At 44.1% G+C, this 50989-nt stretch carries 39 protein-coding genes and 2 pseudogenes; 22 read left to right on the forward strand and 19 right to left on the reverse strand.

Annotated features, from left to right (window positions below):
- Positions 1-70 precede the first annotated feature (70 nt).
- The gene (locus ACED59_RS11330) at positions 71-259 is read left to right on the forward strand and encodes a hypothetical protein (RefSeq protein WP_012603781.1); all 189 of its coding nucleotides are present in this window, start codon (positions 71-73) and stop codon (positions 257-259) included.
- Positions 260-359: 100 nt separating this feature from the next.
- Here the strand turns inward: ACED59_RS11330 and ACED59_RS11335 are convergent, their stop codons facing one another.
- From ACED59_RS11335 to ACED59_RS11360, 6 genes are all read right to left on the reverse strand, one after another.
- A complete protein-coding gene (locus ACED59_RS11335; RefSeq protein ID WP_009846571.1) occupies positions 360-1901 on the reverse strand; it encodes a sodium:alanine symporter family protein in 1542 nt (513 codons plus the stop codon).
- Positions 1902-2459: 558 nt separating this feature from the next.
- Positions 2460-3614 carry an ABC transporter permease gene (locus ACED59_RS11340; protein ID WP_371704942.1) on the reverse strand — a complete coding sequence of 385 codons (1155 nt, stop codon included), beginning with the start codon at positions 3612-3614 and terminating at the stop codon, positions 2460-2462.
- Complete coding sequence (locus tag ACED59_RS11345; protein ID WP_371704943.1) at positions 3611-4912, reverse strand: ABC transporter permease; 1302 nt, start codon at positions 4910-4912, stop codon at positions 3611-3613. The genes ACED59_RS11340 and ACED59_RS11345 overlap by 4 nt, the downstream gene beginning before the upstream one ends.
- Before the next feature lie 7 nt (positions 4913-4919).
- The gene (locus ACED59_RS11350; protein ID WP_017099086.1) at positions 4920-5894 is read right to left on the reverse strand and encodes an HlyD family secretion protein; all 975 of its coding nucleotides are present in this window, start codon (positions 5892-5894) and stop codon (positions 4920-4922) included.
- A 3-nt stretch (positions 5895-5897) separates the two neighbouring features.
- Positions 5898-7334 (reverse strand): TolC family protein, encoded by a 1437-nt coding sequence (locus ACED59_RS11355; protein WP_371704944.1) that lies wholly within the window; start codon positions 7332-7334, stop codon positions 5898-5900.
- A 213-nt stretch (positions 7335-7547) separates the two neighbouring features.
- Positions 7548-7775 (reverse strand): hypothetical protein, encoded by a 228-nt coding sequence (locus ACED59_RS11360; RefSeq protein ID WP_017099084.1) that lies wholly within the window; start codon positions 7773-7775, stop codon positions 7548-7550.
- 661 nt (positions 7776-8436) lie between these two features.
- Between ACED59_RS11360 and ACED59_RS11365 the strand changes: the two genes are divergently transcribed.
- The 5 genes from ACED59_RS11365 (at position 8437) to gnd (ending at position 14909) form a co-directional block, all read left to right on the forward strand.
- Positions 8437-10044: a sensor histidine kinase gene (locus tag ACED59_RS11365; RefSeq protein ID WP_198928820.1), complete on the forward strand. Its 1608-nt coding sequence runs from the start codon at positions 8437-8439 to the stop codon at positions 10042-10044.
- 66 nt (positions 10045-10110) lie between these two features.
- The gene (locus tag ACED59_RS11370) at positions 10111-10806 is read left to right on the forward strand and encodes a response regulator (RefSeq protein WP_017063807.1); all 696 of its coding nucleotides are present in this window, start codon (positions 10111-10113) and stop codon (positions 10804-10806) included.
- Positions 10807-11216: 410 nt separating this feature from the next.
- The gene (zwf, locus tag ACED59_RS11375; RefSeq protein WP_029222938.1) at positions 11217-12719 is read left to right on the forward strand and encodes a glucose-6-phosphate dehydrogenase; all 1503 of its coding nucleotides are present in this window, start codon (positions 11217-11219) and stop codon (positions 12717-12719) included.
- A complete protein-coding gene (gene pgl / locus ACED59_RS11380; protein WP_012603788.1) occupies positions 12716-13432 on the forward strand; it encodes a 6-phosphogluconolactonase in 717 nt (238 codons plus the stop codon). The genes zwf and pgl overlap by 4 nt, the downstream gene beginning before the upstream one ends.
- A 28-nt stretch (positions 13433-13460) precedes the next feature.
- Positions 13461-14909 (forward strand): decarboxylating NADP(+)-dependent phosphogluconate dehydrogenase, encoded by a 1449-nt coding sequence (gene gnd, locus ACED59_RS11385; protein WP_004733587.1) that lies wholly within the window; start codon positions 13461-13463, stop codon positions 14907-14909.
- A gap of 133 nt (positions 14910-15042) precedes the next feature.
- Here gnd and ACED59_RS11390 read toward each other — a convergent pair whose 3' ends face one another.
- Positions 15043-16203: an HD-GYP domain-containing protein gene (locus ACED59_RS11390; protein ID WP_017099081.1), complete on the reverse strand. Its 1161-nt coding sequence runs from the start codon at positions 16201-16203 to the stop codon at positions 15043-15045.
- Positions 16204-16626: 423 nt separating this feature from the next.
- On the opposite strand from ACED59_RS11390, the gene ACED59_RS11395 reads away from it, so the two are divergent.
- Positions 16627-17040, forward strand: coding sequence for a VF530 family DNA-binding protein (locus tag ACED59_RS11395; RefSeq protein WP_017099080.1), 414 nt, complete (start codon positions 16627-16629; stop codon positions 17038-17040).
- A 182-nt stretch (positions 17041-17222) separates the two neighbouring features.
- Here ACED59_RS11395 and ACED59_RS11400 read toward each other — a convergent pair whose 3' ends face one another.
- The 3 genes from ACED59_RS11400 to ACED59_RS11410 all read right to left on the reverse strand — a co-directional run bounded on the left by ACED59_RS11400 (position 17223) and on the right by ACED59_RS11410 (position 20077).
- Positions 17223-17414 carry a hypothetical protein gene (locus tag ACED59_RS11400; RefSeq protein ID WP_017099079.1) on the reverse strand — a complete coding sequence of 64 codons (192 nt, stop codon included), beginning with the start codon at positions 17412-17414 and terminating at the stop codon, positions 17223-17225.
- Positions 17415-17641: 227 nt separating this feature from the next.
- Positions 17642-18400 (reverse strand): sulfite exporter TauE/SafE family protein, encoded by a 759-nt coding sequence (locus ACED59_RS11405; RefSeq protein ID WP_029224070.1) that lies wholly within the window; start codon positions 18398-18400, stop codon positions 17642-17644.
- A gap of 201 nt (positions 18401-18601) precedes the next feature.
- Entirely contained in the window at positions 18602-20077 is a 1476-nt protein-coding gene (locus ACED59_RS11410; protein ID WP_241820678.1) for a tripartite tricarboxylate transporter permease, read from the reverse strand.
- A 308-nt stretch (positions 20078-20385) separates the two neighbouring features.
- Here ACED59_RS11410 and ACED59_RS11415 point away from each other — a divergent pair, with 308 nt between their 5' ends.
- Positions 20386-21237, forward strand: a complete 852-nt coding sequence (locus tag ACED59_RS11415) for a hypothetical protein (protein WP_017099076.1) — start codon at positions 20386-20388, stop codon at positions 21235-21237.
- A 651-nt stretch (positions 21238-21888) separates the two neighbouring features.
- Here ACED59_RS11415 and ACED59_RS11420 read toward each other — a convergent pair.
- The 4 genes and pseudogenes from ACED59_RS11420 to ACED59_RS11435 form a co-directional block, all read right to left on the reverse strand.
- On the reverse strand, positions 21889-22143 hold the full coding sequence (locus ACED59_RS11420) for a hypothetical protein (RefSeq protein WP_371704945.1): 255 nt from the start codon (positions 22141-22143) through the stop codon (positions 21889-21891).
- Positions 22144-22275: 132 nt separating this feature from the next.
- Entirely contained in the window at positions 22276-22596 is a 321-nt protein-coding gene (locus ACED59_RS11425) for a hypothetical protein (protein WP_371704946.1), read from the reverse strand.
- 331 nt (positions 22597-22927) lie between these two features.
- Complete coding sequence (locus ACED59_RS11430; RefSeq protein WP_004733594.1) at positions 22928-23428, reverse strand: tripartite tricarboxylate transporter TctB family protein; 501 nt, start codon at positions 23426-23428, stop codon at positions 22928-22930.
- Between the two features lie 245 nt (positions 23429-23673).
- Positions 23674-24644: pseudogene (locus tag ACED59_RS11435) on the reverse strand (tripartite tricarboxylate transporter substrate binding protein).
- A 451-nt stretch (positions 24645-25095) separates the two neighbouring features.
- Here ACED59_RS11435 and ACED59_RS11440 point away from each other — a divergent pair.
- From ACED59_RS11440 to ACED59_RS11490, 11 genes are all read left to right on the forward strand, one after another.
- The gene (locus ACED59_RS11440) at positions 25096-28269 is read left to right on the forward strand and encodes an HD domain-containing phosphohydrolase (protein WP_017096696.1); all 3174 of its coding nucleotides are present in this window, start codon (positions 25096-25098) and stop codon (positions 28267-28269) included.
- Positions 28270-28660: 391 nt separating this feature from the next.
- Positions 28661-29380 carry a GntR family transcriptional regulator gene (locus tag ACED59_RS11445; protein WP_017071741.1) on the forward strand — a complete coding sequence of 240 codons (720 nt, stop codon included), beginning with the start codon at positions 28661-28663 and terminating at the stop codon, positions 29378-29380.
- A 100-nt stretch (positions 29381-29480) separates the two neighbouring features.
- Positions 29481-30377, forward strand: a complete 897-nt coding sequence (gene prpB / locus ACED59_RS11450) for a methylisocitrate lyase (RefSeq protein ID WP_017082680.1) — start codon at positions 29481-29483, stop codon at positions 30375-30377.
- A gap of 146 nt (positions 30378-30523) precedes the next feature.
- Positions 30524-31726 (forward strand): 2-methylcitrate synthase, encoded by a 1203-nt coding sequence (prpC, locus tag ACED59_RS11455; protein ID WP_017096695.1) that lies wholly within the window; start codon positions 30524-30526, stop codon positions 31724-31726.
- A gap of 100 nt (positions 31727-31826) precedes the next feature.
- Entirely contained in the window at positions 31827-34463 is a 2637-nt protein-coding gene (gene acnD / locus ACED59_RS11460) for a Fe/S-dependent 2-methylisocitrate dehydratase AcnD (RefSeq protein ID WP_017096694.1), read from the forward strand.
- Between the two features lie 9 nt (positions 34464-34472).
- Positions 34473-35645 carry a 2-methylaconitate cis-trans isomerase PrpF gene (gene prpF / locus ACED59_RS11465; protein ID WP_017096693.1) on the forward strand — a complete coding sequence of 391 codons (1173 nt, stop codon included), beginning with the start codon at positions 34473-34475 and terminating at the stop codon, positions 35643-35645.
- A gap of 118 nt (positions 35646-35763) precedes the next feature.
- Positions 35764-37668 (forward strand): propionyl-CoA synthetase, encoded by a 1905-nt coding sequence (locus ACED59_RS11470; protein ID WP_017096692.1) that lies wholly within the window; start codon positions 35764-35766, stop codon positions 37666-37668.
- 148 nt (positions 37669-37816) lie between these two features.
- The gene (locus ACED59_RS11475; RefSeq protein WP_017096691.1) at positions 37817-38263 is read left to right on the forward strand and encodes a hypothetical protein; all 447 of its coding nucleotides are present in this window, start codon (positions 37817-37819) and stop codon (positions 38261-38263) included.
- Positions 38264-38501: 238 nt separating this feature from the next.
- A complete protein-coding gene (locus tag ACED59_RS11480; protein WP_017096690.1) occupies positions 38502-38903 on the forward strand; it encodes a hypothetical protein in 402 nt (133 codons plus the stop codon).
- Positions 38904-39106: 203 nt separating this feature from the next.
- Positions 39107-39586, forward strand: coding sequence for a GNAT family N-acetyltransferase (locus ACED59_RS11485; RefSeq protein WP_017069368.1), 480 nt, complete (start codon positions 39107-39109; stop codon positions 39584-39586).
- A gap of 84 nt (positions 39587-39670) precedes the next feature.
- Positions 39671-41083, forward strand: coding sequence for an NUDIX domain-containing protein (locus tag ACED59_RS11490; protein ID WP_069595541.1), 1413 nt, complete (start codon positions 39671-39673; stop codon positions 41081-41083).
- A 101-nt stretch (positions 41084-41184) separates the two neighbouring features.
- On the opposite strand, the pseudogene ACED59_RS11495 reads toward ACED59_RS11490, so the two are convergent.
- Positions 41185-41899: pseudogene (locus tag ACED59_RS11495) on the reverse strand (Cof-type HAD-IIB family hydrolase).
- 185 nt (positions 41900-42084) lie between these two features.
- On the opposite strand from ACED59_RS11495, the gene queE reads away from it, so the two are divergent.
- Together queE and queC are read left to right on the forward strand one after the other, a co-directional pair.
- The gene (gene queE / locus ACED59_RS11500; RefSeq protein WP_017098536.1) at positions 42085-42753 is read left to right on the forward strand and encodes a 7-carboxy-7-deazaguanine synthase QueE; all 669 of its coding nucleotides are present in this window, start codon (positions 42085-42087) and stop codon (positions 42751-42753) included.
- A 60-nt stretch (positions 42754-42813) separates the two neighbouring features.
- Positions 42814-43509 carry a 7-cyano-7-deazaguanine synthase QueC gene (gene queC, locus ACED59_RS11505; protein WP_017098535.1) on the forward strand — a complete coding sequence of 232 codons (696 nt, stop codon included), beginning with the start codon at positions 42814-42816 and terminating at the stop codon, positions 43507-43509.
- A 7-nt stretch (positions 43510-43516) separates the two neighbouring features.
- Here the strand turns inward: queC and ACED59_RS11510 are convergent, their stop codons facing one another.
- The 4 genes from ACED59_RS11510 to ACED59_RS11525 all read right to left on the reverse strand — a co-directional run bounded on the left by ACED59_RS11510 (position 43517) and on the right by ACED59_RS11525 (position 48068).
- Positions 43517-45502: a diguanylate cyclase gene (locus tag ACED59_RS11510; RefSeq protein ID WP_069595542.1), complete on the reverse strand. Its 1986-nt coding sequence runs from the start codon at positions 45500-45502 to the stop codon at positions 43517-43519.
- Between the two features lie 162 nt (positions 45503-45664).
- Positions 45665-46015 (reverse strand): DUF2750 domain-containing protein, encoded by a 351-nt coding sequence (locus ACED59_RS11515; RefSeq protein WP_004733613.1) that lies wholly within the window; start codon positions 46013-46015, stop codon positions 45665-45667.
- Between the two features lie 131 nt (positions 46016-46146).
- Entirely contained in the window at positions 46147-46761 is a 615-nt protein-coding gene (locus ACED59_RS11520) for an OmpA family protein (RefSeq protein WP_017098852.1), read from the reverse strand.
- Positions 46761-48068: a TolC family outer membrane protein gene (locus tag ACED59_RS11525; RefSeq protein WP_009846631.1), complete on the reverse strand. Its 1308-nt coding sequence runs from the start codon at positions 48066-48068 to the stop codon at positions 46761-46763. The genes ACED59_RS11520 and ACED59_RS11525 overlap by 1 nt, the downstream gene beginning before the upstream one ends.
- Before the next feature lie 400 nt (positions 48069-48468).
- Between ACED59_RS11525 and ACED59_RS11530 the strand changes: the two genes are divergently transcribed.
- Positions 48469-50989 (forward strand): Calx-beta domain-containing protein (locus ACED59_RS11530; RefSeq protein WP_371731364.1); only part of this gene is annotated, 2521 nt, incomplete at its 3' end.

The raw sequence follows: 50989 nt of genomic DNA on the forward strand, positions 1-50989 counted from the left end.
GAAAGGACAAAGGACAAAGGACAAAGGACAAAGGACAAAGGACAAAGGACAAAGGACAAAGGATGGAGCGATGCCTGAATATCTGTGCGAGACTTGTACCGTAGCTTATTGCTTTGATGATTGTAATTCGGCATTGGCGCAACGAGAAATGATTGAAGTAGAAGAAGTCTTGGATCGTAAACAAGTAAGCCAAGATCCTGAACGGCGGCTTAAACAAGAAAATTCAGACATAAAAAATCCCTACAAGCACAGCCTGTAGGGATTTTGTACGTTGCAATACTGTTCTCGCTTTCTCAAGCAAAGGGTCTTACAAAAATTTTTAGAACAGTGTTATTCGACAATAAATTATTGACGAGTCACTATTTTTCGTAAGTTTTTATTTCGCCAGATTTAACGCGAGCAACAAATGATTGCAGTTCTTTCTTCACAACAGGCATTAGGAAGTACAAGCCAAGAATGTTGAAGATAGACATCGCAAAGATAGCTGCGTCAGAGAAGTCGATTACCGCGCCAAACTGAATCGTCGCACCGATAACAACAAACACACAAAACATCACTTTAAAAATCAGTTCCGTTGTTTTGCCTTCACCAAATAGGTAAGTCCACGCTTTAAGACCGTAGTACGACCAAGAGATCATGGTAGAAAACGCGAACATAATTACCGCTAGAGCGAGTGTGTATTTGAACACTTCTGCCGTTTCAGTAAACGATGCAGCAGTAAGCGTTACACCCGTTAAGCCTGAACCATCGAATGGACCTGTATTTAGACCAGCGATAGTGATAACCAAGGCTGTCATTGTACAAATGATGACTGTATCAACGAACGGTTCTAATAGTGATACTAGACCTTCAGTGATTGGCTCTTTTGTTTTAACCGCTGAGTGAGCGATAGCTGCTGAACCTACACCTGCTTCGTTTGAGAACGTTGCACGTTTTAGACCTTGGATTAAGGCACCAATGAATCCACCAACCACACCTTCGCCAGTAAACGCACCTGTAAAGATTGCACTGAACGCAGGACCCACTTGATCAAGATTAGAACCGATAACAATCAGAGCCATACCGATATACAGAGCAGCCATCCAAGGAACAACTTTTTCCGTTACCGATGCGATAGAAGGCATACCACCAACAATCACAGAGAAAACTAAAGCGGCGAGTACAAGGCCTGTGATGACACCGTATTCACTTGGTACATCGAATGCGTAAGTTAACATGGCATGTGCTTGGTTAGCTTGGAACATGTTACCGCCGCCCAATGCGCCTAAAATACACATTAATGCAAAACCAATAGCAAGGGCTTTACCTAGTCCACCCAACCCTCTTTCACCAAGACCTTGGCTTAGGTAGTACATGGGACCACCGGAAACGACACCTGAAGGTAGGATAGTTCGGTATTTCACACCTAAGGTACACTCACAGAACTTAGACGCCATACCCAGAAGACCACACAAGATCATCCAGAATGTTGCACCAGGACCACCAATTGCGAGTGCAGCACCCACACCGGCAATATTACCAAGCCCAACAGTTCCAGAAAGCGCGGTTGTTAACGCTTGAAAGTGAGAAACTTCCCCTTCGTGTTTGGAGTTAGGGTCTGTGTACTTACCTTTAATAATGTCTATGGCCATCCCGACACGTTTAAATTGAACAAAGCCAAAGTAAACAGTAAAGATGATCGCAGCGAGCAGTAACCAGCCAACAATAATTGGGAAGTTTGCTTCACCTACCGGTACGCTTTTAAATATCAGTCCAACGAACCAACCTGTATATTCGTTGAAAAAACCATCAACACTTTGACTTAAGTTACTGATAGCTTGATTAAATGATCCTTCTTCTGCAAATGCACTGGAACTAAATAATAATATAAACCCAAAAAATAATTCACGTATGTTTTTCATGGTTTTCCCTGTCTTTTTATTAAATTATGTTTGTTTCTGTTGTGTTTTTTCTATTTGATTTTTTACATTTCAGCGACTTATTTATTGCAATTCGACGGCAACATAAACGGCTGTAGCTAGGTCGAAAAATGAAATAAATATGAGTACTGATCTTGCTTTATATGGATATCCTTTTGGTATGTGCACCAATTAGACTATGGCATTCGGCCTGCCAAGTCCTACTGATAATCCTATACACAAAAATAATACCATCAAAGATTTTTTTACAATAAATTTACAATTGTTCGGGTTTTGTCATTATTTGGGAATAAGCAGGCATTTTTTAGGTTGGAAAAGGCATATGCAGTAGCTGTTATAGCATGAACTAAGGTGAATGATAGTGGAGGTGCATAGGGAAGTCGGCGAGTTTTAATGTTCAATATGTTTTGGGGAGGTGTTTAAACAATTGATAGCTGAAGATGTAATCAAGCTAAAAGACATTAAAAAAGCCCTTTATCAGAGCTTCGTCAATGGTTTCAATGAGCGTGAGGTTTAGTGCCTGACGAATAGAGACTAGAGTTAAACAGAGCCAATGATACGTTTACTCGATTTGTGGTAAAGCTTAAGTGCGAGTAACGAGCCCCATAGAGCGACTTGTATCCATAGCAATGTCCATTGAGACGCTACCTCTTGCCAAGATGCCCCCATCTGATTGAGCGCTAAAAAACCTTGGATAGCGGGTGTGCTTGGGAATAACTGTGACAGCAGTACTAACCATTCAGGCATCATTTCAACAGGCCAGATAAAACCTGAAGAGAAGATCAGCGGCATTGAACTGATTAACACCACAACCGTGACTAACTCTCTTCTTGGCACTAGCTCACCAATAAAAATCCCGATCAAACAACTAGCCAATAAGAAGGGTAGCAGTAAGGTCAAAATGTTTGTTGTGGAGGCAAGTAGGTTAATGCCATACATCGAAAAGCTCGCGCCGAAGTAGTACATCGACAACAAGTAATATATGCCGACTAAGGTACAGCAGCGAGCAAGTATCAGTTTCGCTGGAGAGGTCTTACTCCAATAGCCAAACGTCGATTGAGCGTTTTGGGTCGCGCCAACTAAACCAGAAGCCATGGCTAAGGTTTGTTGCAGGATCAACACAAAGACGGCTGGAACCACGTAATCAATGTAGCCCATGCGACTATTGAAGGTTGGTTTTAGGTTCAAGCTGAATGCACTGTAGCCTTTGGCTGCGGATTCTAACGGCACACCTTCAACTAACAAGTGACTGACTTTAACTTGTGCAGCTAACGTGCCGCCTGCCTTGGCAAGCCCTTCAACAATGGTTCCGTAGACTAAGAAGTAAGATGCATCACCTGCGTAAGAAAGCGTAGGGCTCTTACCTAGGAGCAAGTCTTTATAGAAGTTCTCTGGGATGACGATGAACCCACCAATCTCTTGATTAAGAACAGCTTGCTTAGCATCGGCAATGGTGGAGTCACGGCGTACCAAGTCAATTTGAGATGTGGCATCTACCATTCTTTCTAACTGGTAGCTGCTTTGGCTCTTATCCAAGTTCACAACGGAAGCTTTAAGCTGTTGAGGAACTTGGTTTACGTAAGGCAACGGATACAAGAATGAATAGAAGAACACACCACCAAATACCGTAAGAAGTACAACAGGGTTGCACAGTACCGCTAACAGTTCTTGCTTGAGTAGTTGAGTAAAGCTCATCGTTTTACTCCTTGTTGTGCTGATGTATCTGGCTGTGCTGATGATATAGCCGCTTGTGTAGATAAAGCCGTTTGTGCAGACAAAGCTGACTGTGCCAAGTGTTTCTTAATTAATAACATCACCACGAAAGCAGGAACTGCATACCACAACATAGAGGAGAGGCTGATCAGCGAATGTGCTGCGCTCACGCCATAACTGGATTGTGCTGTTTGTACTTCGATGTAGTGACTCACGGGCAATAAGCTTCTCCAGATTTGCGCTGCCGTGTTCATGTCGGTGACTGGAAAAGTAATGCCCATGAACGCAAAGCTTGGTGCTGTAAAGGCGCCAGCGAAACTCATCGCCCTTGCTGGATCAAGCGTTAAGAAGAAAAACAAACAACCCATGATGATACAACTGATGACGGTAAGCAGTTGGGCGACGGTCAGTGCCACAAAACTGCCGTTAAACGGCCAGTCTAAGAGGACATAGAACCAAAAGCTAAACGCGATACCAAACATCAAAAACAAGACAAGGTAGGGCGTTAGTGTTGATGTTAGTGATTTCATCGGGGCGTTGGATAACCAAGCATGAAGACCACGAGCTCTAACGTTCGCCGTCAAAACCAATATCGTGCCCACCACAATCATGATCTGCCATAGAGCCGGAATAACCGCAGACACTAAGAACTGAGCATAGCTGGTGTTCTTGTTAAACAGTGGCGTAATCTGGCTTTGTACCGTTACCGCTTGCCCCAATGCAGATTGTACCGTGGTATCACCGTGTGAAAGCTGTTTAACCACTTCGAGTTGCGCGTTGAATGTTCCTTGAGCCTGCAACAGAGCCGAGTTCACCAGTTTGCCAATCAAGATAAATTGACTGTTATAGAAAACGGACACTTGCGGGTTCAAGCCTAGGAAAAGGTCTCGGTCAAAGTGTCTTGGTATCACGACATAACCATAGATATCGCGTTCAATCATCGCTTTAGCCGCTTCACTCGCCGAGCTGTATTTCTGAGTCACTTGTAGGGTAGGTGACGCATCAACAAGGCGCGTGAACTGTTGCGAGATTTGACTGTGTTCAAGGTCGACAACCGCAACCGGTAAGTCGCGAGCGATCCCTTGTAAAAAAATCAGCCAGATACTGGCAGCAAGAAGCAACGGAATCCAAGTTAGGCAAGACAACAGCCATTTGTCTTTGCGGACAATCGCCCACTGCCTAAGCAAGGTATTCTTCGCTCTATGATGCTCCGGTGATTGCGTGCCTCTAGATTGCGAGGCTGTAGATCGAGAGCTTATAGAGCGAAAGTTAGCAGACATACGTCACCTAAAGCTCAACCACTAGGCTCATGCCCATACGCAGTGTTTCTTTGGTATCGACAGGGTGCGCTTCTACTTCAAAAGTGCGTAAGTCGAAGCCTTGTGCTGCGTCTGTTGAACGCCAAGTCGCGAAATCACCCATTACGGCAATATGAGTAACCTGAAAGGTTAACGACTTATCCAGAGCTGGAAGGTACGCTTCAAATTGGTTGCCTTTCTCAAAATGTTTCAACATATCTTCGCGCACGTTGAGCACCGCCCATGCATCTTTAGTGTCAATTACGGTCACAACAGGGAAACCTTGAGGAGCTAACTCACCGCTACTTAATAGTACTTGAGCCACTTCACCGCTAAACCAACTGTGAATCTGCGTGTCTTTTGCGTAGGCTTCAACTTCTGCCACGGCGCCAGCCGCCATTAATGCTTTTTGAGCTGCCGCGACTTTGGTTTCGTCACGCGCACCTTCTTGTGCTAATTGGTACATTTGGAACGCAGCGCTTTCGGTGTATTTCGCTGCTCGCCATTGTGTTTTGGCTTCATCACGTTTTTGCTCGGCAACCACGCCATCGTTATAAAGGTTGTTTACACGTTGGTAAGTTTTATCCATGAGATCGGCAGCTGCTTTGGCTTTCAACCATTGGTCTTTAGCGGCTTGGATTTGCTGAGTACGCGCGCCATTCTCTGCTTGTTTTGCTAATGCACCAGCGGCTTTTTGACCGGCTTTTGCTTGCTCTAATTTAGCGTCAATTTCTGGGCTAAGTAGGGAGAAGATCAATTCGCCTTTTTCAACCGAATCGCCTTTACGCACGAATATTTCATCAATTCTGCCGGGTACTTTCGATGAGATGCTGTATTGCTGCGCATCTATTTGACCTTGAAGCTTAACAGGCTGTGGTTGGTACGCTTGGTAAAAGCTGTATCCAACCCAGCCAATAATGCCGATACCAACCAGAGAGAGAATAAATGGCTTAATAGGTTTCATGAATTATCCTTTTGACTGGCTAGCGGTGTCTGCTTTTGAATCGAAGTCAGACGGGACAGAAGACGTTAAGTAACTTGAATAAGCATTCATTTCACTGGTGAGTGCTAACAGCTTATTAAGAGAAATTAGGTATTTGAATCGAGCAGCAGATTGCTGTGTTTTAATGCTTGCAAGATAAAGCTCAGCATCAACCACTTCTAACGAATTGGATAACCCTTGAGTGAAGGCTTTTTTACGAAGTGAAAGGTTTTCTTGAGCTAAAGACAGACTTGAGTTGAGGCTTTGAACTTCTTCAATTGCTTGGTTTGCTTCAAGATAGGTCTTTTGTACCAAAACGGTTAAGTCTTGCTTGGCTTGCGACTTAAGAAACTGGACTTGAGACACGGCGCTATGAGCGGCAGCGACTTTGTCGGAACGACCTGACGTGTCAAGTAGCGGTACATTCACACCAATACCGACTAACCAATCGGGTTTCATTTCACTGGCTAGCGAGTCATCTTCGTACAGGCTGTAATCACCGTAAAGGTAAACTTCTGGGTAGTATTTGCCTTTTTCAGCCTTGATCAAGCTACTCGCTTGTTTCTCTTTTGCTTCAAGGATTTTAAGGCCTGGGTAGGTCATGAGGGTTTGATCAACAAATACGTCCATATGAGGCAGGTTTTTGTTGATAAAGAGTTGTTCTGAAGGTTCGACACTTTGGCTCTGACCAAGGATCTGAGTCAGTGCTAATTGAGCAATTTTGAGGTCGTTCTGCGCTTTGGTTCGTTCAACAACGGCTTTATCCAAAGAAGCATCCGCCTGCAGACGTTCTACTCGAGCAATTTGTCCTTGCTGTTCAAGCTTGATGGCGAAATCACGATGCTGAGTTAAGCCAGCTTCAACGGCTTGACGTGTTCTCACGACGTCTTCCGCTAAGATCACCGAGAAGTAATATTTACTTAAGTCTTCGTAGCGAGCCTGTTTCTCCATCAGCAGTTGGCTTTGCGCTTCTTCGCTTTTACCTTCGGCAGCAGTTTGCGCAGCGGTAATTCGTCCGCCTGTAAAGATAGGCCAAATAGCACGGATGGAAGAGCTGAAGATGTCTTGTTCGGTTATGGTTGAAGTGATTCCACCCAACTTAGAAAAGAGTGGGGCAAGTAGAGGGTTGACACCACTTAAGCTTTCGGCAAATTGCTTGTCATTAATCGTCACATCACTATCAAGGTGCGTGTAGTTAGCCCCCAAGGTGATCGAAGGTAGATTAAGGCTGCTTGTTGAATTCTGAAGGTGTTGATAACGCTCGACGTTAGCTTGTTGAGCTGCAAGTGAGTTGTTGTTCTCTTGCAATATTTGCCACGCTTCAGAAAAAGTGAGCGGGGCAGAGAAAACTGGCGAAGCAAATGTGCCGAGAAGCATACTGGCGAGCGCAAGGTGTCGGAATTTTGGTTTGGTCATCTGCATTAAATACCATTTAGAGTATTAGCTCTAATGCTAACAGGGTGATAGTCATTTGTCTTGAGATGATTGTCTCACAGGATTATAAACCCTCATAACTCGTTAAGTTAATGTAATAAAATACGTGATGCGAGCAACAAAGATCACTGAAACGAAAAGAGCGCGACAAAGCGTGCTCTTTAAGTTCAGTATAGAAGTGTTCTTACAAAATGAAGTGGCTTATTTAAAGCTAGGACAATGGTGATCGGCGCGCCACACCAATTGTCTTGAACCTTGCATTGTTTGTAATAAATCTCTACCTGACATTTGCGGGAACGCTAACAATACCTTGAGATCAGGAGGAGAGGTTCCGTCTTTCTCATAGGCTCTTACATGAGTAAAAGTCGATTGTAAGTGTTTGAACAGCATAGTCTTAGTAAGACAAATTCCAAAGTTATCGCGTTTCATTGCCTGGTTTCCTTTTCAACAATGTTTATACGTTATGTTTTTTATCCTGTTTCTATCGGACGTTGCCACTGATCGATACTTCCTGCTCATCAATGTTTTATTATTGGGCGCTGATTTATCAGTCACCTTTGAGTTGTCTACTGGCCTGTCGCGTAAATAGAGATTTATGAATGAGGTTAGGTAGGTAACCTGTCTGTTCAACAATCGTAACGACGAGCGTGCAACTTTTAGTTATAGATACGTCCAGTGAGTGAAGGGTTGTTGTCTTTTTGTTAATCTAAATTTCGGTTTAAAGCGCGGTCTGAAAATGATGACTAATGGCTTGGCAACAACGAACTTCTTCATATGCAACTATTATAATTGTATTTATTTTAAACAACCTAAAAAACACCTAAAAGCTTAGTGATCTAGCTCAATGTTTATTCGTTTACTTTGCTTTTTAAGCTAATCCGTTCTAAAAATGAACGATTAATCGAAATGAATAACGTAAAGGATTATCAATTAACAATCTGCTCAATTATTTAGTTGAGTAACAGTCACAAATTCGCATAGCTAGAAAGGTCATGCGGTTAACTTAGTGTTAACATCATTCGTCTAACACTAGGGACGGTGGAATATGAAATGGAGCAGTATCAGTTTCCGTAAAAGGTTACTGATTATCATGACGGTCACTGGCCTTGTTGAGCTTTTGATACTCTCAGGTGCTGGTTTTTACTACATCAAACAATCTCAAGAGCAAGAGATGGGTTTGAAAGCGTTAGGTGTTGCTGAATTTCTATCTGAATCGCCACTTGTCACCAGCATTATTCAAGAAAATGGAACGTTGGATCCTAACGGCGTTCCCTACGTTCTGTCTGAAGAAACCCAAGTTAAGTTTCGTAACCTTACCCAACTCATTGGTGCGGCGTTTATCGTTGTGGGAGATGATAAAGGTATCCGCCTGATTCACCCTTATGATGACAGGCTCGGTAAACCAATGCGTGGTGGCGATAACCAAAAAGCGTTGATATTGGGCGAGTCTTATGTGTCGACGGCTAAAGGTTCACTTGGCTTCTCTGTCCGTGGTAAATCTGCCGTAAAAGACCAAAACGACAATGTGATTGGTGTAGTGTCGGTTGGCTACCTCTTAGATTCTTTACAAGATCGAATTGAACCTTACTTAGCCTTTTTGATTGTGATGGCCTTGCTGGTGGTTGCGGTTAATGCTGTGATTTCAAGCTATGTATCTCGTCGTTTTCAGCGTGCTATTTTAGGCTTTGAGCCAGAAGAGATTGGCCGTTTATACGTAGAACTTGATGTGACTATGAGTACTGTGAAAGAGGGCATTTTAAGTATCGATAAGAACGGTATTTTGCGTTCAATTAATAAGAGTGCCTGCGATATTTTATCGATAGACAGAGATAAAGCACTCAATCAGCAACGTCTATCAGATGTGTTGGTGGGCAGTGATTTAGAGCAGCTGTTATCAACGGGTGACACTGATCATGATGTTGAGCTGTACCTGAACAATAAGCGAATCATTGCTAATCGCAGCCCAATTATAGTGGCTGGTGAGGTGGTTGGGGCGGTATCCAGCTTCCGATTGCGAGATGAAATCAACGATTTAACAGACCAGCTCTCACAAACCAAAGAGTATGCTGATCTACTGCGTTCGCAAACCCATGAGCATCAAAATAAGCTAAACACCATTAGTGGCTTGATTCAGATGGGCGAGCTGGACTCTGTTCAACAATTGATTGGTCAAGAAACCGCTCATTACCAGAGCTTAATTGAGTTCTTAAGAGAGACGGTGAAAGATCCATTGATTGCAGGCATGCTTTTAGGCAAAACAGAGCGAGCTCGAGAGATTGGTTTGGAGCTTAAAGTTGAAGAGGGGTCAAGGCTTGAGGCATTACCCGCTTGGTTAAACGCAGAGGATGTCGTGACGATTCTTGGCAACCTGATTGATAACGCGTTTGATGCCACCATGATGGCAATTAAACAAGAAGGGCCATTAGCACCAGCTCGTCGCGTAATCGATGTGTCGATCAGCGATTTTGGCAATGAAATTATCGTAGAAGTAGAAGACAAGGGCTGTGGTTTGCCGAAAGACTTGGCGACCAAAGCACTCACCGAAAAAGGCGTATCGAGCAAAGCGAAGCAGAACAGAGGTGTTGGTTTGTATCTCATTAAGCAACTTGCAGATCGTTATCAAGGGCAATTAGAAATGGTTGACAACCATGATTTTGGCACGCGAATGACGGTTTATCTGCCAAAAGAAGAACAATAATTAAGCACGAAGCGATCTTGCGAAGATCATCGTGACGGAAAAAGCATGGTTAAAGGAAGAACATAAATGAACGCAATCACGAGAGTCATGGTCATTGAAGATGATATTGCGATTGCAGAGCTTCACCATCGTTATTTAGAACAGATGGGAGGCTTTGATGTGGTCGGGATTGCGACCACACAGTCTGAAGCATTAATGCAATTGGACATCTTAAAGCCTGATTTGGTTTTATTGGATGTGTATCTACCGGACGGATGCGGACTTGATATTTTGAACCACGTTCGTGGTAGTAATCAGGGATGTGATGTGATTTTGATTACTGCTGCCCGAGATGTCGACACCTTGCAACAGGCGATGCGTGGTGGAGTCGTCGACTACTTACTGAAACCTGTGATGTTCCCTCGTTTGGAAGCGGCACTGAAAAAGTATCAATCTCAACAGCAAGAGTTTGAAAGTGTGTCGGATTTGAATCAAGGTTTGGTTGATAAGATGCTGCAAGCCAATGCCAAAGCGGACTCTGGAAAAGTATCAACCTTACCGAAAGGCATTGATGGCGTAACGTTGGATAAGATCAGAGCCATTTTTCAGCAAGCTGATGCCGTTAATATTACCGCCGATGAAGCCGGAGAACGAATTGGTGCTAGCCGAACCACCGCCAGACGCTATTTAGAATTTTTGATTACCACTGGTGAGTTAGTCGCGGACTTAAATTACGGCACCGTAGGTCGTCCGGAGCGCTGCTACAACAAAGCGCAAAGATAAACACGACACCATCAAAATAAATATAAAGCCAGTTGAATAAGCTGGTTTTACCTTTTTCTCCCTTTCCTATTGCTTACTCCACCGACCAGATACCGTTCTTTCTTGACTACACTGTTTGAGAATGCCGATTTGCTTCTCCCTCGGGTCAAATGAACGGAACTATCGATTAGAATTTGTTCGAAATGAGTCAATATTTAATCGATTGCTTTCACAGTGGTTGATGTAAATCAAATAGTCATAGACAATACTGTCCCGAATAGAGGTGATAGCTTTCACCCTCGTTTACCAAACGCATTCTCAAGTGTAATAGGCACTCGCTATTGATGTAATAGCCAAGACCTATTATCTATTTTCGTATGTCGCTGATACCTTTGGCGAATACTAAAAACCTTGTTTTTATAGGAAAGATGATGGTAATACCTGAAAACAGCAGCATCGTTATTTTTGGTGCGTCGGGAGATCTAACTTACCGCAAGTTAATTCCTGCTTTGTACCACCTGTATGCTAGCAATCAACTTCCAGAATCCTTTGCGATTCTTGGAGTGAGCCGTACTGAGTACAGCGACGAGTCTTACCGTGAGAAGCTGAAGAAGTCTCTTCAGGAAATGGAAAAAACTGAGCCAGAGACGCTGAATGCATTTATTGAACATCTGCATTATCAAGCGATCAACACTTCAGATGTAGACGATTACGCTCGTCTAGCACAACGTCTGGATAAGCTTGAGCAAGACTACCAATTCGAAAACCATAACACATTGTTCTACTTGGCAACCCCGCCAAGCCTTTACGGTGTGATTCCAGCAAACCTTGCTGCACATGGCCTAAACGATGAGAAGAACGGCTGGCGTCGTCTGATTATTGAGAAGCCATTTGGTTACGATCTAGCATCAGCTCAAGCGCTGGATGAAGAGATCCATCATCACTTCCAAGAACACCAGATCTACCGTATCGACCATTACCTTGGTAAAGAAACGGTACAAAACCTTCTAGTGCTTCGTTTCTCAAACGCGATGTTTGAACCTCTGTGGAACCGTAACTTCATTGAATACGTTGAAATCACAGGTGCTGAGTTCCTTGGCGTTGAAGAACGTGGCGGATACTACGATGGTTCTGGCGCAGTTCGTGACATGTTCCAAAACCACCTGCTACAAGTGCTAGCAATGGTTGGTATGGAGCCACCTGCTCAAATCAATGCAGATTCTATTCGTGATGAAGTGGTTAAAGTACTTCAGTGTCTGAAACCATTAGAAGAAGATGATTTGCGTAAAGACTTAGTGTTAGGTCAGTACACAGCATCAGATGTTCGTGGTCAGCACTTACTAGGTTACCGTGAAGAGCATGGTGTCGCAGACGACTCTCGTACTGAAACGTACATTGGTCTTAAAGCACACATCAATAACTGGCGCTGGAATGGTGTTCCTTTCTACGTACGTACGGGTAAACGCTTACCAACACGTGTGACTGAAATTGTGATTCACTTTAAGAACACACCACACCCAGTGTTTGGTCAAGATGCACCAGAGAACAAACTGATTATCCGTATCCAACCGGATGAAGGTATTCAGATGAGCTTTGGTTTGAAAGAGCCAGGTGCAGGTTTCAAAGCAAAAGAAGTGAAAATGAACTTCTCTTACTCTGATCTGCCTGAGACTCAGATGCTAACGGCTTATGAGCGTCTTCTTCTTGATGCACTGAACGGTGATGCGACTCTGTTTGCACGTACCGATGCAGTAGAAGCATGTTGGAAGTACGTTCAACCGATCTTAGATTTCAAGCAAGACCCTCAAGCACTCTTTGGCTATGCTTGTGGTACTTGGGGCCCACAAGAAGCCGATGAGCTTCTGCAGCGTGATGGCCGCGCATGGCGTTTCCCATGCAAAAACTTAACAGATACGGATTACTGCGAACTATGATCAATCACAAGATCTTTGCAACGCCTGAATTAGTCGTTGAAAACCTAGCAAACGAAATGAAAGCTTACAGCGAGCAGGGCAAGCCTGTTCACATTTCATTGTCGGGTGGCAGCACGCCAAAAATGCTTTTCAAGCTTTTAGCTCAAGCGCCATACGCAGAAGGCATTCAATGGAATAACCTTCATTTCTGGTGGGGCGACGAACGTTGCGTTGCACCTGATGATGCAGAAAGCAACTTCGGCGAAGCGAACGCGCTACTTTTCTCGAACGTGAACCTTCCTGCTGAAAACATCCACCGTATCCGTGGTGAAGATGAGCCAAAAGCGGAAGCAGAGCGTTTCGCGAAAGAAATGGCAGACGTGATTCCAACAGAAAACGGCACGCCTGTATTCGATTGGATTCTGCTAGGTGTTGGCGCAGACGGCCACACAGCTTCACTATTCCCGGGTGTAACTGACTACCAAGATGAGAACCTATCTGTATTAGCTTCTCACCCAGAGTCGGGCCAGATCCGTGTTTCTAAAACAGCGAAAGTTTTAGAAGCAGCAAAACGAATCAGCTACCTAGTACTGGGTGCAGGTAAAGTTGAGATCGTTAAAGAAATTCATACAACTCCTGCTTCAGAACTGCCTTACCCGGCAGCGAAAATCCAGTCTAAAACTGGTGAGACAGAGTGGTTCCTAGATTCAAATGCAGCAAGTGCTATCGCATAAGTGCGAATAGCCGCAAGGAGATAAAATAATGAAAGGTGATATCGGTGTAATTGGCCTAGCAGTAATGGGTCAGAACCTTATCCTAAACATGAACGATCACGGCTTCAAAGTTGTGGCTCACAACCGTACTGCTGCGAAAGTAGACGAGTTCCTAGAAGGTCCAGCTAAAGGTACTAACATTGTTGGTGCTTACTCTCTAGAAGAGCTAGTTGAGAAGCTAGAAGCACCACGTAAAGTGATGCTTATGGTTCGTGCTGGTGACGTTGTAGATACGTTCATCGACAAGCTTGTACCACTTCTAGATAAAGGCGACATCATCATTGATGGTGGTAACACCAACTTCCCAGATACTAACCGTCGTGTTGCTGCTCTTCGCGAGAAAGGCATCCACTTCATCGGTACGGGTGTTTCTGGTGGTGAAGAAGGCGCTCGTTTCGGTCCTTCTATCATGCCAGGTGGTTCTCCTGAAGCTTGGGAAGCGGTTAAGCCTATCTTCCAAGGTATCTCTGCGAAAACTGACGCGGGTGAGCCTTGTTGTGATTGGGTTGGTAACGACGGTGCTGGTCACTTCGTTAAGATGGTTCACAATGGCATCGAATACGGTGACATGCAGCTTATCACTGAAGCATACCAGTTCATGAAAGATGGCCTAGGTATGAACCACGACGAAATGCAGGCTGTATTTGCTGACTGGAACAAAACTGAGCTAGACAGCTACCTAGTTGAAATCACTGCAGACATCCTTGGCTACAAAGATGAAGACGGTGAAGCGCTAGTTGAGAAGATCCTAGACACTGCTGGCCAAAAAGGTACGGGCAAATGGACAGGTATTAATGCACTAGACATGGGTATCCCACTGACTCTAATCACTGAGTCTGTATTCTCTCGTTGCCTGTCTGCACTTAAAGATCAACGTGTTGAAGCTGAGAAACTGTTCGGTAAGACTGTTGCTCCAGTTGAAGGCGACAAGCAAGAGTGGGTTGATGCAATCCGTCAGGCTCTACTTGCTTCTAAGATCATCTCTTACGCTCAAGGTTTCATGCTAATGCGTGAAGCGTCGAACGAAAACGGTTGGGATCTAAACTACGGTAACGTTGCTCTTATGTGGCGTGGCGGTTGTATCATCCGTTCTGCATTCCTAGGCAACATTCGTGATGCTTACGAAGCGAACCCAGAGATCGCATTCCTAGGTTCAGATGCATACTTCAAAGGCATCCTAGACAACTGCATGGGCGCTTGGCGTAAAGTTGCAGCTAAGTCTATGGAATCAGGCATCCCAATGCCATGTATGACTTCTGCACTAACGTTCCTAGACGGCTACACTACAGCTCGTCTTCCAGCGAACCTTCTACAAGCTCAACGTGACTACTTCGGTGCTCACACTTATGAGCGTACTGACCGTCCACGTGGTGAATTCTTCCACACAAACTGGACTGGTACAGGCGGCGACACTGCTTCTACAACTTACGACGTATAATCATTAGTTAGAATCAGTAAAGAACACGTTTGTTCTTTCAGCTGAAACTAGAAAACAAAAGGATGCCAATTGGCATCCTTTTTTGTTGGTTCACGTTCTCTTACTTAGGCCTGAATAACAAAGAAGCCATAGTTTAAGCTGTCATTAAATGCGGCTGAGCATCGTCATTGTATTGCTCCCGAATGGCCATAAAGCCGTCTAGGTTTTGTTTAAGAGCCACAACACACTCAGGGTCGAACATCGAACCCGAGTGAGCTTCTATGTATTCCATCACTTCATCGAGTGACCACGCGTGCTTATAAGCTCTTTTGCTCATCAGCGCATCGAATACATCGGCTAATGTCACTATTCGAGCCTCTAGTGGTATCGCTGTGTTACTCAAAGCATCAGGCAACCCAGAGCCATCAAACCGTTCATGATGGTGGCGCACAATATTCTTAATGAATTGAATCTCTTCACTGCACATCGAGCTGTGGTGGGATAGGGCAACCACGTCATCAATCATCTCTTCGCCATACAAGGTGTGATTGTTCATGATGTTTCTTTCTTCGTCATTGAAACGCGCGCTACTGAATAACACCTTATCTGGAATTCGATATTTACCTATGTCGTGGAAGGGCGCATACAACCGAATTCGATGAATGAATTGGTGGGTAATTTCCCTTTTGGTGTGCGACAGCGTGCGAGCAATTTGTTCACTGTATTTACCCATGCGAATTAGGTGTTCTTTGGTTTCTGGATCTCGAGCATGACCCATGTTTAAAGCGATCGCTAAAGAAGATTGAAAGTGACGCTGGCGCTCAAACCACTGAACGAAAAGGCTAGAGATGACTTGAGTGAGATAGGCGATATCACACTGAATAGTTTGGTTAGCAAAAAATCCTGTTGATGAAGCATTGATAAACACAAATCCAAGATTACTTTCTTGATGATGAATTGGTGTTGTATAACTGCTTTGATGACCGATATCGAGCAGGTGAGATATTTGTTTGGTTGGGCTAATGGTGGTGAGGTCGTGGATGATTCGAGTATCTAAAGACTCAGCCATTCTAGATAACGCTGATTCTGGCTTAAGTTCTTGTTCGATGTAGCGATGCTCGGCTTCTTGGCACAGAGTATCCGAAACAAAATAGTTCGATGCTCTATTTTCATTGCATAGCACGACCGAAAGCCTAGACAGAATGGGGTAATGTTCGCGAGCTAGCCGAAAGAGATCATCAACGATGGCGATAATGTCTTTATCTTGGGCGGCTACTCTGCTGATTTGGGAGTAGTCAAACATGGTCAAAGCCAACCTTTATTTATAGTTATATCATTGTTTAATATCATTATTAGTAGGTTTCTATACCACTTCTAACATAGCACCTCGCTGTTAATTAGCAACACTGCGTTCTAATAAGTTTAAATTCCATTGGTAAAGTAGGGATATTTCATTCTTCTATCATGGTTTTTGTTAACTTGAGCTAGTTTGGTGGATCTTTAAGACAGACCCTTTTTAGTAGGGGCGGCTGTATTACACGCAACATCAGGATGGTAAGTGACCATATTAAAATTAAATTGAAAGATAAATAGGATAACGAGCATGCTTTATGCCATCATAAAGGCATAGATAAGGGCAATGGATGATATGCCCAAATGATTGAGCTAGAAGCGGTCAGTGATGACGGTGTTCTAGAGTAAATTCAAGGCCTTTAGTTGCCTTGGAAAAGGTAATATTATGACTGAAGAAGAAAGAATTGAACTGCAACAAAATAACCCACTGCACGGCTTAAAGCTTGAAACCATGATCACTGAATTAGTGGATCATTATGGTTGGGAAATTTTAGATGCGGCAATGCGTATGAACTGCTTTAACACTAAGCCTACAGTGGCAAGCGCAGTTAAATACCTGAAGAAAACCGAATGGGCTCGTGAAAAGGTTGAAAACTTCTACCTTTACCGTTTCAAGCGCATGCCTAAAGCATCTGACATCGAATACCAGATGCCGCCGCGTTCACGTACATTCCGCCATGGGCTAGAGCCTCGTGAGCCAATGGAATTAACGGTTGAATCGATTCTAGCATCACAAGCTAAAGCGGCGTCTGCATTTAAAGAGCGTCGTGGCGGCAACGGTCGTAACTTTCGCCGTTAATAGAAATGCGTCGTTAGCAAAGCGTCGTTAATCGAAAGGTATCGTTAAGTAAGGCTTTCGCTAATAAAAAAGCGTCGCTAGATAAGCCGTCGAAATAGCCTAATCAGCTAAAGCGATAAGCATAAAATACAAAAGGAGCCTAAGTGCTCCTTTTTTAATGCGTGTCGCTTTAGTCGTTCGCCTTAAGCTTCGCGGTTCTTTCTTTGATTCTTCCAAAGGTCAACGACATAAATAATGGCGCTGATCAGTAAGAATAGCGCTGACACAGAAAATAGAGCGGGCATTTTTAAGATCCACGCGAATGTGGCAGCAAGAAAAGCGACAAAGCAAATGAGTCGACTTGATGACATGACATGACCGAGTTTAATGTTCATAACGCCTCCTAATGAAGTCTCACTTTCGACAGGAGAATTATCCCACCTTTGGCAAAATAAAGGCTAAAAAACAGTCTAAATTGTTATCAAATTTGCTAATTGAAGGACTCGCCTCACACATTTTGTCTTGGCTATTTTATAAGCAATAAAATAGCGAAATCGGTATGAGAAGGGTGGAGTCTTTTTTGCTTTATCTTTCCAGTTGCAAGCCTTATTAAACCGAACGTCTAATTAGCATAGAAGAAGTAAGCGGTAATCAAAAAGCTCGCGATGATCACTGTGGTGCGAACATATTGTTGTGGGATACGGCGAGAAACTTTTGCTGAATAGTAACCACCAACCAATGTACCAAATAATACTGCCATGCCAGACGGCCAATCAATCGAACCATTCACAACAAAGAACACGATTGCCGCGAGTGATGCACACGCAGACACGAGCAGTTTGATGCCATTCATCACGTTGATATTGGTATACCCTGCCAGTGCCAAGTAGCTCAATGTCACAATGCCTAAGCCTGCATTAAAATAACCACCATAAACACACACGATCAAAAGCAATACAGCTGAAAAGAACGCGCCTGCGCTGGTGGCGTGCTTATGTTTAGCGGTTACTTTTTTGAGCCATTTGTTGAGAGTGCCACCAAAGGTAAAAAGCAGAGCGGCGAACAGCAATAACCAAGGTACGGATTGAGTAAATAGCGCTTCTGGTGTGTGTAGTAGTAAAAATGCACCAATGCTGCCGCCAATTATACATAGTCCAACAATGAGCTTGAGTTGTTTGGTACCAGATTGAATTTCGTGGCGTAGAGCGTAGGCTCCGCTAATGTATCCAGCACACGAAGCAAAGGTATTGGTCGCGTTGGCTGCTATTGGTGGAACGCCTGCAAACAATAGAGCGGGGAAGGTGATGAAGCTGCCTCCTCCTGCAATGGAATTAAACACGCCACCGATCACGCCTGACAAGAATAGAATCAACCAATCCATAGTTTTTGAATCCAATGCGTTAAATGATGAATCACCTTACTTGATTTTGTTATTGATATCAGGGATATGTGTTTTTCAGGAGTCGGATTGTGAGTTTGCTACCATCTTAGAGCTACGGTTTTTTGAAATAGCTGCTACGAAAAAAGGAGCCTGAAGCTCCCTTTATTACGTTTTGTTTTTCTAAGCTAAGCTAAGCCAAGTTTACACTTCAACAGGCTTCGCTCTAAAGCTCTTGAACAGCTTAACCAGAATAGGACTAGATAGAACCAATACCGCTAAAATGGTGAAGGTCATTGTGATAGGGCGTTCCCAAAGGAAGCTGAGTTCACCATCACTGATCATCAGTGCGCGTCTCAAGTTCTCTTCCAATAAACCACCTAATATGAAGCCAAGCAGTAACGGTGCGAGCGGGAAGTTGGCCAGCCTTAACGCTATCGCCGTCATTGCCACAATTAGCATCACAAACACATCCATCGTGTTGAAAGACACCAAGTACACGCCTGTGATTGAGAAGAAAATAATCATTGGCAGTAGTACCGTTCTTGGTACCGCTAGCAGTTTAGAGATGTAAGGGATTAAAGGCAGATTCAAGATAACCAGCACGATGTTGCCAAAGTACATCGAGATAATTACCGACCAGAATACATCTGGATGCTCAACGAACAAGCGAGGACCGGGTTGGATGCCATAAGCGATGAGTGCACCAAGCATAATTGCTGTAGTACCAGAGCCCGGAATACCGAGTGTCAGTAGCGGAACGAATGAACCACTCGAAGCTGCATTATTTGCTGATTCAGGAGCCACAAGACCACGAATACTGCCTTTACCAAACTCTTTCTGCTTGTCTTTTGGTGCTAGGCTGCGTTCCATGCCGTAGCTTAAGAAAGCTGCGATAGTCGCGCCAGCACCCGGAAGCACGCCAGTGAAGAAGCCAAGAATTGAAGAACGAATCGAAACGGGCGCGACTTCTTTGAACTCTTCTTTGGTCACTTTCATGCTGCCAATATCGGCCATCTTTTGGCTTTCTTCGCCGCTGGTGTCTTTCTCTGGTTTCAAAATACCCATTAAAGTCTCACCTAAAGCGAATGTTGCCATAGCAAGAAGTAGGAAACTAAAGCCATCCATTAGGTCTGTTAGACCAAACGTGAAACGCTCAACACCAACGCCTTTGTCGATACCAACAGTAGATAACATCAAACCAAGAATGGTCATCATCCATGCCTTTATTACCTGACCCGGGCCTGCAAAAGCCGCTACAGCCGATAGACCTAACAACATCAATGCAAAGTAGTCTGACGACTGGAAGCTCAATGAGACACTTGCTAGAGCCGGTGCTGCAATCAAAAGCATGATTGCTGACAGAGTACCGCCAGTGAAAGAAGAGTAGGCTGCTAGTGCCAACGCTTTACCTGCTTGGCCTTTTTGTGCCATTGGGTAGCCGTCGAATGCGGTTACTACCGTTGAAGAACAACCTGGAGCATTGATTAAGATTGATGACGTTGAGCCACCAAATACAGCGCCGTAGTACACACCTGCCATTAAGATTAAGCCAGAAGAAGGGTCTAGGCCGTATGTAATCGGGATCATCAACGCGATTGCTGAAATTGGACCGAGTCCCGGTAGCATCCCAATAAAGGTACCAACAAAACAGCCAACAATTACCATCATGATGTTCATTGGCATCACGGCGGTCGAAGTAAATGTCTAATATCTTAGTCACTTGTAACACATAACATTACTGCGGGTTAGGTCACAAAGCTATACAGGCCGGGGCGTAGCGGGGGATTCGCGTAACACATGCAATGACTGCTTATGCACAGTCCTGCCATTGTGTTACTCAGATGTGTTACTGAGCGTGTTACGCAAGTAGCAGGACTTCCAAAAACTTTAGTGCTATTGATCACGTTTATGCTGTTTCATGTTGATCTTTTTGGTAAAAGGTAGAGATTGACATTTTGGCTTTGTTTTTTAAGGAAATATTACCGATGAGTACTGATGGCACTTTTATCACGAAAGAAATTTTCGCAGATATGCTGGAGAAAAGTGTGCAAGCCGCTATGTCTAGCAATACCTCTGCGATAAGTGCTATGGATTTAACTAGTTTTGCAACACTGGCAGCGTCAATAGCTGCTTGCGTCAGCGCAGTGATGGCCTATCGTGTGCTAAAAGAAATGCAAAAGCAGCGACAAGAGTCGAGTAAACCAGTGTTAATTGCAAGTAGCAATTCCTTAATAACTAAACGAATAAACCCTGAAATTGAAGACACCCCTTTAGATTGGTGCAATATAGAAGATCATGATAATGATGAAGTTGGTCTTTGCGCGTCATTAGAAATAGCAAATATAGGTCTCGCTTCAGCCATTGATGTTAAGTTTATATGGGATATTGATTATGATGATTTTATAAAAGAAACATTGATGGTTGCTAGAAAAAGTTTGGTTGCGTGGGATATAGTTATAAATGGAGAGGAAGAACTAGTATTTCGCTATAAAGATGAAGAATTAATTTTGGATGCGGGATTTTCAATACCGAAAAAACAAGCCATATTGCCTTTGTCACAAAATGGTGTTGAGACTGAGCTAACCATACCGGATGCATATTTAACATTGGTTTCACTTTATTGCGCTTTACAAGCTAAGAATAAAGTTGAAAAAGTCAATTTACCGTGCAAAAATTTATTTTTAGAAATATATTATAAAGATATTAACGGCGTTGAGTATTTTGACAAAGTTATGTTTCTATTTAACATCTGGCACTACGCAATTGAAGACAATTCTACAAATATTAAAGACATCATGGCTTCGATCGATGCTGTTCGTTATGAATCTCATTCATAAGCCTTTAAGCCATTTTATGTATGTTTGCGGTCTTCTAGAGGCCGCTTTTTTGTATCCCCTACAATGTGTTTAAAGTGACTGTTTCTAGTGCTAAGAATCCAACACAGCGCCCACGCTTTTACCCCTACAGCGGCCACATAAAGTAAACCTAAGATAGCCCATTCATACCACATTGTTTGTTCCCCTGTTTCCACCTGATTCGTTGTGTATCGTTTCAATCCACATTTGTGTGTTACGCGGTGTGTTACTTTTGCGAAAAATAGTTAGACACATTCACGCAAGTTTATGTTTTTAAAAAGTTTTTTAAAGTAAGCAGGCTTACGGTAGAAGTGAATGTCTAATATACTAGTCACTTGTAACACATAACATTACTGCGGAGTAGGTCACAAAGCTAGATAGGCCGGGGCGTAGCGGGGGATTTGCGTAACACATGCAATGACTAACTATGCACGGTCCTGCCATTGTGTTACGCAAATGTGTTACGCAAGTGGCAGGACTTCTAAAAGTTTTAGTGCTTTAGATCACCTTTTTTTACTTCTTATTGTTTGAATCTTTTGGCGGAGACGGAGCTTTATCTTTGAAGAATTCCGTACCCGGTCTTGTTGGTGGTGGCGGCGGCGGTGTTGGTTTGTCTTTGCTCATTTTTTGCCCTTATTTATTGGGTTGGTTGGCGGTGGCGGTGGTGTTTCTTTTTGACTCCGTACGTTTGTAATGCCCGGTCTTGTCGGTGGCGGTGGCGGTGGCGGTGGTGGAGATTTTTTCTGTGCCATATAGCACTCCTTTAATTGATTGCTCTTCGATTAAAATAGGTTTTGATGGGTGTGTTAAATCTAGTTTAAATCCTATAAAAATAATTCCAGCTAATGCAAAGGGAGCAATTGATAAAGTTAACCATTTAATTGCCATATAACAATTCTCACCTCTTATCTTATTTTTTATGAAGTTTTGACTTGTGCATTCATTCAAGTCATCTAATAGCCCTTTATTTAAATCACATTTAATTTCCTCTTCTGTTTTTTCAGGGGCATAATCTTCACACTATTTTTTGTAATTAATTCTAGAATTTTCAATTTTTATTGGATTAATTAATTTTTTATAGTTGACGCCAAAAGATTCTGGAACGGAATAAGATAAACTTTTTACAACAAACAATGCGGCTATAGACATTAAATTACAAAATATGAAAGAAAAAATAATGTTACTTTCAAAATCTAGCATTCTTACCATATAAGAACCAATACTTACATAGGCAAAAGTAAAACCAATTACAGTCTGTAATCTAAGGTCGATTTTTTCTTTCGTTTCTAGTTCGTGATAATACTGTTTTTCATAGAATACGAATTTATGATCGTTGTACATTCCTTTGCTATTTCTCTCGGCTTTTAACTAAGGTTTGAATTGTATCATTTTGTGCCAGTGCAAGACCACACAGACACCACGCTTTTACCCCTAAGACGATCACATAAAGTAAACCTAAGATTGTCCATTCATACCACATCGCTTGTTCCCCTGTTTCTGCCTGATTCGTTGTGTATCTTTTCAACTCAGAATTATGTGTTACGCAGTGTGTTACTTTTGCTTAAATTAGTTAGACACATGCGCGCAAGGTATTGATTTTGAAAGAGTGTTTTAAGTTAGCAGGTATACGGTAGAGAGTCCTTGTAAAATTCCGTCTAACATAATGTTATCCCTACCAAAGAGTGAAGATTAAACCAGGCTCTAGGTAGATATCTAAGCCTTGAGTTAATAAAAGAAAGAACGCGATAACGAAAGGAAACGACGCGCCAAATAAGACAGCTTTGCGGCGCTCACCCAGTAGGTAAAAGCCTGCAAGTAAGAAGAAGCTGGTTGCTAAAACAAAGCCAAGATAAGTCAGCCCAACACCGTACAGAGCCATTAACACCAAGAAGCCAATAAGCAGTTTCCAGTTCAGCGGCGTAGTGTCGCATGTGACTTTTTTATCCGGCTGTCCGGTTATAAGCAGGATCAACGAAAGGCCAATGCCGATAAACGTTAGCAGGATAGGTAAGGTTCTTGCTGTGAAGGGTTCGTACTCGTCACCGGGGAACAAAGGAATCAGCGTGGTTTGGTAGCCATAGCATAAACACGCAAGCATAAAGAGCATGGCTCCGATGCGATCCTTCGAAAGCAAAGATTCCTTACTCAGAAATTTGGTTGGTAAGTCCGACATATCCAACTCCATTTGGGGTGGTATAAAAAGTAAAAAAGCCGTACATGAGCGAGTCAATGAAATGTCTGGGATCACTAACCAAAGGTAAGCGAATTACGGTACTGGTTTATCAGCCACTTGCGTTTACAACGAATCGGCAAGCGTTAGTAATACGTCTACGAATAAACAAAGGAGTTTGAAGTTAACTCATGCACGGCGAAACAAGGAAAGAGTAAGAGGGCACATAGGCCCTCTATGGTTGTTGGTTATTTCAAGAAACCAAGCTCACGCATTAGGTCGCCCATCTGTTTTTCTTGATCTTCTAGGAAGGCGTAAAAATCTTTGTCAGCTTTGTAGTTGTCGATCCAACCGTTACGGTCACGAACCACTTGCCACTCATCGGTTTTGTACATTTTGCCAAGCGCTACATTCCACTCGTCGATCTTCGCTTGGCTTGTGCCAGGTGCTGCAAAGAAACCACGCCAGTTAGCGAATACGGTTTCGTTGCCGTACTCAGTCAGTGTTGGGATGTTAGGTGCAGCGTCAAGACGCTTTGGCGCCGTCACAGCAAGCACTTTTACTTGGCCAGATTTAGACATCTCTAGCACTTCACCAAGGCCAGTAGAAAGCAGCTGTGTTTCGCCAGAAAGCAGTGCCGCCATCGCTTTACCGCCAGCATCGTAGGCAATGTAACGTACTTTCTTCGCATCAAAACCTTCGCCTTTGAACGCTGCCGCAACCACAAGGTGGTCCATGCTGCCACGAGCTGAACCACCAGCAATTTTTACTTTACGTGGGTTGGTTTCGAACTCTTTAACGACGTCTTCCCAAGTGTTGTACTTAGAATCCGCAGACGCGACGATTGCACCGTAATCGGCAATAGTTGCTGCTACAGGAGTTAGGTCGCGGAAAGATTGTGGGAAGATCCCCGTTAGTGAACGAACAACGATAGGCGTTGAGTTCACCATTAGCGTGTCTTCTTGACGTTGAGCCGTCTCGATTAGGTGTGCAATGGCTTTACCGCCACCACCACCAGACAAGTTTTGGAAAGAGACATTTTCTACGATGTCGGATTTAACTAATACATCACCCGTACCACGAGCCGTCATATCCCAACCGCCACCAGCGCCGCCAGGGATTAGGAAGTGGATTTTTCTACGTCAGCAGCAAAAGTGTTAAAAGAAAAGGTTGCTGCGATGATAGAAGCCGCAAGAGTAGGTTTCAGTGCCTTGAACATGGTTCACGTTCCTTATGTAGGGGATCTCTTCAATGGAGAGAAACTTATGTTTTATATCCAGCTACTAAATACACGAATCGGGTGTTTAGTAGATGAGGTTAAAGTTAACGATGTGTTAACGAATTGTCTTTAATGCGGCGAGATTGAGGATAAAGAACATTGGGTGAATAAAGTGCATAAAGTTCACGGGGACGTGGCTCTAGGATTCTTCAAGAAATAATTATTCTCATTTTTTCTTAAGGTTGTGTGAACAATTTGTTTTGACTATTAGCCGTTTTATACTGTTGGGTATCATTAAAGTAGGTACTTTATTGTGACACAGAGAGAGGGATAGGGAGACGCTCTTGTATATATAGAATAATGTGTTGCTAGGTGGGGTGTGCTACTGTAATAATATAAATATTGCTGGCACGTTACATTTCTGAGCTAATGGTTATTCAAGGATCGAATAATGACAGACAAAAAAATTTCGTTACGATTTACTGTTGGAGGAATGTTTTTACTCGCGACATTTCTTACCGCTGTTGTTGCGGTTTCACTGCAATATTACTTCAGTAAAAAAATGGCGACTGAGAATACCCTATCAAAGTTGACGATGGTGTCTCATGACCTGAGTGATTATATAGGCGCTATTGATTCTGACGCAGCCAACACTGCGCGTTTACTTGCTTCAGTGAAACGGTCAATCAGTAACAAAATATCGAAAGAAGAGTCGCGTAGTATTCTTTCTGAAGCCATTAAAGATAACCCTCTCTTTTATAGTATTTACATTGGCTCATCCGATGAAAATTTCTTCCAAATTATTAATCTAGAATCTGCCCCTGTCGTTAGAGAAAAAATAGGTGCACAACAAACGGATCGTTGGGTTGTGGTTGAGATTAAAAATATAGGGCAGGAGCGAGTCCGGACAACGAAATACTTTGACCAAGAGTTTACGCTCAGAAGCTCAACTACGGAGCAGAGCAACTACTTTCCAACGACCAGGCCTTGGTATGTTTCTGCCAATGTTCAGTCGGTCGAAAAAACTCAGCCATATCTTTTTCAGCATTTACAAATTACCGGACAAACTTATTCTTTAGCGTTTGATTCGAAAATAGAATCTGAAATTCAACATGTGATTGGTATTGATATTGTGTTGTCTTCTTTGGCTAACAAATTATCAGGTACGGCGCTTGGATTAGCAGAAGATAGTAAGGTTGAGTCTTTCTTATATTCGAAATCGGGAAATATCATAGCGTCCAACCTCAAGGTTAACAATCAGGAATCGGAGTTTGATGTATCAACATTGATATTATCATCTGAGCAAAAAACCTTGGTTAACGATACCCCTCCGCTGCTAGTTTCTAATCAAAATGATTGGGGGCCGATGGACTTTTCTGTGGCGGGGAAACCAAACGGTTATGCGATAGACCTTCTCAAAATGATCGGTGAGATGACTGGGATCAGGTTTGAATTTGTGAATGGTTTCTCTTGGGACGAGCTTGTCAGTAAGTTTCAAGAAGGAAGTATTGATGGCCTGCAATCGGTTCAACATTATAAAAATAATGGCATAGATGGCCTATACACGACTCCAATTTATGAATTGCCATTTTCTATCGTGACAAGGGTCGGCGCGAAGGTTGTCACTAATTATGCCGAGCTTGAGGGTGAAAAAGTTGCCATTTTATCTGGGTGGTCAATTATTCCTAAGTTGAGAGAGGATTTTCCGAACATTGATTTAGTTGAATTTGAAAACCTAGAGTCTGCATTTAATTCAATTGAAAGCGAAGAGAACTTTGCTTTCTTAGAAGCAGAACCCGTACTCTCGTTTGCATTAGATAGGTTTTTCCAGCCAGGCCTTGTTGTCAATGGGACTCTAGAAGATCTAAAACGGAACTACACAAATCAATTCCATTTGGTGTTGCAGAGCAAGCATAAGCAATTGCTTCCAATTATTGATAAGGCTATCAGTAGATTGAGTGATGAACAACTTGATGCCTTAGCGAAAAAGTGGCTCCATGATACCGGCTTTAATACGAATACGACGGTTCCTTATACTGAACTTTATGATTTGGCTAAGGAAGCAACGGTTGAAGGCAGTATGATAAGGGTAGAGTTGAATGGCGAGGTCAAGCATCTCTATTTAAAGAAAATAGACACGGGCGAACACTACTCTGAGTATTTTGCGGTATTGATTCCCGAAACTGAAATCTTTAGTACAGTCAATAAACGTCTAGTAACCTCTGTTGGCGTAACGATGTTACTGATGAGTTTGACCTTGCCTATTGCATGGGTTTTTGGTGCACCGATAGTGCGTCCTATTCGTCAATTAGAGGAGGAGACTCATAAGATCAAGATGCGTGATTATGACAGTGTCGAGCTTGTTGAGACTCGAATTAAAGAGGTATGGGAACTGTCTATTGCGGTGAAAGGTATGGCTGCAGAGATTAAGCGGCATGAACAGACCCAAGAGGCCTTTGTTGAGTCGTTCATTAAACTTATCGCTCAAGCTATCGATGATAAGTCCGCTTATACGGCTGGGCACTGTAACCGCGTACCAGAACTGGGCTTGATGTTGGCTGGTGCGGCTGAAAAATCGCAGTCTGAGCATTTCAAAGACTTTAAATTTGAGAACGACGATGAACGTCGTGAATTTAGAATTGCTGCTTGGCTTCATGATTGTGGCAAGATCACGACACCTGAACACATCGTCGATAAAGGTACGAAGCTAGAAGCTAACTACAACCGAATTCACGAGTTGAGAACTCGATTTGAAGTGCTTTGGCGTGATGCAGAAATTACAGCTTTGACAAAACAACTCGAAGGATCTCTACCGGCTGAGCTGGTAGCTGATGAACTTGCGTCAACCAAACAGCAACTACAAGAGGACTTTGCTTTTATCGCGGCATCAAACGTTGGTGGTGAATTCATGAGTGAAGATAAAGTCGCACGTATTCGATCTATCGCTGAGACGACTTGGACGCGTAACTTTGATGATCAACTTGGTTTATCACCGATAGAGGCGTTGAACCGAGAACCGAGTGCAAGTTTACCTGCAACAGAGCCACTGTTAAGTGATAAAGCAGAGCATATAGTGAAAAGAGATAGGCCGTTAGAGTTTGACCCGAAACATCAAATTAAAATGGATGTGCCTGAGCACTTATACAATCTGGGCGAAGTCTATAACCTGAGTATTGCGCGTGGTACCTTAACTGCTGAAGATAGGTTTAAGATAAATGAGCACATGCTTGGTACCATCAAGATGCTTGAAAACCTGCCATTCCCGAAAGAGCTAAGCCGTGTGCCTCGTTATGCGTCGACTCACCATGAAACCCTTAAAGGCACAGGCTATCCAAGGAAGCTGACAGGTGATGACCTTTCAATCCCAGAACGTATTCTGGTGATCTCAGATATTTTTGAGGCGTTAACTGCTGCGGATAGGCCTTATAAGAAGGCGAAACCAATCAGTGTTGCTGTCGACATCATGTACAAAATGGCATTAGACGAGCATCTAGATATCGAGCTGTTTAGATTGTTCTTAACCAGCGGTACTCACCTGCGTTATGCAGAAGAGTATCTCAAACCAGAACAGATTGATTTTGTCGATATCAGCAAATACCTCGAAGTCACTCGTCAGATAGCTTGATTAAAGGTTGGCTTGTTAGAACGGGTTCGATGAATGAAAGGCGCACATGAGTGCGCCTTTTTTATATCTGTTTATCGGTGAGCTGGTGGATAGGCACAAACGGGGCTGCTTTTGACCAGTTCGGCTATAAGTTGTCGACACATCGATTTTAAATGACTTTAGAGTAGGTATCGGGCTGGTTGTTGTTGTCCTGTTTAAATTAATAAATAACAAGTATTTAAGTTGTTTTCAGTGTCCTTTTGGATGAGTTTTTATCGTATATAAAAAATACTACCTTAGTCTAAATTGTCGACAATCTGCTTGATTGTCGACAATTTGATCGTGTATTTTATGTTCATGTTATGAAATTGTTGACAGTTAGGGTCGGCAATCAGAAGTGAGCAGCGTGAATATGAATACTGCGATAAAAGACCTCACCTTAAGTGCAAACACGAAAACACGTGTGAGCGACAAAGAAAACACCAAGTCGGAAAATCTGACTGAGTACCTCGTTGAGGCGATTGTTAACGGTGAATTAGCTCCGGGCAGTAAGATCTCGGAACCTGAATTGGCTAAACGCTTTGAGGTAAGCCGAGGTCCATTACGTGAAGCGATAATGCGTGTTGAAGGACTTGGCCTGATAGAACGTATTCCACATGTCGGCGCTCGAGTTATTACTTTTTCGGCAGACAAACTGCTAGAGCTTTACGCGGTGCGAGAGGCATTGGAAGGCATGGCGGCTCGCTTGGCAGCGCGACATATCACGCAAGAAGAGCTTATCGGGCTTGAAGGATTATTGTCGACACACTCAAAGCACATCGATGAAGTCGAAGGTTCTTCTTACTTTCATCAACATGGGGATTTTGATTTCCATTACCGCATTATCAAAGCGAGTCGTAACAGCAAACTCATTTCGCTGCTGTGTGATGAGCTTTATCACCTATTACGCATGTATCGCTATCAATCGCCTAGGGCTCAGTCTCGACCAAAAGAGGCGCTCGATGAACATAAATATATTCTACAAGCAATTCGTAACCGTGATGAAGAGCTAGCAGAAATGCTAATGCGACGACACATCTCGGGTAGCCGATTGCTTATAGAGCAACAAATTCAATCCAAAGATCTTGATTAAGCGGCCATTGGAATCTGTCAGCGGATCAGTGCTGGCGATAACCAAAAGCCGTAAGTCTTAAAGATTAGCTAGAAATAAACAATTAACAGGGAGCGTCATTATGAAGTTATCAGCAGGAGCTAAGTTCCGACAAGCTGTGCAAGACAACGACCCATTGCAGATCGTCGGTACGGTGAATCCGTATTGCGCGATGATGGCAAAGAACTTAGGGCATCAGGCGATCTATTTGTCGGGTGGAGGTATCGCCAATGCGTCTTATGGTTTGCCTGATTTAGGTATTACGACATTGAACGATGTGTTGGTGGATGTTGAACGTATTACCAACGCGTGTGATCTGCCATTGCTGGTGGATATCGATACGGGATTTGGTGGCGCATTCAATATTGCACGTACGATTCGCGCTATGGAGAAGGCAGGCGCAGCAGCAATTCACATGGAAGATCAAGTCGCTCAGAAACGCTGTGGTCATCGGCCAAATAAAGCGATTGTGAGCCAACAAGAGATGGTCGATAGAGTCAAAGCGGCAACCGATGCCAGAACCGATGACAGCTTTGTGATTATGGCTCGTACCGATGCATTGGCGGTTGAAGGCATTGATAGTGCGATTGAACGAGCGATAGCTTGTGTTGAAGCGGGCGCGGACATGATTTTCCCTGAGGCGATGAATCAGCTCGACCAGTACGTGAAGTTCTCGGCAGCGCTGAAATCAGCAACGGGTAAGCACGTGCCTATCTTGGCTAACATAACTGAGTTTGGCCAAACACCACTCTACAACTGTAACGAGTTAGCCCAATCAAGTGTCGACATGGTGCTTTATCCATTGAGTGCGTTCCGTGCGATGAACAAAGCGGCGGAGAATGTTTACAAGCACTTGTTAGTTGAAGGCAATCAAGAAGCTCTGTTGGATTCAATGCAAACCCGTAAAGAGCTTTACGAACACCTGAATTACCACGACTACGAGAACAAGCTTGATCAGTTGTTTTCAAGCGAAGGGTAAACCAGTTTCAATTAATCAAAAATCAACTTAATCCAATAACGTGAAATGGTTAGTCGCCATATCCAGTACCGATGATAAAGATCATCGGACATATAAACAGGCAGCACCAAAGAGTGCAGGCGGCTAACACAGAAAAGGAGTTCAACATGTCTGTATCTTTGAGTGATAAAGCAACTGTCGAAAAGGCTTCTACAGAAAACCAACAACAAAGCGAAAAAACAGCCAGCACACCTGCAATCGGTGGTGCTGGTCTACGTGGCCAAAGTGCGGGAACCACTGCGCTATGTACCGTAGGCCAGTCAGGAACGGGTTTAACCTACCGTGGTTATGATATTACCGACCTTGCTAATCATGCTCAGTTCGAAGAAGTGGCGCATCTGCTACTAAGAGGTCATTTACCCAGTGAAAAAGAGCTTGATGATTACAAAACATTGTTGGTTGGTCTGCGCGGCTTGCCTCAACCTTTGAAAGTAGCATTAGAGCTTATCCCTGCTGACGCTCATCCAATGGATGTGATGAGAACGGGCTGTTCAATGTTGGGTAACTTAGAGCAAGAATCGGACTTCTCTGAGCAACTATCAGCAACAGAACGTATGCTTGCACTTTTTCCTGCGATTATTTGTTACTGGTATCGCTTTAGCCATGATGGCGTGCGCATTGATACTGAAGATCAAAGTGAAGCATGTTTGGGTGGCTACTTCTTGAAAATGCTAACGGATAAAGCACCGAGTGAACTTCACAAGAAGGTGATGCACTGCTCGCTAACCCTTTACGCGGAACATGAGTTTAATGCTTCGACTTTTGCCGCTCGTGTGTGTGCATCAACGCTGTCGGATATCCACTCTTGTGTCACCGCAGCGATTGGTACGTTGAGAGGCCCTTTGCATGGCGGTGCGAATGAAGCGGCGATGGAAATGATCCAAGATTGGCAAACCGCCGATGAAGCGGAAACGAACATCATGAATATGCTTGCTAACAAAGATAAGATCATGGGCTTCGGTCATGCCATTTATCGTGAAAGCGATCCACGAAATGCTCTAATCAAGCGTTGGTCAAAAGAGCTTGCTCAAGAGGTGGGAGATAAACAGCTTTATGCCGTTTCTGAGCGTGTTGAAGCTGTAATGAAGCGCGAGAAAGGGCTGTTCTGTAATGCTGACTTCTTCCACGCATCGGCATATCACTTCATGGACATCCCAACCAAACTGTTTACTCCTATCTTCGTGATGAGCCGCCTTACTGGTTGGACGGCACACGTATTCGAGCAAAGAGAAAACAATCGAATTATTCGTCCAAGTGCAGACTACACCGGGCCAGAGCATCAAGACTGGCTACCAATCCATTTACGTTAGTCCTCTATATCGAGCCGACTTATATCTCGAGGTGACTTTCTCTTCATGTGATAAGGCCTCGAGAACCAACGAATAGAATTTGACAGATAATGGTGGATGTATGTCTGATGTAAAACTTGAAAGAAACCAAGAGCTTGATGAAAACAAGTATCGAAAGGTTCTACCGGGAACGGGCTTAGAATATTTCGACGCTTGCGAAGCGGTAGAAGCAATATCCCCAGGTGCTTACAAAACCTTGCCTTATACGTCGAGAGTATTAGCAGAGCAATTAGTAAGACGCTGTGATCCTGAAACCCTTGAAGACAGCTTAAAACAGATCATTGAACGCAAGAGCGACTTAGATTTTCCTTGGTATCCTGCGCGCGTGGTGTGTCATGACATTCTAGGTCAAACAGCTTTGGTTGATTTGGCTGGATTAAGAGACGCGATTGCCGACCAAGGCGGAGACCCTGCCAAGGTGAATCCCGTTGTCGAAACTCAATTGATTGTTGACCATTCGCTGGCAGTGGAACACGCGGGTTTTGATAGCGAAGCGTTTGATAAAAACCGAGCGATTGAAGATCGCAGAAACGAAGACCGTTTTCACTTTATAGAATGGTGTAAAACCGCGTTTAAGAACGTGAGTGTGATTCCTGCGGGGAACGGGATCATGCACCAGATTAACTTGGAGAAAATGTCTCCGGTTATTCAATCCAAAGAAGGTATCGCTTTCCCTGATACTTGTGTCGGCACCGACAGTCATACTCCTCATGTTGATGCTCTGGGTGTTATTGCAATAGGTGTAGGTGGTTTGGAAGCTGAGACTGTGATGCTCGGTCGTCCGTCTATGATGCGTTTGCCAGACATCGTGGGCGTTAAACTGACGGGTCAACGACAAGAAGGGATAACCGCAACGGATATTGTGCTTGCGATTACTGAGTTCCTTCGAAATGAAAAAGTGGTTTCTAGTTACTTAGAGTTCTTTGGTGAAGGTGCTCGTGCACTGACTATTGGCGACCGCGCCACTATATCGAATATGACACCAGAATACGGCGCGACAGCAGGTATGTTCTATATCGATGAACAGACCATACAATACCTAAAGCTGACAGGACGCGAGCCTGAACAGGTTGAGTTAGTTGAGCTATACGCTAAGCAAACTGGCTTATGGGCCGATGATTTAGATTCCGCTCAGTACGAACGTGTGCTTGAGTTTGATTTGTCTAAAGTTGAGCGCAACCTTGCAGGGCCATCCAATCCCCATCGTCGTTTACCAACCAGTGAACTTACCAAACAAGGCATTAGCCAATCATTGTGGAAAGAACAACATTCGGCGAAATATAGCGATGAACAAATGCCCGATGGTGCTGTGATTATTGCTGCAATTACTTCTTGTACAAACACCAGTAATCCAAGAAACGTGGTCGCCGCAGCATTGGTGGCCAAGAAAGCCAATCAGCTTGGATTAGTTCGTAAGCCGTGGGTGAAAACGTCATTTGCTCCAGGTTCTAAAGTTGCCAAGCTCTATCTCGAGTCGGCAGGTTTGCTTCCTGAGCTGGAACAATTAGGCTTCGGTATCGTCGGTTATGCGTGTACTACCTGTAACGGAATGAGTGGGGCGTTGGATCCTAAAATCCAACAAGAGATCATCGACCGCGACCTGTATTCAACCGCGGTGTTATCGGGGAATCGAAACTTTGATGGTCGAATCCACCCTTATGCCAAACAAGCGTTTTTAGCCTCACCGCCATTGGTGGTTGCTTACGCGTTGGCTGGCACGATTCGCTTTGATATCGAGAAAGACAGCTTAGGCACCGACAACAATGGTAAGCCAATCTACTTAAGTGATTTATGGCCGAGTGATGCCGAGATCGATGCCGTTGTCGGTGAGCACGTTAAGCCTCAGCAATTCCAACAAATCTACGTGAAAATGTTCCAGCCAGATGAGGATCAGGTGACGACTGAACCGCTTTATGACTGGCGACCTCAAAGTACCTATATTCGCAGACCACCTTATTGGGAAGGTGCTCTTGCGGGAGAACGAAGCCTATCTGGTATGAGACCTTTAGCGATTCTGGGTGACAACATCACCACAGATCACTTATCCCCTTCAAATGCGATTCTCGCTTCGAGCGCTGCGGGGGAATACCTCACCAAAATGGAAGTGCCCGAAGAGGACTTTAACTCTTACGCGACCCATCGAGGCGATCACTTAACCGCGCAACGAGCAACATTCGCCAACCCTAAGCTGTTTAACGAAATGGTGAAGGACGCTGGAGAAGTCGTGCAAGGTTCATTAGCAAGAGTTGAACCTGAAGGTCAAGTTACGCGAATGTGGGAAGCGATTGAAACCTACATGAATCGTAAACAACCCTTGATTGTCGTTGCTGGTGCCGATTATGGACAAGGTTCATCACGTGACTGGGCTGCCAAAGGTGTGCGTTTAGCGGGTGTTGAAGTGATTGTGGCTGAAGGATTTGAAAGAATTCACAGAACCAACTTAGTTGGCATGGGGGTATTGCCTCTGCAGTTCAAAGTAGGAACGAATCGCAATACCTTAGAGTTGGATGGCACCGAGCTTTACGACGTGTACGGCGACATTGAAGCAGGTTCTGATTTGGCTCTAGTCATCACTCGTAGAAACGGTGAAAAGCTTGATGTTCCCGTGACCTGCCGACTAGACACCGCAGACGAAGTGAATGTTTATAGCGCTGGTGGCGTGTTGCAACGTTTCGCCAAAGACTTTCTTGCACAGTAGGAGCTTGTGATGAACACTAAACAGATCAAAGTGCCTGCAACTTATATGCGGGGCGGAACAAGCAAAGGTGTCTTTTTCAATTTAGAAGAGTTACCTGAAGCTGCGCAAGTCGCCGGAGAAGCACGAGACGCATTACTTCTGCGTGTGATTGGCAGCCCGGATCCTTATGGCAAACAAACCGATGGTATGGGTGGTGCAACATCTAGCACCAGCAAAACCGTTATTGTTTCGAAAAGTAGTAAGGCCGATCACGATGTTGATTATCTCTTCGGTCAAGTTGCGATAGATAAGCCGTTCGTTGATTGGAGCGGTAACTGCGGTAATTTGTCTGCTGCAGTGGGCCCATTTGCTATTCATGGTGGATTGGTTAATTCGAATCGTATTCCAGAAAACGGCGTGGTCGAGGTGCGAGTGTGGCAAGTGAATATAGAAAAAACCATCATTGTTCACGTGCCTATCGTTAAAGGTGAAGTACAAGAGTTAGGTGATTTTGAACTCGATGGTGTCACTTTCACCGCCGCTGAGATCCAAGTTGATTTTCTAGACCCCGCCGATGCGAGTGGCTCTATGTTCCCAACAGGGAATGTTGTCGATTTTTTAGATGTTCCCGATCTGGGTTGCATCAAAGCGACATACATTAATGCTGGGATACCCACCATTTTTGTTGATGCTGAATCGGTTGGTTACCAAGGCACTGAACTTCAATCAGATATCAATAGTGATACCAAAGCCTTGGCTCTGTTTGAATCCATACGAGCACATGGTGCAGTAGCGATGGGTCTTATCGATTCTTTAGAACAAGCTGAATCACGTCAACATACACCTAAAGTCGCGTTTGTTGCTAAGCCTCAAGCGTACCAAGCCTCCAGTGGTAAATCGGTTGCTGTCGAAGATACTGACCTTCTGGTGCGTGCTTTGTCTATGGGACAACTGCATCACGCCATGATGGGTACGGCAGCGGTCGCCATTGCTTCAGCGGCGAGTGTGCCAGGTACGTTAGTGAACTTGGCAGTCGGTGAGGGTTCCCGAGATTTTGTTACCTTTGGTCATCCATCAGGAACCTTAAAAGTGGGTGCTAAAGCTATTCAGACGGAAAGCGGGTGGAAAATAGAACGGGCAATTATGAGTCGTAGTGCCCGAGTGATCATGGAAGGTGCCATTCGAGTGCCTTTTCCTAAGTAAAGCGATTGTCGTGAACGGTTAAATGTTCACGAGCACAACGCTGAGAAAAGAGTGCAATCAAGTGCTACTGCCAAAAGCTAGGCGCTTGGACTAATGGATAAATCATGGAGGAGGCACTATGTCTGCTACGAATCGAATGAACAGAAAAACAGACTATATCACCGAGTATCAATGGGCTAGGGAAGACCCCAATTCGTTCTGGGAAACACAAGCACAAGCGATAGATTGGTTTGAACCACCAAAAACGATATTACAAACTGACGATAACGGTATTGAACGTTGGTTTCCTGATGGGGTGATGAACACCTGCTGGCTCGCGCTGGATTACCATTGTGAAAATGGGCGAGGTGGCAATACCGCGCTGATTTACGACTCTCCAGTTACAGGAACTCAATCCTCGTACACTTACAATCAATTGCGTGAACAAGTGGCTAAAGTCGCAGGTATGTTAGCCACGCAAGGCGTTACCAAAGGTGATCGTGTGGTGATCTACATGCCAATGATTCCTGAAGCTGCCATGGCAATGCTAGCCTGTGCACGACTAGGCGCGGTGCATTCGGTGGTGTTTGGTGGTTTTGCTCCTCATGAGCTTGCCGTTCGAATTGAAGATGCCGAGCCCAAGGTGTTGATTACTGCATCCTGCGGTGTCGAGATAAATAAAGTTCTGCCATATAAGCCGATGGTCGACAGGGCGATCATGGACAGTCGTTGGAAGCCTGAGAAAGTCGTGGTATTCCAAAGAGAGCAGTCTCTAGCCGAATTGAACAACGAACGTGATGTACTTTGGCAACAAGCGGTTGAGGATGCTTTGCCTCACGTATGTGTGCCTGTTCTAGCGACTGACCCACTATATATCTTGTATACATCAGGGACGACGGGTAAGCCAAAAGGCGTGGTGCGCGATAATGGTGGTCATGCGGTTGCGATGAAATACTCGATGAGCACTATTTACGATATGCCGCAAGATGGTGTGTTTTGGGCAGCTTCTGATGTCGGTTGGGTAGTGGGGCATTCCTACATTGTGTATGCGCCATTGATTCATGGCTGTACGACCATTTTGTTTGAAGGCAAGCCAGTACGAACGCCAGATCCCGGCGCATTCTGGCGTGTGTGTGAAGAGTACAAGGTCGATGTATTGTTTTCTGCGCCAACAGCGTTTAGGGCAATCAAGAAAGAAGATCCCGAAGGCGAGTTGCTCACCAAGTATGATTTATCATCGCTCAAGTCGATTTTTATGGCTGGCGAGCGTTTAGACCCTCCAACATTGGATTGGGTTGAGTCTCATACCAATAAACCAGTTATCGATCATTGGTGGCAAACCGAAACAGGTTGGGCCATTTCCGCCAATCCAACAGGGTTAGAATCTTTACCAGTGAAAGCGGGCTCTTCAACCAAGCCAGTACCCGGTTACCAAGTGGAGATCCTCAATGAGTTGGGTGAAATCGCACAAACGAATCAACAAGGGTTTGTGGCACTTAAACGACCATTGCCGCCTGGTTGTTTACCCACGGTATGGCGCAATCATGATCGGTTTGAATCCGGCTATTTGAGTCAGTTCCCGGGCTATTATGTTTCTGGGGACGGTGGCTATCTTGATGAAGATGGGTATCTATTTATCATGGGCCGTATCGACGATGTGATAAACGTAGCGGGACACCGTCTGTCGACGGGAGAAATGGAAGAGATCGTGGGTGGTCACCCAGCCATTGCAGAATGTGCGGTAGTCGGTATTCACGATGACTTAAAAGGGCAGTTACCTCTTGGTTTCGTTGTGCTGAAAGATGGCGTAAAAGTCGATGGTATTGAGTTGCAAGCGGAGTTGGTTGGCAAGGTTCGTAATGAGATTGGCGCGGTAGCTTGTTTTAAGCAAGCCTTGGTTGTTGAGAGACTACCCAAGACACGTTCAGGTAAGATCTTACGCAGAACTATCCGACAGATCGCAGAAGGTGAGCAATATGTGGTGCCTTCGACGATTGACGACCCTACCAGCTTAACTGAAATTGCTGAAAAGCTCGGCAAATAGACGTCGCAGTTTAGGTAGTATAATCTTCGGCTGGTTGATTTATACATAAGCCAGCGTGATGGTTTACCTAAACTCTACTTTATTCATCCGCTTATCCATTGCGTTTACTATGACCTCATTATGAATCCCACATATTGAGGTCTTTTTTATGCGAGCTTACTTTTGGTTGATTGCTTTACTGGTCAGTGGTGCTGCTAGTGCCAGTATTTCAAAGGATGAAGCGAGTAGAGCGTTGTTAGAGCCATTGAGTCATCCCAAGATATTTAAATGTGTGTCCAAGACTGGCGTCGATCTCTATCAAGCAGTTTTTGATATGGGCGTGGGGTATGAAGCCAACCCGATTAACTCGAAGATGATCGTTAATTCAAGGAAAGGTCGCTACGAATATCAAATCTTAGGCGCGGTAAGGTCTGAAAGAGCTGGTGAAATTGTCGTGTTGACTCGTCATGTGGGAGACGGTGTCAAAGTAGCCGCTATGATTGATGACGAAAATGGCAAGATACTGGGGATCGGCGATAAAAATCATTATCGAGATTGCGGTGTTAGGCCACCACCTAGCGCAGAAAATATGCAAAACTTTTGGTCCAAAGGCTAAGAGCGACATGTGAAATACAAAAATTATTGAGAAAGCTAGATTGAGGAGACCTTATTGGTCGCCTTTTTTGTTTGTCAGGCTAAGGCGAGCTCAAAGATATATATCAATAAGCACTTATGCGATGGTTGAATGATACATAACTGAACATGATGTATCGTCTAAACGTGGCTTTATTTATCTCATTAACGGTTCTGCTTAAGATGGCTCTACTCCAAACGAAGAACTAAGCGAGACTCCTATGAAATTCACTAAACCTTTTCTTTTAGCGACACTGATTGTGACTCTTTCTGGTTGCGCATCACCAGCAATGGATAACGAAAATGAGAATGCTGCACGTAATCGTGGTGCTGTGGGTGGTGCTTTATTAGGAGCGACAGCAGGCGCTCTAACTGGAGATGCGGGCTTAGCCGCGAAGGGTGCTGCATTGGGTGGTGTGACTGGTGGTGTTGCTGGTTCAATGAAAGATGCGGATGATGCAAGAAACGCACAACGAACCCAAGTTACTGCTGATGGTCTAGCGCAAGACAATCGCACCGATGCAGAAAAGCGAGTTGCTGAAGTAGAGGCTGAAATTAAGCTTATTGAACTAGAACAACAGCTTGCTGATCTCAAAGAAGAGAAAGAGGACAATGGTGCATAAAGCTGAAGCTACAGCAAAAGCTAATGCCTAGATATTCGTTTAATTCAAAATAATTCAAACAGAATGGCCACGTAATGTGGCCGTTTTTGTATCTAAAATACGCACTTCAAACAATGAATTAATTCAATAACTTGTATAGATACTCACGCCAAGTAAACTAGACTCAGTTTAGATATTAATTTGGTTTGAGAAGCGCAATAGTCATGAATGTCATCTTAAGGGCTGCAAAGCACACGGATTTGGAACAACTTAACGAGTTAATGTTCGATCTCCACCATCACCACCACCTTGCTAGCCCAGAGCACTTTAAAACGGCAGAAGAGATTGAGCAGGAAAAAAGCATTGCACGTTACTTGGATGATCCTGAATGCTTAGTTTATGTGGCATTAAAAGGTGAGCTCATTGTTGGCTTTATCTCCGGACATTTTTGTGAGCTTATCTCAACGGTGAGTAAACCGGTGCCGATGGGGAGTGTCGATGAACTGTTTGTCTTGCCTGATTATCGAAAAGAATCGATTGCTGAAAAGTTGTTTAGCAAAGTTGAAGCGACTTTTGATGATTATGGGGTTGAACAAGTCTTTGTAGAGGTTTGGGACTTTAATTCACCTGCCAAGGACTTCTATCAAAAAATGGGGTTTACTCCTCACATTCAATGGATGAGGAAGGCTTTGCACAAAACGTAGGCAGCGATTTTGTGCGTGTTTGATTACAATAGACTCGTGTATTAGCAGTCTTAAATTTCTTCTATTATTTTTTAGGTAAACTCGTTGGCTATTCGATATTTATTAGTTTTCATATTATCTCTTTTGAGTACTACTTCCGCTTGGGCAAGCAACACTTTGCCCGATCATATCGCGGGCGCTTTGTGTGTAGTACGTGCTGATAACCAAATCGTGTTGGTTGATGAGTTGATCACAGGTCAATTGTCTCTACCGGGAGGCACTGTTGTTTCAGGTGAGCCGCCAGCAGTCGCGGCGCAACGTGAAACGTGGGAAGAGGCGGGTTTGTCGGTAACGGTCGGTGATGTACTGGGTTATACCGACAGTGCCGTCGTGTTTGATTGTATTTCTGACTCTGAAGTGATCAGCTACAAGGCTCGGAATGAATTAGGTGGCTTTGAGTTGCCGATTTGGTTTGCGCCTCATTACGGCGTGGAAGTCAGCCGTGCGATGTTACTTCCTCCTACTGAATTGCAAGATCACCAATACCGCTACCCAGAACAGTGGTCTGAGATTAACGAGCTGTTTTTATCTGCGACAGATCAACCTGTGACGTATGTGACTGAGCTGGTGGGCGCGGCACCGAAAGCCCATCAAGTTGAACTAAATTGGATTGTGTCGCTTCAAAACGTGTTCGATAAGATGCCAAGCTTGTTTGCGAATACTGTACTTTTAACTGACTCGTTAGCGAAGCCTTGGGTTTTCATCGTGATATTGCCGCTAATTGCTTGGCATTTTGGCCGTAACTTCGCGTTAAAGTTTGGCTTCACTTTGATTTCGGTGACACTGCTCACTTTAATCGCCCACCAAGGGTTTGGTTTTCCACGTCCGCATGCTTACTTGCCAACATTGAAACTAGTGATGAGCAGTGGGTATAGCTTTCCAAGTTTATTGGCTGGCTTATGGGTGAGTTTAACCTTGTTAGTCTTTTGGAAACTAAAGCGCCTCTTGGAGCAAAAATCGATTTTGATTGTGCTCACTGGCCTACTGTGGATCATGCTATTTAAGTCTTATTCAGGCAGTGCGTTCTTTAGTGATGTCATAATGGGAGGCGTATTGGGCGCGTTAACGACTTGGCACATCGTGAGATTAGATGCGAAACCTGATGTTGATATTAGTGCCTTGTTAAGCTCTAAAGGTGTCTGGTGGGCATTGTGCTTACTGTCGATTGTTCTCACGGTTATATGGCCTCTGCCAACATTTTCTTTCTGGGTGGCAATTTTGATGACGATTGCATGCTTAGTAACGTTAACGGACTCGAAGCCTTTGGTCGGCCACTTCTCATTCAAGATTGTATTTGGAGTGATGGCGATGTTGTTAGCGGGGAATCTGCTGATTAGCTGGGCTGGAAGTTTCGTCTCATTCAGTGGCATCGCTTCATTTATTGTTGAGACCTTACGTTTCCCAATCTTGATTCTATTTGGTGTCGTGGCGTTTCGTCTGCCATGGAAAAGAGAGTAGGCGAACCGACGAACATAAAATCAAAAAAGGCTGTGCAGTGCACAGCCTTTGTCATTTGTGAAACAAGCAAAAAGTAATTCTCACTCGAGCCTATTGACCGTTTACGAGTTGAAGATAAACTTTTCAATCGCGACGGCGACTCCGTGGTCGTCGTTGGCCGCTGTGATGTGATCCGCCAGTTTCTTGGTTTCTTCCATTGCGTTTTCCATCGCAATACCCATGCCCGCGTATTCAAGCATATGGTGATCGTTTTCAGCATCGCCCATGCAGATCACTTCTTTCGCTGTAATCCCCAAATGTTTAGCGATTGCTTCAATACCGACACCCTTGTTTGAATTTGGGTTTAAGAACTCTAAGAAGAATGGTGCACTTTGCACGATAGTAAACTGAGTCTTAAGTTCTTGTGGCAACTTGCTGATGATTTCGGTCAGCTTGCTTGGTTCCGCGACAATCATTGTTTTCAGGTGTTATTAAGCCATGAACCTTGCTGAAGGCATGCACATAACCACCTAGCTCTTGTGCTAATGCAGCAATCTGTTTCGCGGCTTTACCATTGCTAATCTCGCTGTGAATGATCTCTTTTGTCGATACATTCTGAACCACAGAGCCGTTGTAGAAGAGTACAAAGTCATCTTCGCCGTTGATTGAAAGCTCGTCTAACTTACTCTGCATGCCTTCTAAAGGACGACCAGAAGCCAGAACCACTTTCACACCTGCAGCGCGAGCTTTAGCTATCGCGTCTTTGTTCTCTTGAGAAATCACTTTTTCACTGTTAAGTAGTGTGCCATCCATATCAAGAGCAATCAGTTTGTACATGTTGTTCCTTACGAAAAAATTAAAAGCTAACGAAATCTAATGGGCGAAAGGATAAGGGAACTTGAAAGTTCAGGCTAGGGCTTTGATCAACTCATTTATCAGTACTCATTTGTTTGACCAAAAGGGGCAAGTGCTTTAAGGTCTGCGGTTGATTAATTTCATCAAATGATTGAGCTGAGGGTAAGTTGTACAAGATTAATGAAATGTTTGAAACCATCCAGGGCGAGGGCGTATTTACCGGCGTTCCTGCTGTTTTTGTTCGACTGCAAATTTGCCCTGTAGGCTGTTCTTGGTGTGATACCAAACAGACTTGGGAAGCGTTGCCGGAAGATGAAACGAGCCTTGGTGATATTATGGTTAAGACAGAGGATTCACCGACTTGGTCTGCAATTGATGCGCAAGGAATCGTGAATGAATATATCAAGCAAGGTTACACCGCGAAGCACATTGTGATTACTGGTGGTGAGCCGTGCATCTATGATCTTGTCCCTCTTACTGAAGCATTTGAGCAGCACGGTTGTCGCTGTCAGATTGAGACCAGCGGAACATCAGAAGTAAAAGCCACACTGGATACTTGGGTTACGGTGTCACCAAAAATCGCAATGAAAGCCAAATTGGATATCCTTGATAGCGCACTCGTTCGTGCGAATGAAATTAAGCATCCAGTAGGCACAAGCAAAGACATCGAACAACTTGACGGTTTATTGGAGCGAGCTGCGGTTGCTAGCGACACTGTTATCGCTCTGCAACCAATCAGCCAAAAAGACCGCGCTACTCAGCTTTGTATTGATACCTGCATTGAGCGTAATTGGCGCTTATCAATACAAACTCACAAATATTTGAGCATCGCATAGGTTGCATTTGTTTACTGGCCTAGATAAGTCGCTAGTAGAAGATTCTCGTAAGGATTTAAGATGAAAAAAGCAGTGGTAGTATTCAGTGGTGGTCAAGACTCAACAACGTGTCTTGTTCAAGCTTTAAAAGAGTATGATGAAGTTCATGCGATTACGTTTGATTATGGTCAGCGCCATAGACTCGAGATTGAAGTGGCTGAGTCGTTGTCAAAAGATCTTGGTGTGAAAGCACACAAAGTGATGGATGTGACTCTGTTGAATGAACTGGCTATCAGCTCTCTGACTCGCGACGATATCCCTGTGTCTCATGAGCTACAAGAGAATGGACTACCAAACTCTTTTGTTCCTGGTCGTAATATTCTGTTCTTAACTTTGGCGGGTATTTACGCTTACCAAATCGGTGCAAATACCGTAATCACGGGCGTGTGTGAAACTGATTTCTCAGGCTACCCTGATTGTCGTAATGACTTTGTGAAAGCGATGAACTCTGCGCTTGTACAAGGTATGGACAAGCCACTTGATATTAAAACACCGTTAATGTGGCTCAACAAAGCTGAAACATGGGCGTTGGCAGACCAGTACTCAGCACTTGAGCTTGTTCGCAATAAAACACTGACTTGTTACAATGGCATCATCGGTGATGGTTGTGGCGATTGCCCAGCGTGTGAACTGCGTAAAGTTGGCCTTAACGATTACCTAGGTGATCGTGAAGGTATTATGGCTGAGTTGGTTCGCAAACAGACTGAGAATAAATAACCTCAGGTCAATCAATTGGTTCGTTGTAAGCATCAATGATGCAGTTTCGGCCGTTGCTCTTTGCTTGATACAGTGCTTGGTCAAGCACAGAGTACAAGTCATCAAAGTCACTTAATGCGTTTGAGGTTGCTAGATAAGCAAAACTCGCGGTTACATTAAGTGGCTTTTTGCTTTCTGATAAGAAGACAGTGCTTGATATTGCGTAGTGTAATTCTTCAACACGCTCTCGTACTTCAGAAGGTTTAGTGTCGGTCAGCATGATAAGAAACTCTTCACCGCCTAAGCGGCCAAACAATTCATCACTCATTAAGTGCTTTCTTATTTGTTGACTAATATGGACGAGCGCTCTATCACCGGTAGGGTGTCCATGCTCATCATTGATCGTCTTGAATTTATCCAGATCGAGCAGAACGAGGACATGTTGCTTGTCCGTTCCTTTACAGCGTCTGACTCGTTTGATTCTTCGTATTATTTCGGTCCGGCCATACGCTTTTGTCATCGCATCAATGGAAGCTTTTGCGCGAATCGTTTTGTTTGCTAATACCGTAAAGCTTGCGGCGCACAGCAACAGAATAACAATGATGTTGTACAACCATCTTTGATGTTCCATTTTTTCAATTTGAACGCGGTCGAGCTTTGTCTGATTTATCAGGAAAGAATTTTCCAATTCTTGCTCATATTTAGCGTGGGTCAGGTCTAGTGCTTCAAAAGCCAACCTGTTATCGATATCGCGTGTTTCAATTTGTATAGATGAGTATCGCTGGTAGAAATAGAAAGCTTGTTGGTAATCGCTGAGCGTTTGATGAAGGTCGGAAAGCTGCAAGAGTGACTGAGCGATGTACTTGTGTCTTGTGACTTGCTCGGATACTTCTAGAGCTTGCTGAGCATAATTGAGCGCCTCGTTTGTCAGCTTTTGCTCTTCGAACATATCGCTTATCGCCAAGTAAGCGTTAATACGAATGACGTCGTTACTCAATTCATTCGAAGCTGACAGAGAGTTGACTAAGTAACCTCTTGCCAAATCATAGTCCCTAATTTGAGTGTAAGCTTTTCCTAAGCCAAGACTTGTTAGTGCGATACCGTAGCTATGTGAAGATGAGCTCAGCAGTGTTCTTGCTGTTTGAAAGTGGTTAATTGCTAAGTCACTTTGCTCTTGGTTAAGGTAGAGATCTGCAAGGCTATGATGCACTTGTGCTTTCATCAAATCAGAAGCACTTTCTCTTAATGTGAGTGCTTCTTTGAGGTACTCTGCCGATTTTTCATATTGCTTTAATTCTTTAAGCAAGTTACCCACATCATTATAGATCCCCGAAATGTCATGTCCTTGTGGGAACACGTTTATCAGTGATAGGTAGGTATCTAGCGCGGCTTGATAGTCACTGCGGAAATGGTGATTGTTGGCGATGACTCGATAAGTACCAAACTTTGGTAACACAGGGTCAGCGATGTTATGTAAATCTGATTGAAGCGCAGAACAGTAATAGTTCGCTTGATGATATTTAGCTTGCTCGTTAAGCGATCGGCATAGCTGGTATTTTAGCAGGGCTCTTCCAGTCAAATCACTGCGTGATTGCATCTTCGCCAATAGTGTCAGAAAGCTTTGTTGCGCTTCCTCATATTGGCCTTGGCCATCTTTCATTAAAGCATAAATAAACGTTTGTTCAATCGCTTGGTACTCACTGTCGTTTGAAGCGATTCCATAGAACGGTTGATCTCGGTGGCTCATGTATTGATATAACAGAGATGAAAGGTAAAGCTTATCCCCATAGACGGTTGAGCCAATGTAACGGGTTTGCAGCATGTTTAACGCACGCGATGGGGAATGAGTTAGAGTCGAGAGATAGAGTGCATTCCAATCAGCATTTGGAGTTGTGTTTGAATTTAAATTGGATGAGTTGAAAGGAGAGTCTTGGTGACGATCTTGTGTTGATACTTGGCCATGAGAATAAAAGCTAATGAACAGTAGAAGGGCAATAAAAACAGAGTGAGTCACAAGAAACTATCTATCAGATAAAGAACGATATTCTATTATTAGTTTGATGTTGCTTCAATTTTTGAATGGTATGGGTAGGAGGTTATGCGAGGTAAGTCTCTAATTTGTTGATATTTATCAGACGTGTATCGGTCGTACTGTTCGCACGACCGATATCGGAAATTAGATGTATAATTTCGCTAGGTCAGAAGGCTCAAGTTCTTTGCCTTCTAATGTTGCATTCCAGTTAATACCAACAAGAACGCCGTCTTCAGCTAGAGTCAGTAACCAATCTTCTACAAAGATATCTAGTGGAATTTCTAATACTTCGAAGTCAGCCCACTCTTCAACGTTGTGAGTCTGAGCATCTTCTTTTGAAGACCAAAAAGGCATCACTTCGCTGCTTTCGAATTCACTTGAGTCACATGCTAGCCAACCTTCTTCATTGCGAAGGCCCCATACCAGTTTAGTTTCTTGTGTTTCAGAAACGAAAAGTTCAAGATTTGCTTGAGTATCAGCGGTTAGTTTGCTCATGAATAATTTCTCTATGTTGATAACAAGCCAAGATTAACATTATACAAGGGGTAGGTATATGGCGATCAAGGAATTATAAGGATACTGAAACGTTTACGTAACGTTTCAGTATGATTGGAGTGAGGCTGAATCTACTTGCCAATTTTAGTAAATATATGCCACTCTTCCTTGATATTACCTTTAAATCCAACCACAGAGGCTACAACTTTTCTGTTCAGTGCATGATTAGTTTCGGTGTCATTGTCACGGAAGCCGACATCACCGTAACCTACGGTATAGGCTCTAGACGGTGGAATTCCATTGCTGATAAGTGCACGCCTTACATTGTCCGCTCGCTTTTCTGACAGTTTCAGGTTGTGTTCAGCATTACCTACTTTACTAGCATAACCTTGCAATTGAATACTTGTGTTTTCGTAACGCTTTAGAAACGCAGCCATTTGACGGATTTGGCCCAGGAATACAGGTTTGATTTCTGCAGAGTCATTAGCAAACAAAATATGAAGTTCTTTTTGTTCACTAGACTCGAAATACGAGCCACAGCCATCATTATCTATTTCAGCGCCAATTTGTGTGTCTATACATAAATCGCGAGCGTTGATAACACCATCATTATCATCATCTTCGAGATCATAACTTTGTGTGGTGCTAGGAAGAGCACGATAAGTGAATTCATCATTTGTTTCAGCCATGATGTTGGCAGAAGCAACCACGAAGCATAGTGGGAGTATAGTTTTGAGAAGCTTCATTAATATTCTACCTTTTCATTCCATTCTTGTGGAGTCTCTACACGTAACCCTGTTAATAGATTACCTGTCGCATTCATGACTCTATACTTTGCGTATTGTACATCGTACTTAGCGTCTAAAAATCCCTTACGTGCTTCGAAGAGTTCATTTTCAGTGTTAAGTAGATCGAGAAGGGTACGCTTACCAATTCGGTATTGTTTTTCATAAGAGATAACGGTGTCAGAAGCCGAGTCTACGTGATCCGACAAGAAATCTTTCTGCTGAACGGTTAAGTCAAGAGCGCTCCATGAAAGGCGTAAGCTTTCTTCTACATTGCGGTAAGTACTCTCACGAAGGTCTTTTGCTTTGTTGAGTTGATAAGCGGCACTTTCGGCACGGTCTTGATCGGCCCCACCGTTATAGAGATTGTACTTTAAGCGGAGCATCGCAGAAAATTCATCGCTGTTGCCTTTCGTACCACCTGCATCATCGCGCCACCTTTGAGCGGCTTCAAAAGAAACAGTTGGGTAGTTGGTACTCTTCGACTGCTTGTATTGGAACTTCGCTGAATCTACGTCAGCTTGTGCAATTTTGATAACCGGGTGTTGGTTAAAGGCTTTTGCCAAAGCACCGTCGATCGTATAAGGAATAGAGCCTGCGTCAGCACGTGGATATACCAAGCCTAGTGGGGCTTGGCCAACAAGGCGTTTGAATTGAGTATGGGCATCAAATAAATTATTTTGAGCTGCCAGCAAATTACCATGAGCTTTTGCAATACGAGCTTCTACCTGAGACATGTCTGCCGTAGATCCAATGCCTGAATCAACTCGTTTCTTGATATCTATATAGATATTTTTGTGCGTCGCCAGATTGTTTTCAGAAAGTGTAAGCACTTCGTAAGCTTTAACGGAATCAAGATAGACTTTGGTTACTTGCAGTGCAATGTCTTGAGCGCTAGATAGCAATTGATAACGGACAGACTCTGCATCAGCAGCGGTACGATCAATGTCGTTAGAAGTATTCGCGCCATCCCAAATGAGTTGTGTCAACGTAATTGCTGCTTCTTTACGTGTTAGATCTGTTGAGCTCGAATTCGTCGCCAAATCCGTATATTCGTAACCAATGCCACCGTCTAAATCTATACTCGGGCGGTAAGCTCCACCAGAAGCATCGTTAAGGTAACGTTGACTAACGTACTGGTTATATGCCGCTTTGATTTCAGGGTTACTTTCTAAAGTAAACGCGACGGCTTGCTCTAAGGTTTGCGCGCTAGCCGGTAAACTGAGTGCAATAGCCAACCCTAATGTAGTCGTTTTAATCCAGTTCAATTTCAATCTCCCAAAAATGGAGTATCACCTAAGTTTGTCGCTTTTAAGCTTGAATATATCAAATTTAGATGAACCGCCAAAAAAATAACGAATGCCCGATGAGCATTCGTAAATGGTTGTAAAGTTGTTAACCGATCGCCGTACAATTTAAGTCGATTTTGAGTACTTAAATTTGATTTGAGTGTTTGGGTTATCTTTCCCTAAGACAATAACTTATATGGAAGTTTTCGTCATCTTAATTATCACTCAGTGACCGTTATCATTCGTTTACATTGTAAGTTATTAAACATGCAATTCATAGCTAGGAATTATATGACATTAGATGTTATATTGTCACTAGATTATAAAATTGATGTCACTATTTTGACGTCGCAAACAGAAAATGAGCTTAGGGATTTATATGGACATGACAGTATTGAATGCGAGCGGTGCATTAGCATTAGGTCAACGCATTGTTATTTCGATAGATGGCACAATCAAGGTCCTAGAAGACGGCCAGCCATTACAAGCTGGGGATGTCGTTTTAGAATCCCAAAATGCAAATTCTGAATCTCAGGTTTCAGTTAAGCGCTTTACGCCACAAGGAAAAGATGGCGATGAAGTCGATCTTGACCAAGATATTGAAAATATTTTTGCCGCTTTAGAAGAAGGGCAAGATCCTACAGAGTTAGGCGAAGAGTTCGCAACTGCAGCAGGTGTACGTGGATCGAGCTTAGTGAGTAGCGGGACAATTGAGCGTGATGGTGACGAAACCATCCCAGTTACCGAATTTGTAACAACAGGTTTCGAAGGCTTGGGTTTGTCTCGTACTCAAAGCTTAAGTTTGCTTGATCTGTTCCGTTCAATAGAAGTTGAGCCAACCGTAAGTATTGAAGACAGCCAAATTATTAATGAAGGCTCAACAGCAATTTTCGAAGTAAGTCTAAGTAAAGCTGCTTCAGGCGATGTGAGCGTTACGCTAGAGACGTTATACGGAACTGCAACAGCGGACGACATCACAAGTATTGTTGTGAAAGATGCCGCGGGTAACGTAGTGACCCCAAACGTTGACGGCTCTTACACAGTCAAAGCGGGTGAATCTAAGTTAACCGTTGAAGTCGAGACCAGAGACGACGGCACATACGAAGGTGATGAGAAACTGGGCCTGAAAGTGACGGGCGCAACCGGCGTAACAGGCACGGGTACAGGTGAGTTGACTATCAAAGATGATGGCACCGGCCCGGTAGACCCAACCGATCCTACTTCGCCAGTTAATCCAGATGATCGCCCAACGGTGAGTATCGAAGACAGCAAAGTGATTAACGAAGGCTCGACAGCAAGTTTCGATGTGAGCTTAAGTAAAGCTGCGTCAGTCGACGTCAGCGTAACACTAGAAACCCTATACGGCACAGCAACAGCGGACGACATCACCAGCGTTGTTGTGAAAGATGCCGCAGGTAACGTAGTGACACCTAACGTAGACGGCTCTTACACAGTCAAAGCGGGTGAAACTAAGTTAATCGTTGAAGTCGAGACCAAAGACGACGGCACATACGAAGGTGATGAGAAACTGAGCCTGAAAGTGACGGGTGCAACCGGCGTCACGGGTACGGGTACGGGTGAGCTAACCATCAAAGATGACGGCACAGTCCCGGTTGACCCAACCGATCCTACTCCGCCAGTGAATCCAGATGACCGCCCATCGGTGAGCATCGAAGACAGCAAGAGCATCAACGAAGGCTCAACCGCGAGTTTCGATGTAAGCTTAAGTAAAGCTGCGTCAGTTGACGTGAGCGTTACGCTAGAAACCCTTTACGGCACGGCGAACGCGGACGACATCACCAGCGTCGTTGTGAAAGATGCCGCAGGTAACGTAGTGACACCAAACGCTGACGGCTCTTACACAGTCAAAGCGGGTGAAACTAAGTTAATCGTTGAAGTCGAGACCAAAGACGACGGCACGTACGAAGGCGATGAGAAACTGAGCCTTAAAGTGACGGGCGCAACCGGCGTAACTGGCACGGGAACAGGTGAACTGACCATCAAAGATGATGGCACAGGTCCTGTAGACCCAACCGATCCGACTCCTCCAGTGAATCCAGACGATCGCCCAGCGGTGAGCATCGAAGACAGCAAAGTTATTAACGAAGGCTCAACCGCGAGTTTCGATGTGAGCTTAAGCAAAGCGGCATCAGTCGATGTGAGCGTAACGTTAGAGACCCTCTACGGCACAGCAACAGCGGACGACATCACCAGCATCGTTGTGAAAGATGCCGCAGGTAACGTAGTGACAGCTAACGCTGACGGCTCTTACACCGTCAAAGCAGGGGAAACTAAGTTAGTTGTCGAAGTCGCGACCAAAGACGACGGTACATACGAAGGTGACGAGAAACTGAGCCTGAAAGTGACGGGCGCAACCGGCGTAACTGGTACGGGAACCGGTGAACTGATCATCAAAGATGATGGTAAAGGTCCTGTTGATCCAACAAATCCAAATCCAGATGACCGCCCATCGGTAAGTATCGAAGGCAGCAAAGTTATTAACGAAGGCTCAACCGCGAGCTTTGGTGTGAGCTTAAGCAAAGCGGCATCCGTCGATGTAAGCGTAACGCTAGAAACCCTTTACGGAACAGCAACAGCGGATGACATCACCAGCGTCGTTGTGAAAGATGCCGCAGGTAACGTAGTGACACCTAACGTAGACGGCTCTTACACCGTTAAAGCGGGTGAAACTAAGTTAGTCGTTGAAGTCGCGACCAAAGACGACACGACGTACGAAGGCGATGAGAAACTGAGCCTGAAAGTGACTGGTGCGACGGGCGTGACAGGCACTGGTACCGGTGAGCTGATCATCAAAGATGACTCTGACACGCCAACCATCAGAGGTGTGAAACCAGCGGTCGACGCGCAAGGCACGCAAGTGGACGAAGGCGAAGGCGCGG

Origin of the sequence: Vibrio sp. FF266 (genome assembly GCF_041439695.1) — a bacterium.
Lineage (GTDB): Bacteria > Pseudomonadota > Gammaproteobacteria > Enterobacterales > Vibrionaceae > Vibrio > Vibrio tasmaniensis_A.

Bases quoted from the DNA above. Each gene is read 5' to 3' on its own strand.
- ACED59_RS11340 (WP_371704942.1), bottom strand. From the start codon at position 3,614: ATGAGCTTTACTCAACTACTCAAGCAAGAACTGTTAGCGGTACTGTGC.
- ACED59_RS11445 (WP_017071741.1), top strand. From the start codon at position 28,661: ATGAATACTGCGATAAAAGACCTCACCTTAAGTGCAAACACGAAAACA.
- ACED59_RS11345 (WP_371704943.1), bottom strand. From the start codon at position 4,912: ATGTCTGCTAACTTTCGCTCTATAAGCTCTCGATCTACAGCCTCGCAA.
- ACED59_RS11410 (WP_241820678.1), bottom strand. From the start codon at position 20,077: ATGAACATCATGATGGTAATTGTTGGCTGTTTTGTTGGTACCTTTATT.
- ACED59_RS11520 (WP_017098852.1), bottom strand. From the start codon at position 46,761: ATGAAGCTTCTCAAAACTATACTCCCACTATGCTTCGTGGTTGCTTCT.
- zwf (WP_029222938.1), top strand. From the start codon at position 11,217: ATGGTAATACCTGAAAACAGCAGCATCGTTATTTTTGGTGCGTCGGGA.
- ACED59_RS11430 (WP_004733594.1), bottom strand. From the start codon at position 23,428: ATGTCGGACTTACCAACCAAATTTCTGAGTAAGGAATCTTTGCTTTCG.
- ACED59_RS11425 (WP_371704946.1), bottom strand. From the start codon at position 22,596: ATGTACAACGATCATAAATTCGTATTCTATGAAAAACAGTATTATCAC.
- ACED59_RS11395 (WP_017099080.1), top strand. From the start codon at position 16,627: ATGACTGAAGAAGAAAGAATTGAACTGCAACAAAATAACCCACTGCAC.
- acnD (WP_017096694.1), top strand. From the start codon at position 31,827: ATGTCTGATGTAAAACTTGAAAGAAACCAAGAGCTTGATGAAAACAAG.
- ACED59_RS11355 (WP_371704944.1), bottom strand. From the start codon at position 7,334: ATGCAGATGACCAAACCAAAATTCCGACACCTTGCGCTCGCCAGTATG.
- prpB (WP_017082680.1), top strand. From the start codon at position 29,481: ATGAAGTTATCAGCAGGAGCTAAGTTCCGACAAGCTGTGCAAGACAAC.
- ACED59_RS11515 (WP_004733613.1), bottom strand. From the start codon at position 46,015: ATGAGCAAACTAACCGCTGATACTCAAGCAAATCTTGAACTTTTCGTT.
- ACED59_RS11360 (WP_017099084.1), bottom strand. From the start codon at position 7,775: ATGAAACGCGATAACTTTGGAATTTGTCTTACTAAGACTATGCTGTTC.
- ACED59_RS11470 (WP_017096692.1), top strand. From the start codon at position 35,764: ATGTCTGCTACGAATCGAATGAACAGAAAAACAGACTATATCACCGAG.
- ACED59_RS11480 (WP_017096690.1), top strand. From the start codon at position 38,502: ATGAAATTCACTAAACCTTTTCTTTTAGCGACACTGATTGTGACTCTT.
- ACED59_RS11475 (WP_017096691.1), top strand. From the start codon at position 37,817: ATGCGAGCTTACTTTTGGTTGATTGCTTTACTGGTCAGTGGTGCTGCT.
- ACED59_RS11370 (WP_017063807.1), top strand. From the start codon at position 10,111: ATGAACGCAATCACGAGAGTCATGGTCATTGAAGATGATATTGCGATT.
- ACED59_RS11440 (WP_017096696.1), top strand. From the start codon at position 25,096: ATGACAGACAAAAAAATTTCGTTACGATTTACTGTTGGAGGAATGTTT.
- ACED59_RS11415 (WP_017099076.1), top strand. From the start codon at position 20,386: ATGAGTACTGATGGCACTTTTATCACGAAAGAAATTTTCGCAGATATG.
- ACED59_RS11365 (WP_198928820.1), top strand. From the start codon at position 8,437: ATGACGGTCACTGGCCTTGTTGAGCTTTTGATACTCTCAGGTGCTGGT.
- queC (WP_017098535.1), top strand. From the start codon at position 42,814: ATGAAAAAAGCAGTGGTAGTATTCAGTGGTGGTCAAGACTCAACAACG.
- prpF (WP_017096693.1), top strand. From the start codon at position 34,473: ATGAACACTAAACAGATCAAAGTGCCTGCAACTTATATGCGGGGCGGA.
- ACED59_RS11405 (WP_029224070.1), bottom strand. From the start codon at position 18,400: ATGGATTGGTTGATTCTATTCTTGTCAGGCGTGATCGGTGGCGTGTTT.
- ACED59_RS11330 (WP_012603781.1), top strand. From the start codon at position 71: ATGCCTGAATATCTGTGCGAGACTTGTACCGTAGCTTATTGCTTTGAT.
- ACED59_RS11350 (WP_017099086.1), bottom strand. From the start codon at position 5,894: ATGAAACCTATTAAGCCATTTATTCTCTCTCTGGTTGGTATCGGCATT.
- ACED59_RS11335 (WP_009846571.1), bottom strand. From the start codon at position 1,901: ATGAAAAACATACGTGAATTATTTTTTGGGTTTATATTATTATTTAGT.
- pgl (WP_012603788.1), top strand. From the start codon at position 12,716: ATGATCAATCACAAGATCTTTGCAACGCCTGAATTAGTCGTTGAAAAC.
- ACED59_RS11485 (WP_017069368.1), top strand. From the start codon at position 39,107: ATGAATGTCATCTTAAGGGCTGCAAAGCACACGGATTTGGAACAACTT.
- ACED59_RS11420 (WP_371704945.1), bottom strand. From the start codon at position 22,143: ATGGCAATTAAATGGTTAACTTTATCAATTGCTCCCTTTGCATTAGCT.
- gnd (WP_004733587.1), top strand. From the start codon at position 13,461: ATGAAAGGTGATATCGGTGTAATTGGCCTAGCAGTAATGGGTCAGAAC.
- ACED59_RS11400 (WP_017099079.1), bottom strand. From the start codon at position 17,414: ATGAACATTAAACTCGGTCATGTCATGTCATCAAGTCGACTCATTTGC.
- prpC (WP_017096695.1), top strand. From the start codon at position 30,524: ATGTCTGTATCTTTGAGTGATAAAGCAACTGTCGAAAAGGCTTCTACA.